The organism is Micromonospora cathayae (assembly GCF_028993575.1).
In the GTDB taxonomy this organism is placed as follows: Bacteria; Actinomycetota; Actinomycetes; order Mycobacteriales; family Micromonosporaceae; genus Micromonospora; species Micromonospora cathayae.
Genome location: NZ_CP118615.1, coordinates 4,625,752 through 4,683,422 on the forward strand (window position 1 = coordinate 4,625,752; position 57,671 = coordinate 4,683,422).

A 57,671-nucleotide genomic window follows, 5' to 3' on the forward strand; every position below is an offset into this window, starting at 1 on the left:
ACTTTGTGGACGTGCACTGGTACCCGGGTGGCACCGCCGCGCAGTCCCTGGAACGCACCGACCACCTCGTCGACGCGGTGCACCTGCTGCGCCAGCAGATCACCCGGTACGCCGGACCGGGCGCGGAGCGGATCGGCATCAGCCTCACCGAACTGAACGTGGAGGCGGGGCGGACCACCCAGCCGGGCGCGCTGTTCCTGGCCGACGCCTACAGCGAGCTGCTGGCGAACGGGGTCTTCACGGTTCAGTGGTGGAACGTGCACAACGGCATCGGCACGGTCTCCACGGTGGCCGGGCACACCGACTACGGCGACTACGGGCTGCTCTCCAGCGGCACCTGTACCGCGGACGGCTCGGTCTGCGAGCCGCCGCTGAACACGCCGTTCGCGCCGTACCACGCCTTGTCGATGATGAACCTGTTCACCACCGGCGGCGACCGGTTCGTCCGGGCCGGCACCGACCAGCCGCTGGTCGCCGCGCACGCGGTCCGCCGGAGCAACGGCGACCTGGCGGTGCTGCTGGTGAACAAGGACCCGGACACCGCGTACCCGGTCACCATCGACTACGCCGGGTTCGCCCCGGCCGCCGGTTCGCCCACCGTGTACACCCACACCAACGGCGCGACCGCGATCACCACCGACCGGGCCGGCAGCGCCACCAGCCGCACCCTGCCGCCGTACTCGCTGACCACGCTGGTGCTGCGCCCGGCCGGCGCGGAGACCGGGCGGCCCGGCGCGCCGGGGCAGCCCACGGCCGGTGCGGTCACCGACCGGAGCGCGACGGTCTCCTGGCCGGCGGCCACCCCGGGCGCCGCGCCGATCGCCAAGTACGAGGTGTACCGGCAGAACGGGGCGGTCAGCGAGCAGCTCGGCGAGACCACCGGCACCCGGTTCACCGTCGACAACCTGGTGCCGGGCAGCCGGTACACGGTCAACGTGCTGGCCCGGGACACCGCCGGTCGGCTCTCCTGGTCCTCGCCGCCGCTGACCTTCGTCACCGGCAGTCCGGCGACCAGTACCTGCGCGGTCCGGTTCACCACCAGCGGTGACTGGGGCAACGGCTACATCGGTGGCGTGGAGGTCGTCAACACCGGCCCGGCCGCCATCGACGGCTGGACGCTGACCTGGACCTGGCCGACCACCTGGCAGCAGGTGAGCAGCGGCTGGAGTGCCGACTGGGCACAGGTCGGCCGGACCGTCCGGGTCACCGGCACCGCCGACAACCGTCGGCTCGCCGCGGCCGGCGGGACGGTGAGCGCCGGTTTCGTCGGCGCGTACAGCGGCCCGAACGTCCTGCCCGGCGTGTTCGCCCTCAACGGGGTTCCCTGCACCACCCGCTGACCGGCTTCCGGTGGGCCGGCTCCGGTCGGCCCACCGGATGACCGTCGACGCCGCACCGGGTCCCCCTTGAACGTCGCGAAACAATCTGGCAACCTCAATCCTGTCGATGTTAGCGTTCTCGTAATCTCGCCTCGGCCAGGGGCAACTGGCTGCGAGTTGGTCGTGTGATCGTTCACAGGATCATGGGCACGAGATCGGCAGCTGGATGAGCCGGCACCGCCAGCGGTGACCAGCCGTACGGGCATCGCCGCCGATGTGCGCCGACGCGTCACCGCCGCGACGCCCGGCGCTCGTCGCCAGGACCCCCGTCCATCCCGGACCGCCCACCACCAACCGTGCGGTCCCCTCCCCGAAGGACACCACACCATGTACGAACCGACGTGCTCCACCAGACCGTCACGCTTCCGGCGGGTCAGAGCGGCGCTGCCGCGCGTCGCCGCCGGCCTGCTCGTCGCCGGTATGACCCTGGGGCTGACCAGCCCCGCCAGCGCGGGCACCACCCTCGGGACGTCCGCCGCCGAGAAGGGCCGCTACTTCGGTGCGGCGATCGCGGCGGGCAAGCTCTCCGACAGCCAGTACGTCAACATCCTGAACACCGAGTTCAACAGCGTCACCGCCGAGAACGAGATGAAGTGGGACGCCACCGAACCACAACAGAACGTCTTCAATTACACCAACGCGGACCGGATCGTCAACCACGCGCGCTCGCGGGGCATGTCGGTGCGCGGCCACGCCCTGCTCTGGCACGCCCAGCAGCCGGGTTGGGCGCAGAACATGTCCGGCAGCGCGTTGCGTAACGCCGCCATCAACCACGTCACGAAGGTCGCCACCTACTACCGTGGCAAGATTCATTCGTGGGACGTGGTGAACGAGGCGTTCGCCGACGGTGGCAGTGGCGGTCGGCGGGACTCGAACCTGCAGCGGACCGGTAACGACTGGATCGAGGCGGCTTTCCGGGCGGCGCGGGCCGCGGACCCGGGCGCGAAGCTCTGCTACAACGACTACAACACCGACGGGATCAACGCGAAGTCGACGGGCATCTACAACATGGTGCGGGACTTCAAGTCCCGTGGCGTGCCGATCGACTGCGTCGGTTTCCAGTCGCACCTGGGCACCACCCTGTCCAGCGACTACCAGGCGAACCTCCAGCGCTTCGCGGACCTCGGCGTGGACGTGCAGATCACCGAGCTGGACGTGATGAAGGGCTCGAACCAGGCGAACATCTTCGCCCAGGTGACCCGGGCCTGCCTGGCCGTGTCGCGGTGCACGGGCATCACGGTGTGGGGCATCCGGGACAGCGACTCCTGGCGGGGCAGCGACGATGCGCTGCTGTGGGACCGTAGCGGCAACAAGAAGCAGGCGTACCACTCCACCCTGGAGGCCCTCAACGCCGGCGGCAGCAACCCGAACCCCGGTCCGATCGACACCAACGCGTGGTACGTGCTGGTGAACCGCAACAGCGGCAAGGCCCTGGACGTGTACAACCTGTCCACGGCCGACGGTGGCCGGATCACGCAGTGGACCCGGAACAACGGTAACCAGCAGCAGTGGCAGTTCGTCGACTCCGGCGGCGGCTACTACCGGGTCAAGTCCCGGCACTCCGGCAAGGTCCTGGACGTCAACGCCGCGTCCACGGCCAACGGCGCGGCGGTCAACCAGTGGACCGACCACAACGGCACCAACCAGCAGTTCCGCGTCGCGACCTCGGACGGCGGATACGTCCGGCTGGTCAACCGCAACAGCAACCGGGTGGTCGAGGTGCAGGGCGCGTCCACCGCCGACGGCGCGAACGTCGTGCAGTACGACGACTGGAACGGCGCCAACCAGCAGTGGCAGCTCGTCCGGATCGGGTGACGGGTCACCCGTAGACCAGCATCCAACCGCCCCGGTAAACATATTATGTCTGCCGGGGCGGTTCGCTGTATCTGTGCCGAACCCTTCGGCATCGTGGCTGCTCTCCGCCCGACGATGCGCATTGACGCTCGTGGTTGCCCTGCTTAACATCAGATGTCTGAGGCTCCATGGCTCCACCACCACCGCTCATCTGGAGGCATCACCGCCATGTCCCGGTCCCCGTTCAGCCGCCGTTCCTTCCTCAGCGTCCTCGGCGCCACCGGCGTCGTGACAGCCGTCGGCGTCAACAACCTGATGCGTGGCCTACCCGCCCACGCCGCGATCCCCGGCCCGACGAACTACACCGCCACCTGGTCGTCGGTCGGCCAGCACCCGGCCGCACCCGAGTGGTTCCAGGACGCCAAGTTCGGCATCTACTACCACTGGGGAGTGTTCAGCGTCCCGGCCTTCGCCAACGAGTGGTACCCGCGCAACATGTACAACCCCGGTTCCTACGAGAACAACCACCACCGCAACACGTACGGCGACCCGTCGGTCTGGCCGTACCACAACTTCATCAACGGGGCGAACGACAGGTCCGGCAGGTTCGTGCAGTTCGCGCCGAAGCTCAAGTCCGCCGGCGGCAACTTCGACCCGAACGAGTGGGCGCAGCTCTTCGTCGACGCCGGCGCGAAGTTCGCCGGGCCGGTGGCCGAGCACCACGACGGCTTCTCGATGTGGGACAGCCGGGTCAACGAGTGGAACTCGGTCGCCAAGGGGCCCCGGCTCAACCTGCTCAGGCTGCACACCGACGCGATCCGCGCCCGGGGCCTCAAGGTCATGGTGGCGATGCACCACGCGTTCAACTTCACCGGCTTCTACCAGTGGGCGCCGCAGCAGTCCGACCCGAGCCTGCGCAAGCTCTACGGCCAGTTGTCCACCGCCGAGGAGCACCAGCTCTGGTACGACAAGCTCAAGGAGGTCATCGACCAGTCGCAGCCCGACATCCTGTGGCAGGACTTCGACCTGCGCCGGATCGACGAGGCGCAGCGGACCAGGTTCCTGGCCTACTACTACAACCAGGCCGTCGCGTGGGACAAGGAGGTCGTCGCCACCTACAAGGACGGCCTCGAGAACGGCGGCGCCGTCTTCGACTACGAGCGTGGCGGCCCGGCGGACCTGCGCAACCCGTACTGGCTCACCGACGACAGCATCAGCAGTTCGAGCTGGTCCTACACCACCGGACTCGGGTACTACACGCTCAACCAGATGCTGCACTCGCTGATCGACCGGGTCAGCAAGAACGGCAACATGGTGCTCAACATCGCGCCGATGGCCGACGGCACCATCCCGTCCGGGCAGCGCACCATCCTGCTGGGCATGGGTGACTACCTGCGCCGCTTCGGCGAGTCCATCTACGCCACCCGGGCCTGGGTCGACTACGGCGAGGGGCCGACCCAGATGGGCGGTGGGTCGTTCGTCGAGCCCCGGGCCGGTACGCCGCAGGACATCCGCTTCACCCGCAGCAAGGACAACCGGGTCCTGTACGCCACCGTCCTCGGCTGGCCGGGCAGCTCGGTCACCATCACCACGCTGGCCGGGGGCCGGATCAACCTGAGCACCCTCACCTCGGTGCAGCTGCTCGGCTCCACCGCCGGCACGTACCTCGACCTGCCGACCCGGACCCAGGACGGCAGCGGCTTCCGGATCACCCTGCCGTCGAGCAACCCGCCGTTCAGCGCCCCGGCGTACGTGGTCAAGCTGACCTTCTCGGGGCAGATCCCGGCCCTCGGTGGCAGCGACCCGGGTCCGTCGGCCAGCACCGTGACGGTGCACGCCGACACGAACTACGCCGGTGCCCGGGCCACCGTGGCCGTGGGCAGCCACACCGCCGCGCAGTTGCAGGCGGCCGGCATCGGACTGCGGACCATCTCCTCCATCCGGGTCGCCGCCGGGTACCAGGCCGTGGGGTACGCCAACGACAACGTCAGCGGCACCAGCTGGACGTTCACCGCGGACAACGCCGACCTGCGCAACACCGGCAACAACGACGCCATCGCCTCGCTGCGGGTGACGTTCAACCCGAGCCGGCACGTGCGGATCGTCAACGTGACCAACGGGCTCGCGCTGGACAGCGGCGGCAACGTCAGCGCCGGGTCGGCGCTCAAGCAGTGGAGCTGGGATGGCAACAGCAACCTCCAGTGGCTGATCGTCGACCTGGGCAGCGGCTACTACCGCATCGTGAACCGGACCAACGGCATGGTGATCGACGGGTACGGGCAGACCGCGGCCGGCGCGGTCGCCCAGCAGGCGGCCTGGAACGGCGGCAACTCGCAGCAGTGGCAGATCACCGACCAGGGCAGCGGCCGGTACCGGATCGCCAACCGGGCCACCGGGCTGGTGCTCGACGGTGGCGGCCAGGTCGCCTCCGGCTCGCAGGTCAAGCAGTGGACCTGGAACGGCAGCACCAACCTGCTCTGGACGGTGGTGGCTGTCTGACCGATGACGTGCCGCCGCCCGTGCCCCGCCCGGACACCCTCGGGTGGGGCACGGACATGCGCCGTCATGTCAGACGTTTGCCGCCGGCTCGGCGGCGAGGGTGGGGCGCTTGATCGGCTTTCCACTGGGGATCTAGACACTGCTGGATGCCTGCTCTATAAAAGACATCTGATGTATCCCGTCCCTGTGGGCGACCTGCGCGTCGTCCAGTCCACCACCACCACCACGAAGGGACAGCGGTGAACCGGAAAGCTCTGCTGAGCCTGACCCTGACCACCATGCTCGGTGCGGCCCTGACCGCAGCGGGCTGCGGAAACGAGGCCGCACCCGGCGGCGACAGCGGCACCCCGCTCGTCGGCGTCGACTATCCACGTTCGGACACCGACTTCTGGAACTCCTACATCAGGTACGTGCCCCGGTACGCGACGGAGTCGGGTGTCGAGCTCAAGACGACCAACTCGCAGAACGACATCGCCAACCTGATCTCGAACGCCCAGACCTTCATCAGCCAGGGCGTCAAGGGCGTCGTGATGGCCCCGCAGGACACCGCGGCCATCGCCCCGACCCTCCAGCAGCTGGCGGACAAGGACATCCCGGTCGTCACCATCGACACCCGGCCGGACAGCGGCAGGGTCTTCATGGTGGTGCGGGCCGACAACCGCGCCTACGGCACCAAGGCCTGCCAGTTCCTCGGCACGAAGCTCGGCGGCAAGGGCAAGGTCGTCATGCTCCAGGGTGGTCTCGACTCGATCAACGGACGGGACCGCACCGAGGCGTTCAACGAGTGCATGAAGAAGGACTTCCCAGGCATCACCGTCTTCGGTGAGGCCACCGACTGGAAGAGCGACGTCGCGGCGCAGAAACTGCAGACCCGCCTCGCGTCGGACCCCGAGGTCAAGGGGATCTACATGCAGTCCTCCTTCGCGCTGTCGGGCACCCTCCAGATCCTGAAGCAGAAGGGCCTCCAGGTCCCGCCGACCGATCCGAGGCACGTCTTCATCGTCTCCAACGACGGCATTCCGGAGGAGCTCAAGAACATCAAGGACGGCCTGATCGACGCCACCGTCAGCCAGCCGGCCGACCTGTACGCCAAGTACGGGCTCTTCTACGCGAAGGCGGCGATCGACGGCACGACCTTCCAGCCCGGCCCGACCGACCACGACAGCACCATCATCCAGGTCCGCGACGGCCTGCTGGAGGACCAGCTCGCCGCGCCGCTGGTAACCCTGGACGGTGCGACCATCGGCGGCGAGCCGACCCTGAAGTACGACGACGCCTCGCTGTGGGGCAACGCCGGATGAGTGTGGCCCCACCCGGCACGACCGACGGGCCGGACGACGCCGACCGGCCCGTCGTCGAGGCCGTGGACATCACCAAACGCTTCGGTTCCACGCTGGCCCTCGACGGGGCGGGCATCATGGTGCGACGCGGCGAGACCCATGCCCTGGTCGGGCGCAACGGTGCCGGCAAGTCCACCCTGGTCAGCATCCTCACCGGACTCCAGGAGGCCGACGGCGGCTCGGTCGCCTTCGACGGCCGGCCGGCACCGGCACTCGGCGACCGGGACGCCTGGCGGCAGCGGGTGGCCTGCGTCTACCAGAAGTCGACCATCATCCCCACGTTGACCGTGGCGGAGAACCTCTTCCTCAACCGGCATGCCCGCGGCCCCGGCCGTCTGATCAGGTGGCACGCGGTACGTCGGCAGGCAGCGGAGCTGCTCGCCGCCTGGTCGGTCGACGTCGACGTACGCCAACCGGCCGCGACGCTCTCGGTGGAGCAGCGGCAGTTCGTCGAGATCGCCCGGGCGCTCTCCTTCGGCGCGCGTTTCATCATCCTCGACGAGCCGACCGCCCAGCTCGACGCCGCCGGGATCAGCCGGCTCTTCACCCGGATCCGGGACCTGCGGGCCCAGGGCGTGACGTTCCTGTTCATCAGCCACCACCTGCAGGAGATCTACGAGATCTGCGACCGGGTGACGGTGTTCCGGGACGCCCGGCACATCGTCACCGCCCCGGTGGCCGAACTCAGCCGGTCGGCGCTGGTCGGCGCGATGACCGGCGAGGACGTCAGCCTGCCCGAGAACGTCCGCCGTCCCGCGCTGACGGGGCAGCCGGTGCTGCTGTCGGTACGGGACCTGGTGACCCGCTCCGGCGCCGAGTTCTCCCTCCAGGCGCGGGCCGGCGAGGTCGTCGGTATCGCGGGCGGCGGCGGCAGCGGCAAGGTGGAGGTGGCCGAGGCGATCGTCGGCCTGGCCCGTCCGGTCGCCGGCACCGTCACCCTCGACGGTCGGGTACTGCGTCCGGGTAACGTGCCCGACGCCCTCGACGCCGGGGTCGGCTTGGTGCCCCAGGACCGGCACCGGGAGGGCCTGGTGCCAGGGCTGTCCATCGCGGAGAACGTCACGATGACCGTGCCGCACCGCGTCGGTCGGCACGGACTCATCTCGCCGGGCCGGCGTGACGCGCTGACCCGGCGGACCATCGCCGGTCTCGCCATCAAGGCGTCCGGCCCGCACGTGCCGGCCGCCGACCTGTCCGGAGGCAACCAGCAGAAGGTGGTGATGGGTCGCGCCCTGGCCAACGACCCGAAGCTGCTGGTCCTCATCACGCCGACCGCCGGGGTCGACGTGCGTTCCAAGCAGACCCTGCTCGGGGTCGTCGACGACGTGTGCAGCCAGGGCACCGCCGTGCTCGTCGTCTCCGACGAACTCGACGACCTGCGTATCTGCGACCGGGTCCTGGTGATGTTCCAGGGGCGGGTGGTCCGCGAGGTGGCCCACGGCTGGAGCGACAACGATCTGGTAGCCGCCATGGAAGGGGTCGATCTCGACCATGTCTGACACACTCTCCCCAACCGCCGCTTCGGCGGCCACGACACCGCCGTCGTCGCCACCACCGAGGAAGCTGGTCGTGGCGCGCCTGCGTGACCTGGCACTGGTGCCGGCGATCGTCGCGGTGGCGATCGTCGGGGCGATCGTCAACCCGGTCTTCCTCAGCTCCGACAACATCATCAACGTGCTGCAGAGCATGTCGGAGATCTCCATCGTGGTGCTCGCCGAGACCATCGTGTTGATCACCGGCAAGATGGACCTGTCGTTGGAGTCCGTCTTCGGGCTCGCGCCCGGGATCGCGGCCTGGTTGATCATCGATCCGGCGCTCACCCACGGGCTCGGCTTGAACGCGCTCCCGGACGCCCTGGCGATTCCGCTGGTGCTCCTGGTGGGTGCGCTCGTCGGGGCCTTCAACGGGCTGCTCATCGTGCGGTTCGGCCTCAACGGGTTCATCGTCACGCTGGGCATGCTCATCGTGCTACGCGGTCTGCTCACCGGTATCTCGGGCGGCAAGACGTTCTTCGCCCTGCCGGAGTCGATGACCTACCTGGGCTCGGCCTCCTGGGTGGGCGTGCCGGCGTCCATCTGGGTGTCGCTGCTGCTGTTCGCGGTGGGCATCGTGGTGCTCGGCTTCACCCGCCCCGGCCGGGCCCTCTACGCCATCGGCGGCAACGTCGACGCGGCCCGGGCCGCGGGGATCCGGACCGACCGGATCCTGTGGACCAGTCTCGTCGTGGCCGGCATGCTCGCCGCGCTGGCCGGGCTGCTGATGAGCGGTCGGCTCGCGGCGGTACCGGCCGCTCAGGGCGACGGCGCCATCTTCCAGGTCTTCGCGGCGGCGGTCATCGGTGGGGTCAGCCTCAACGGGGGCAAGGGGAGCGTCTTCGGCGCCTTCACCGGCGTCCTCCTGCTTTTCATGATCATCAACGTGTTGACGCTGGCCGGGGTGCCCGCCCAGTGGACCAACTTCCTCAACGGCGCGGTCATCCTGGTGGCCCTGGTGGTCTCCCGCATCACCGGCGGCAAGGCGCAGACATGACGCGGACCGACCGGGGCGGCCGACCGTCCGCCCCGGCCGTCGCCCGCCGTGACCCCCTCCATCCCACGCCGCCCGGTCCGGGCGGCACCGATCCCGCCGTCGCCCACCCGCGACGATCCGCCGGCCCCGGCCGGCGGTGCGGATGACCCTTGAGGAGCACCGGTGACCGAACGCATCTCGTCCGTGGAAACCATCGACGTACGGTTCCCCACGTCCCGGCACCGCGACGGGTCCGACGCGATGAACCCGTTCCCCGACTACTCCGCCGCCTACGTCGTGCTGCGCACCACCTCGGGGCAGGAGGGGCACGGGCTCGTCTTCACCGTCGGCCGGGGCACCGAGATCCAGGTCGCGGCGGTGCGGTCGCTCGCCGGGATGGTCGTCGGCCAACCGGTCGACGAGCTCGTCGCCGACCCCGGCGCGTTGGCCCGGCGGCTCGTCGGTGACAGCCAGATCCGCTGGCTGGGCCCGGAGAAGGGCGTGGTGCACATGGCGGCCGGCGGCCTGGTCAACGCCGTGTGGGACCTCGCCGCCCGGCGGGCCGGCAAACCGTTGTGGAAGCTGCTCGCGGACCTCACCCCGGAACAGCTGGTCGCCCAGATCGACTTCCGCTACCTGCGGGACGCCCTCACCGAGGACGAGGCGCTGGGCCTGCTGCGGGCCGCCGCCGGCGGGCGGGCCGACCGCGAACGGCGGCTGCTGGCCGAGGGCTACCCGGCCTACACCACCACGCCCGGCTGGCTCGGTTACGACGACGAGAAGCTGGCCCGGCTCTGTGTGGAGGCCGTCGCCGCCGGCTACGACCTGATCAAGCTCAAGGTCGGCGGCGACCTCGCCGACGACGTCCGCCGGATGGGCATCGCCCGGCAGGCCGTCGGGCCGGACGTCCGGATCGCCGTCGACGCCAACCAGATCTGGGGCGTACCGGAGGCGGTCGACTGGATGCGGCAGCTCAGCCCGTTCGACCCGTACTGGATCGAGGAGCCCACCTCGCCGGACGACGTGCTCGGTCACGCCGCCGTCCGCCGGGCCCTCGCCCCGGTCCGGGTGGCCACCGGCGAGCACGTGCACAACGCCGTGATGTTCAAGCAGTTCCTCCAGGCCGGCGCGGTGGACGTGGTCCAGATCGACGCCTGCCGGGTCGGTGGCGTCAACGAGAACCTGGCGATCCTGCTGCTGGCCGCGAAGTTCGGCGTGCCGGTCTGCCCGCACGCCGGCGGGGTGGGGCTCTGCGAACTGGTGCAGCACCTGGCGATGTTCGACTTCGTGGCGGTCAGCGGCAGCACCGACGACCGGGCCATCGAGTACGTCGACCACCTGCACGAGCACTTCGTGGACCCGGTGCGGCTGCGCGGCGGCCGGTACCTGGCGCCCACCGCCCCGGGCATGAGCGCGGAGATCGTCGCCGCGTCGCTGACCGCGTACCGGTTCCCCGACGGCCCGGAGTGGACGGTCGCTCCGACCGGGGCGACCGCGGACGCCGGCGAGCCGGTGACGGCGGCCTGAGCGGCCCTTACACCCGGCACCAGCGGTCGCCGCCCGCCGTCCCCGTAACCTGGGCCGCCGGGCGGCGACCGGCCCGGCACCCCCTCCGGAGGCAACATGATCATCGACGCGCACCATCACCTGTGGCGGCCGGAGCACGGCTACCGCTGGCTGGACGAACCCGGGCTGGCGGCGATCCGGCGGCCGTTCACCCCGGACGACCTGAACGCCGAACTCGTGGCCAACTCCGTCGACGCCACCGTGCTCGTCGAGGGTGGTCGCTGCCACCCCGACGAGGCGGCCGAGTTCCTCGGCTGGGCCGCCGACACGGCGGCGATCGCCGGGGTGGTGGCCTGGATCGACGTCGCGGCCGACGACGTCGCCGCCACCATCGCCCGGTACCGTCGCCTGCGCGGCGGCGAGCTGCTGGTCGGACTCCGCGCGCAGGTGCAGGGCGAATCCGACCCGGACTACCTCGACCGGCCCGACGTACGGCGTGGGCTGGCCGAGATCGGCGCCGCCGGTCTGGTGTTCGACCTGGTGATCCGGGCCGACCAGCTCGCCTCGGCGGCGCGGGCGGCCCGCGCGTTGCCGGACGTCGGGTTCGTCCTCGACCACCTGGGCAAGCCCCGGATCGACGAGGGGGAGGCGGGCCTGCGCCGGTGGCGTGGGCCCTTCGCCGAGCTGGCCGCCAACCCCAACGTCACCGCGAAGCTCTCCGGCCTGGTCACCGAGGCCGGGCCGGGCTGGACGCCCGACGCCCTGCGCCCGTTCGTCGCGGCGGCGGTCGAGGAGTTCGGTGCCGGACGTCTGATGTTCGGTTCGGACTGGCCGGTGTGTCTCCTGGTCGCGGACTACCGGGCGGTCCGCGCGGCGCTGGCGGAGTGCCTGCCCGCGTTGTCCGGGCCGGAGCGCCGGGACATCTTCGCCGGCACCGCGATCCGGGCCTACCGGCTGGCCGGGCGGGTCGGCCAGCCGGACGGGTCAGGTGTCGCCTGACGGTCGCCGGGCCGGTCTGCGGCGGCGTCGCCCTAGCGGTCCGGCTCGGCGTCCGGGTCGTCGTCCCGGGGCCGCCCGGCCGTCGGGGCGGCCAGCACCGTCCGCAGCCAGGCCTCGGAGGTGTTGACGTGCATCAGCGCGCTGGCCTGGGCGAGGAGCTGGTCGCGCGAGCGCAGCGCGAGATAGATCGCGTGGTGCTCCTCGATCGTCGTGTGCGCCGAGTTGCCCTCGATCAGCCCACGCCACACCCGGGCCCGCAGGGTGCGGCTGGACAGCCCGTCCAGCAGCGAGGCGAGGGTCTCGTTCCCGGTGGCCGCGATGACCGTGCGGTGGAACTCGGCGTCGAACCGGACGAGCTTCTCGGCGTCGTCGGCCGCCCCGCGCATGTCCTCCAGGATCCGGGCGAGTTCGTCGAGGTCCTGTTCGGACATGCGCAGGGCCGCCGTGCCGGTCGCCACCGGCTCCAGCATGCGACGTACCTCCATCACCTCGAGCAGGGTGTCGTCGCGCAGCAGCTCCACGGCGACACCGAGGCCCTCCAGCAGCAACCGGGGGGCCAGGCTGGTGACGTAGGTGCCGTCGCCCCGGCGTACGTCGAGCACCCGGGCCGACTCGAGGACCTTCACCGCCTCCCGGACGCCGCTGCGGGACAGGCCGATCTGCGCGGCGAGCTGGTGCTCGGGCGGCAGCCGTGTCCCGGGCGGCAGCTCCCCGCTCTGGATCATGCCCCGGATCTTTGCGATCGCCTCGTCGGTCAGTGCCACCTGGCCCCCTTCGAACCCATCCGGTACCCGTCGCCCCTGGACACCGGCAACACACTCCACTATAAAGACATCAGATGTTTGCCGTCGTCAAGGTGTACCCTCCGGCGGAAACGACGCTCAACGACCCGGGCCGCCGCCCGGCACACCCGGACCGCACCGTTCACCCGGCGCGGTGGAAAGGCGTGGGATCGCATGCAGTACCGCCCACTGGGCCGCACCGGCCTCGACGTCTCGTTGCTCGGTTACGGCGCCTCCCCGCTCGGTGGGGTGTTCGGCCAGGTCGACGAGGAGACCGGCATCCGGGCGGTACGCACGGCGTTCGACCTCGGCGTCAACATCGTCGACGTGTCCCCCTACTACGGTGCCACCGTCGCCGAGACGGTGCTCGGCCGGGCCCTGCGCGGCGTGGACCGGGACAGCTACGTCCTGGCCAGCAAGGTCGGCCGGTACGGTGAGGCCGACTTCGACTTCTCCGCCGCCCGGGTCACGGCCAGCGTCGAGGAGAGCCTGACCCGGCTCGGCACCGACCACCTCGACCTCGTCCAGTGCCACGACATCGAGTTCGGTGACCTGGACCAGATCATCCACGAGACCCTGCCCGCGTTGGACCGGCTCCGGGCGGCGGGCAAGGTCCGCTTCCTCGGGATCACCGGCTACCCGCTGCCGGCCCTGGTCCGGGTCGCGGCGGCGGTACCGGTCGACACCGTGCTGTCGTACTGCCGCTACACGCTCCTCGACCGGGCCCTCGAGGCCGCCCTGCCCGAGTTCACCACCCGGGGCGTCGGCGTGATGAACGCGTCGCCGCTGGCCATGGGGCTGCTGTCCCGGCGCGGCGCGCCCGCCTGGCATCCGGCCCCACCGCCGGTACGGGAGGCCGCCGCCGCGGCGGCCCGGCTCTGTGCCGACCGGGGAGTGGACATCGCGCAGGTCGCGCTCCGCTTCGCCGTCGAACCGGCCGGGTTCGCCACCACCTTCGTCGGCTCGGCGAGCCCGGAGAACATGGCCCGGAACGTGGCCTGGGCGCTGACCCCGGTGGACCCCGAACTCCGGCACGACCTGGAGAAGCTGGTCGCGCCGGTACTCAACCACACCTGGCCGAGCGGCCGTCCGGAGAACGCCGTCCCCGCCGGGCCCGACGCCGACCACCGGCGGTCTCCGACGCGCGAGGGCCGGCACCTGACCGAGGAGAGCACGTGACCCGCAGCGCACACTACGTGGGCGACCGTACGTTCGTCGTCGAGGACACCGAACCGGTGCCGCCGGGGCCGGGCCAGGTCCGCATCGACGTCGCCTACACCGGCATCTGCGGCACCGACCTGCACATCGCGCACGGCGCGATGGACCACCGGGTACGCGTGCCGGCGGTGATCGGGCACGAGATGTCCGGCCGGATCGCCGAGGTCGGCCCGGACGTCGAGGGTCTGCGGGTCGGCGAACCGGTGACCGTCATGCCGCTGGACTGGTGCGGTGAGTGTCCCGCCTGCCGTGGCGGCAACGCCCACATCTGTCACCGGCTCACCTTCGTCGGCATCGACTCCACCGGTTCGATGCAGCGTTCCTGGACGGTGCCGGCCAAGATCGTCGTGCCGCTCCCCGAGGGCCTGCCCCTCGACCACGCCGCGCTGATCGAACCGACCGCGGTGGCCGTGCACGACGTGCGGCGCTCCCGGCTCACCGCCGGGGAGCACGCGGTCGTCATCGGCGCCGGCCCGGTCGGCCTGCTCATCGGGAAGGTCGCCCAGACGACCGGTGCGGCGGTGACCGTGCTGGAACTCGACCCGCACCGCCGCGCGGTCGCCGCCGAGCTGGGTCTGCCCACCGTGGACCCGGCGGCGGAGGACGTCGCCGGGTACGTCCAGGAGTGGACCGCCGGGGCGGGGGCCGAAGTGGTGTTCGAGGTGTCCGGTTCGGCCGCCGGGGTGCGCACCGCCACCGACCTGCTCGCCGTGCGGGGTCGGCTGGTCGTGGTGGCCATCCATCCCGTCCCGCGCGAGGTCGACCTGCACCGGGTCTTCTGGCGTGAGTTGGAGCTGGTCGGCGTCCGGGTCTACCAGCACGACGACTACGTCGAGGCGATCCGGCTGGTACGCGACGGGCTGGTGCCCGCCGGGCGGCTGATCTCCCGGGTGGTGCCGTTGGAGGACGCGGCGTCGGCCTTCCGGGCGCTGGAGGCCGGCGGTGACGTCAAGGTGCTCGTGGACTGTGGGGGAGTGGCGTGAACCCGTTCGACCTGACCGGCCGGCTGGCCGTGGTGACCGGCTGCCGGCGCGGCATCGGCCTGGCCATGGCCGAGGCGCTCGCCTCGGCGGGCGCGGACGTCATCGGGGTGAGCGCGTCGCTGGAGGAGGAGGGCAGCGTCATCGCCGAGCGGGTGGCGGCGCACGGCCGGGCGTTCGTGCCCTACCGGGCGGACCTGTCCGACCGGGCCGCCGTCGGCGAGCTGGCGGCCTGGCTGCGCGGGCGGGAACGGCCGGTGGACATCCTGGTCAACAACGCCGGCACGATCCGCCGGGCGCCGGCGGCCGAGCACGCCGACCCGGACTGGGACCACGTGCTGGAGGTCAATCTGTCGGCCCAGTTCGTGCTCTCCCGCGAGGTGGGCCGGGACATGCTGGCCCGGGGCGCCGGGAAGATCATCTTCACCGCGTCGATGTTGAGTTTCCAGGGGGGTGTCACGGTCCCCGGTTACGCCGCCGCCAAGTCCGGGATCGCCGGTCTGACCCGGGCGCTGGCGAACGAGTGGGCCGGGCGGGGGGTCAACGTCAACGCGATCGCCCCCGGTTACATCGCCACCGACAACACCCGGGCGCTGCGGGAGCAACCCGAGCGCAACCGGGCGATCCTGGAGCGGATCCCGGCCGGACGCTGGGGTCGGCCGGAGGACCTGGCCGGGGTCACCATCTTCCTCGCCTCCGACGCGGCGGCCTACGTGCACGGGGCGGTCGTCCCGGTCGACGGCGGCTGGCTCGCCCGCTGACCGGCTGGGTCCGGCGGGTCGTGGCCGCGCGGAGCACGTTGTCGGCGTACGGGTAGCGGGTGATCGACAGGCCGTCGCATTACCCGTTCGTTTCGATCTCTTGACGATCGCGATGTGATCGGTAACATTGACATCGATGGTCGTCGTTGGTGCAGGGTGCGCCGTGCCGGCCCCTCGCTCCGCGCGCCACCAACTGTGAGCGTTAACAGGCGTGGTGCGAGCAGTGTGTCACCGCTCTGCGGCCGTCGGCCGGACACCGGTGACGACCCGCCGTCCGCTCCGGTACCGACCGGGGGCGGCGGGAAGGGGGCCCGGGATGGGCCGTGGCGCAGCCGTACCAGCACGTACCCGGACGCCGGCCTCCTGCCGGCCGGCAACAGGCCACCGGGACGTGACCCGCACCGCCGGGTACGGCTTCCTCCACCCCCACCACCGATCCGCTCCCGTACGGAGGCCCCCCGATGCCAGACGTAACCCGACGGCACGTGCTCAAAGCCGGAGCAGCAGGCGCGGGAGGCGCCCTGCTGCCGGTGCCGCTGCTGACCGCCGCCCAGGCCGACCCGGCCGCGCCGGTGCAGGTGAACGCCGCCGACGACCTGGCGCTCTGGTACGACGAAGCCGCCGGCACGGACTGGCTGCGTGCCCTGCCGATCGGCAACGGCCGCCTCGGCGCCATGGTGTTCGGCAACGTCGACCAGGAGCGGCTGCAACTCAACGAGGACACCGTCTGGGCCGGCGGCCCGTACGAATCCAGCAACCCCCGGGGCGCGGGCGCGCTGGCGGAGATCCGGCGACTGGTCTTCGCCAACCAGTGGACCCAGGCCCAGAACCTGATCAACCAGAACATGCTCGGCAACCCGGCCGGTCAACTGGCGTACCAGCCGGTCGGGAACCTCCGGATCAGCTTCGGCAGCGCCACCGCGTCGGAGTACCGCCGGCAGCTCGACCTCGCCACCGCCACCTGCTCGGTCACCTACCTCGCGGGCGGCGTCCGGTATCGGCGCGAGGTGATCGCCAGCGCGCCGGACCAGGTGATCGCGGTACGGCTGACCGCCGACCGGGCCGGCTCGATCAGTTTCTCGGCGGTCTTCGACAGCCCGCAGCGTACGACGATCTCCAGCCCGGACAGCCGGACGGTGGCCGTGGACGGCACCTCCGGCAGCATGGAGGGCGTCACCGGCCAGGTCCGGTTCCTGGCGCTGGCCCGGGTCGTCGCCGACGGCGGCACCGTCAGCAGTTCCGCCGGGACGCTGCGGGTGACCGGCGCCACCAGCGTGACCGTGCTGGTCTCCATCGGCACCAGCTACGTCAACTACCGCAACGTGGGCGGCGACTACCAGGGCATCGCCCGCCGGCACCTGGACGCCGCGCAGGCCCGGAGCTGGGACGACCTGCGTAGCCGGCACGTGGCCGACTACCAGGCGCTGTTCAACCGGGTCTCGATCGATCTCGGCCGCACCTCGGCGGCCGACCAGACGACCGACGTGCGGATCGCCCAGCACGCCGCCGTCAACGACCCGCAGTTCTCCGCGCTGCTGTTCCAGTACGGCCGGTACCTGCTGATCTCCTCGTCCCGGCCGGGCACCCAGCCGGCGAACCTCCAGGGCATCTGGAACGACTCGATGACCCCGTCGTGGGACTCGAAGTACACCGTCAACGTCAACCTGCCGATGAACTACTGGCCGGCCAACACGACGAACCTGTCCGAGTGCCACCAGCCGGTGTTCGCCATGATCAGCGACCTGGCGGTGGCCGGCGCGCGTACCGCCCAGGTGCAGTACAACGCCCCGGGCTGGGTCACCCACCACAACACCGACGCCTGGCGGGGCTCCTCCGTGGTGGACGGCGCGTTCTGGGGGATGTGGCAGACCGGTGGCGCGTGGCTGGCCACGATGATCTGGGACCACTACCTGTTCACCGGGGACGTCGAGTTCCTGCGGACGTACTACCCGGCGATGAAGGGCGCGGTCCAGTTCTTCCTGGCCACGCTGGTCACCGAGCCGACCCTCGGCTACCTGGTCACCAACCCGTCCAACTCGCCGGAGCTGGGCCACCACCCGGACGCCAGCGTCTGTGCCGGCCCGACCATGGACAACCAGATCCTGCGGGACCTGTTCGACGGTTGTGCCCGGGCCAGCGAGATCCTGGGCGTGGACGCCGACTTCCGGACCCAGGTCCGGGCCACCAGGCAGCGGCTGGCCCCGATGAAGGTCGGTTCCCGGGGCAACGTCATGGAGTGGCTCTACGACTGGGTGGAGCCGGAGCGGACCCACCGGCACGTCTCCCACCTGTACGGCCTGCACCCGAGCAACCAGATCACCCGGCGTGGCACCCCACAGCTGTTCGAGGCCGCCAAGCGCACCCTCGAGCTGCGCGGGGACGACGGCACCGGCTGGTCCCTCGCCTGGAAGATCAACTTCTGGGCCCGGTTGGAGGACGGCGCGCGGGCCCACAAGCTGGTCCGGGACCTGGTCCGGACCGACCGGCTGGCGCCGAACATGTTCGACCTGCACCCGCCGTTCCAGATCGACGGCAACTTCGGCGCGACCTCGGGTATCGCCGAGATGCTGGTGCAGAGCCACGCAGGCGAGCTGCACATCCTGCCGGCGCTGCCGAGCGCCTGGCCGGCCGGGCAGGTGTCGGGGCTGCGCGGCCGCGGCGGCTACACCGTCGGGGTGACCTGGAGCAGCGGCCAGGCCACCGAGATCCTGATCCGGGCCGACCGGGCCGGCACCGTCAACGTGCGCGGCCGGGCGTTCACCGGCACCTTCCAGGTGGTCGACACGACCAGCGGCGCGGCCGTCACCGTCACCAAGCCGGAGACCGACGTGATCGCCCTGCCCGCCCAGGCCGGCCGCACCTACCGGGTGACGGCCGCGGTCACCCCCCAACCCGCCGGGTACGTCCGGATCGGCAACGCCGCCACCGGTCTGGTCCTGGACAGCGGCGGCACCGTCGCCTCCGGGTCGAACCTGAAGCAGTGGAACTGGGACGGCAGCAACAACCTCCAGTGGCAGCTGGTCGACGTGGGGAGCGGCTGGTACCGCATCGTCAACCGCACCAACGGCATGGTGCTGGACAGCTGGGGCAACACCGCCAACGGGGCCAACGTCCGCCAGGCCGCCTGGAGCGGCGGCAACAACCAGCAGTGGCGTCTCGCCGACGCCGGCGGCGGTCGGTACCAGATCGTCAACCGGGGCACCGGCACCGCCCTGGACGGCATGGGCAGCACCACCGCCGGCTCCGCGGTCTGCCTGTGGGCGCCGAACACCAGCCCCAACAACCAGTGGACCGTCACCACCGTGTGACGGCCGCCCGACGCGGGAACGCGCCACCCGCGCTCAGCGCGGGTGGCGCGTCCGTGCCGCGTACCGGGTCAGGCCCGGGTCCACCGCTGGTTGGTGCCGCCGTGGCAGTTCCAGAGGAGGACGGTGGTGCCGTTGGTGGTGCCACCGTTGTTGACGTCGAGGCAGAGGTTCGGGAAGCGGACGTTGCTGATGGTGCCGTTGCCGTTGAACGTCCACTGCTGCTGGTTGCCGCCGTTGCAGTCCCAGATCTGCACCCGGGTGCCGGCGGTGGCGGTGGTGGGGACGTCCAGGCACTTGCCGAGGACCTGGAGGGTCTGGCCGTTCTGGGTGAACTGCTGGTTGGCGTTGCTGTGGCAGTCCCAGATCAGGGTGCCGGTGCCGTTGGCGGTGCCGGCGTTGTCGACGTCCAGGCACCGACCGCTGGACTCGCTGCGCAGCCGGAACGTGGTCGGCGGGGTGACCGTCCCGCCGCCGCTGACCCGGTACACCACCGTGCCGTGCGCCGGCACGCTGGCGGAGATAGCCCCGGTGGTGGTGGAGGTGGCGTTGGTCCACGCGTCGAGGAGGGTGAACGAGCTGCCGCTCTTACCGATCGCCGCCGCCGTGGTGGAGACCGTGGTGGTGCTGCTGCCCTGGTTGAACAGGGCCACCGCGACGTCCCCGTTGGCCAGGCGCTTGGCCAGGACGCGTCGGGTGCCGTCGTTGGAGACCTGGACGGCCTGGAGCCCCAGGGTGTCCTGGTTGATCGCGATGAGGTTCGCGTTCTTCAGGATGGTCTGGGTGGCCGAGGACATCGAGCGGATGTCGTTGCCGGCGATCAGCGGGGCCGCCATGATCGTCCAGAGCGAGAAGTGCGAACGCATCTCGGTGTCGGTCATGCCACCGTTGCCGACCTCCATCATGTCCGGGTCGTTGAACGATCCCGGTGCGGCGTAGTGGGCCAGCGGCACGTTGACGTTGACGATGTTCTGGATGCCCATCGGGTAGCCGTTGGTCTGGCCCGAGTCCCAGGTGTTGGTGATGTCCTCGGTGGTGCGCCAGATGTGGGCCACGTCGCCCCAGTTGCGCATCGGGCCGGTCTTCTCGTGGATGCTGTTCGAGTTGATGCTGTAGAGGATCGGCCGGCCGGTGGCCGCGAGGGCGTCGCGCATCAGGGCGAACCGCGACACCTGCTCGTTGATCGTCCCGGTGGGCGAGCACCAGTCGTACTTCAGGTAGTCCACGCCCCAGGCGGCGAACTGGCGGGCGTCCTGGGCCTCGTGGCCGAGCGCGCCGGTCGCCCCCGGGTACGAGTTGAAGTACTGGGCGCAGGTCTTGTCCAGCGGCGCCTGGTAGATGCCGAACAGCAGGCCCTTGGCGTGCAGGTAGTCACCGAGGGCCTTCATGCCGCTGGGGAACCGGCTGGGGTTGGCCTGGAGGTTGCCCTGCGCGTCCCGCGTCGAGTTCATCCAGCAGTCGTCGACCACCACGTACTTGTAGCCCAGGTCGCGCATGCCGGAGTTGACGATGGCGTCGGCCATCTGCTTGATCAACGTCTCGTTGATGTTGCAGCCGAACGTGTTCCAGCTGTTCCACCCCATCGGTGGGGTACGGCCCACGCCGTTGTTCAACGCCTGGGCCGGGCGGGGCGACACGATTCCGTCGACGACGGCCGACGTGAGCGTCACCGCCAGGACACTCATGACGGCCAGCAGCCATCTTCTTGTGGTACGCACTGGGATCCTCCTCGGGGACCACGGCACCCGGCCGGCCGCCGTCGACCGGCCCTGGTGGTTGTCGGGGTGTGCGCTGCGCCGCCGTCCGGGTCGCGCGGCCGGATGCCGGGGCCGCGCGACCCGCCCGCACCCGGGATGGCTGCGGGAACCGACGGGCCGACGGCCGGGCCGCGTGGCCCGACGCGCCGGCCGGCTCGCCGATCGCGTCGACCGTCAGCCGGTCGCGGGCCGGTGGGCCGGCCCGGTCGTAGCCCTGCGGTGAACCAGCTCCGACGGCTGTGCCCAGGTGGCGCGATGATGTCAGGAATGTTATCGCTGACATTCATCGATGTAAAGGAAAGCGCCGTGTCAGCGGAGGCTGTCCGATCCCCGCGCGATCGCCCGTGTGAGCGCTCACCAGGCCCGGGACGGGTAGGGTCCGGGTCCCCGTCGGGCGTGGTCGGGGCAGGTCCGCCGGCCGGCGTGTTACGACTTGACTAAGAGCTTGTTATCGTTCACAGTCGATATGGGGCGGTCGGTACCTGCGGCTGGTCGGTCCCCGCCCGTCCCGTCCCCTCGCTGGGGGCGGCACGCTCCCTGGGGCAGGGGAGCGTGATGTTAGCGATCCCATCACCGGGCAACGTTTCGCTCTTCGTGTTCCTGGCGGCTGCCCTCCGGGCGGCTCTCCGGCTCTTGTCTCGCAAAGGAGGATCATGGTGGCCTTGGATGGGGTATCACGCGCCGTGCCACGGCGGCGCGGCTGGTGGACGCGGGTCGCCGCCGCAGCGGTGGCGCTGCTGGTGGGCGGCACGCTCGTCGCGGTGAACACGTCGCCGGCCGCCGCCGCGACGGTCGACACCAACGCGTGGTACGTGCTGGTGAACCGCAACAGCGGCAAGGCTCTCGACGTGTACAACCTGTCCACGGCCGACGGTGGTCGGATCACGCAGTGGACGCGGAACAACGGTAACCAGCAGCAGTGGCAGTTCGTGGACTCCGGGGGCGGCTACTACCGGGTCAAGTCCCGGCACTCCGGCAAGGTCCTGGACGTCAACGCCGCGTCGACGGCCAACGGCGCGGCGGTCAACCAGTGGACCGACACTAACGGCACCAACCAGCAGTGGCGGCTCGCCGACTCCGACGGCGGGCACGTCCGCCTGATCAACCGCAACAGCAACAAGGCCCTGGAGGTACAGAACGCCTCCACCGCCGACGGCGCCAACATCGTCCAGTACGACGACTGGGGCGGCACCAACCAGCAGTGGCAGTTCGTCCGGGTCGACGGCGGCACCACCCCCACCACCCCGCCGCCCAGCGGCGGCACCTACACCAACCCGGTGGTCTGGCAGGACTTCGCCGACGTCGAGGTCATCCGGGTCGACAACGTCTACTACATGACGGCGTCGACGATGCACTACTCGCCGGGCGCGCCGATCCTGCGCTCGTACGACCTGGTGAACTGGGAGTTCGCCGGGCATGCGGTACCGAAGCTGGAATTCGGCACCAAGTACGACCTGACCAACGGGCAGAAGGCCTACGTCAACGGGATCTGGGCGTCCACGCTCAACTACCGGCCCAGCAACCGGACGTACTACTGGGCCGGCTGCATCGACTTCGCCCGGACCTACATCTACACGGCCGCGGCCGTGGACGGGCAGTGGAACCAGCACGCCCAGATCAACAACTGCTACTACGACGCCGGCATGCTGATCGACGACAACGACACCATGTACGTCGCGTACGGCAACGGCACGATCAGCGTGGCCCAGCTGTCCGCCGACGGGAAGACCCAGGTGCGGGCGCAGCAGGTGTTCCAGACGCCGTCGAACGTCGGCACCCTGGAGGGCGCGCGCTTCTACAAGCGCAACGGCAGCTACTACATCTGGCTGACCCGCCCGGCCAACGGCCAGTACGTGCTGAAGGCGAACAACCCGTGGGGCCCGTACGAGATGCGCCAGGTGCTGCTGAACATGCCCGGCCCGATCTCCGGCGGTGGGGTACCCCACCAGGGCGGCCTCGTGCAGACCCAGAACGGCGACTGGTACTACATGGCCTTCGTGGACGCGTACCCCGGTGGCCGGATGCCGGCCCTGGCCCCGATCACCTGGACCGGCGACGGCTGGCCGCAGGTGCAGACGGTCAACGGCGCCTGGGGCACCACCTACCCGAAGCCGAACCTGCCCGCTCCGCCGCGCGCGGTGAAGCCGCTGACCGGCGCCGACACCTTCGCCGGCACCACCCTCGGCCCGCAGTACGAGTGGAACCACAACCCGGACACCACCCGGTACTCGGTGAACAACGGGCTGCGGTTGCAGGCCGCCACGGTCACCAACGACCTCTACCGGGCCCGCAACACGCTGACCCACCGGATCCAGGGGCCGTCCTCGACCGGCACCATCGAACTGGACTACTCGACGATGCGCGACGGCGACCGCGCCGGGCTGGCGGTGCTCCGTAACTCCTCGGCCTGGATCGGCGTCAGACGGGACAACGGCACCACCCGGGTGGTGATGACCAACGGGCTGACCATGGACGGCAGTTGGAACACCACCGGCACCGGCACCGAGATCGCCAGCGCGGCCGTCTCCGGCGGCCGGATCTGGTTGCGGGCCAACGCCGACATCAGGCCCGGCTCCGGCCGGCAGGCCCGGTTCTCGTACAGCACCGACGGGGTCACCTTCGTCTCCCTGGGCAACGCCCTGACCCTCGACAGCAACTGGCAGTTCTTCATGGGCTACCGGTTCGGCATGTTCAACTACGCCACCCAGGCCCTGGGCGGCTCGGTCACCGTACGGCGTTTCGAACTCACCACGCCGTGACCTGACTCACCACCACCGGTGTGGGTGCGGTGGGGCACCGGTCCCCACCGCACCCCATCCCGGGTAGACGGCCTGTTCCGCGTGCTCCGGCCCGCGTGGGACAGGCCGTCGGCCGCGACCCCGGCCGGTGGCACCTCCCCGCAACGGGGACGGTCCCTCGCGTAGACTGTGCGTCACCTGGCGCTGATCCATCCTCCCGGTCGGGACGGGTGGTGGGGGAGCCGCGGGAGAGGATCGTAGCCAGGCCGCTCCGGTCATCGTCGACGGGCCGCGGCGACCGAAGGGCATGCGGGGGAGAGTGAGATGGCCGTACGCGATCCTGCCATGACGGACGTGGCCCGGCTGGCCGGAGTCTCCCATCAGACCGTGTCACGGGTGCTGAACGGGCATCCCAACGTGCGCGAGCAGACCCGGCTGCGGGTGCAGGCGGCCATCGCCGAGCTCGGCTACCGCCCGAACCGGGCGGCCCGCGCGCTGGTCACCGGCCGGTCCCAGGTGATCGGGGTGGTCACCCAGAGCACCACGCTGTACGGTCCGGCCTCCCTCCTCGCCGCCCTCGAACAGGCCGCCGCCGAGGCCGGCTTCGCCGTCAGCGTGGGCAGTGTCCGTGACCTGGACCACCGGTCGATCTCCGCGGCGGTCGAGCGGCACCTGGCGCACCGGGTCGCCGGGGTGGTCGTCATCGCGCCGGTCGAGTCGGCCGGGGCGGCCCTGGAGCGCCTCCCGAAGGACGTACCGCTGGTGACCATCGACGGCGACCCGCGCCGACCGGTGCCGCTGGTCACCGTCGACCAGGCCGCCGGCGCCCGGGCCGCCACCGCGCACCTGCTCGACGCGGGCCACCGTACGGTCTGGCACGTGTCCGGCCCGCCGGACTGGTTCGACAGCGCCGGCCGCATCGAGGGGTGGCGGGAGGCGTTGCTCGCGGCGGGAGCGGAGATCCCACCCGTGGTGCCGGCGGACTGGTCCTCGGCGGCCGGGTACCGGTGCGGGCAGATGCTCGCCCGGATGCCCGAGGTCACGGCGGTCTTCACCGCCAACGACCACCTCGCCCTCGGGGTGCTGCGCGCCCTGTACGAGCACGGCCGACGGGTGCCGGACGACATCAGCGTCGTCGGCTTCGACGACGTGCCGGAGGCCGCGTACTTCATTCCGCCGCTGACCACGGTCCGGCCGGATTTCGCCGCGGTGGCCCGGGCGAGCCTGGAGATGCTGCTGACCCAGATCGAGTCGGACAGCGGCGGTGCGTTGCGTCGGACCATCGCGCCGACCCTGGTCGCCCGCCGCAGTGTCGCCGCGCCACCCCGCCGCTGACCCGCCGTAGCGCCCCGGCCGCCGAGCTGCCCTAGCGCCTCCGGCCGCTGGCCTGCCGCCGCGCCATCCGAGCGCTGACCCGCCACCGCATCATCCGGCCGCTGGCCTGCCCTAGCGCCTCCGGCCGTTGGGCTGCCGCGGCGCCGTGCCCGGACCGCCGGCCCGGTGCCCGCCGTGTCGCCCCACCTCCACGTGCCGGTCCGACCCGGGGTTGTCCCGGGCCGGACCTGGCCGGGCGGACGCCCGGTCGTTCAGCTCGCCGTGCAGGCGGGGGTACCGGACGGGCCGACCCCGGTGCCCTGGAAGCCGAACTCGGTGCTGGCCCCGGCGGAGAGCTGGCCGTTGTAGTCGACGTTGCCGAAGTTCACCGTGCCGGAGGTGCCGCTCGCCTGGGCGCTCCAGGCACCGGTGACCGCCGAGGGTCGTGCCGGCGCTGGCACTGGGGGCGGTGGCCACCGTGACGGCGGCGATCGCGCTGGTGGCCAACATCGGCACCAACGCGAGCCGGGCCCAGGCCCGGACGCGGGACGGGGGTTGCATGAGCGTGCCTCCCTTGGGCGGTGCCGGAATAACCGGTGCGACCAGGGGCGAACCGGGCACGCACCGCTCCGGCACACCGTGCTGGTGTGGTGGATGCGGTGGTCGGATCCCTCCCCGGACAGCGCGCTGCCGGGAAGCTGGATCATGCTGCGTGCCGTCGAAGCGGAGTTCTCCCCGGTGAGGGGAAGGTGCCTCACGGATCGGCCCGGACAGGCCGCCGAGGGGGACGTGATCCCGGCCCCGCAATCGTCCGGCGGCCTCGCGAGAGCGTGCCCTTCGCTCTCGCCGAAACGTAGCATGTTATCGATAACATCCTCAAGAACGGACGGGCCGGGGCGTGGTCGCCCCGGCCCGTCCGTTCCGGTCGGTCAGATAAACCGCCAGAGCGTGTCGTTCGCGCCGCTGTCGTCGGCGATGACGACCTGGGCGCCCTGGGCGGTGGAACCGCCGGTGACGCCGAGGACCCGGCCGCCGTTGGCGCACTGGATGCGGAAGTAGCCGTTGCGGCCGTACCGCAGCCGCCAGCGGTGGTCGCTGGCGCCGTTGTCGGCCCACTGCACCACCCGGGCGCCGGCGGCGCTGCTGCCGTTCTCCACCCCGAGCACCTTGCTGCTGTGCGTGTTGCGCAGCCGCAGGTAGCCCCCGGAGTCGACGACGGCGGTCCAGAGGTGGTCGGCCGTGCCGGTGTCACCCCACTGGACCACCAGCCCGCCGTCGGTGGTGGACATGTTCTGTACGCCGAGCACGAGGCCGCTGGCCAGGTTCTGGATCCGCCGGGCCCCGTTGGGGACGAACCGCCACTGGTTGTCCGGCGTCCCGTTGTCCGGGTCCTGCACCGCCTGCGCGCCCTGCGCGGTGGAACCGTTGAGGATGCCGAGCAGCTTGCTGCTGTTGGCGTTGCGGATCTTGTGGGAGCCGTCGCCGACGTCGGTGACCGTCCACCGGTGGTCGGCGGTGCCGTTGTCGGCCCACTGGAGCACGGCGGCGTTGTCGGCGGTGGACATGTTCTCCACGCCGAGCACCTTGCCGCTGTTGACGTTGCGGAACCGGACCGCCGCGCCGTCGACGATCAGTTCCCAGTCGTGGTCGGCGGTGCCGGTGTCGCCCCACTGCAACGCCCGGCCGCCGTCGGCGGTGGACATGTTCTGGATGCCCAGCACCAGCCCGCTGGCCGCGTTGACCAGCCGGAAGCTGGCGTTGCCGCCGCCGGTCTGCCCGCTGGCGCTCCAGTAGACGGTGTAGTTGTGCCCGTGGGCGTCGTAGAAGGGGCCGAGGTTGACGGTGGCCCCGTTGGCGGTGGCGGTGAAGGCCAGCGAGGTGCTGCCGGTCCGGGTGACCGAGGAGGTGGCCAATGCCGGCAGCGCGCTGAGGGTGGTGTTGCCGTAGTTGCCGGACAGCACCACCGGGCCGTAGGCGACGGCCACCACGTTCGGGTTGTCGTTCGCCGGTTCCACCACGACCCGCATCGGCAGCCGCACGGTGACCGTGTCGCCGGAGGACCAGGACCGGGTGAGCGACGCGTACGTGCCGGGCGCGGCGGCGACGTCCTGCGCCACGCCGTTGACGCTGACCGTCGCCCCGCTGGTCCAGGCCGGGATGCGCAGCCGCATGGTCCACGATCCGCTGACGCTGCCGGTCACGGTGAGCGTGCTGGTGTCGCTGACCGGGAAGCTGGTGGTCTGGGTGACGGTGATCCCGCGCTGCGACCAGTTCAGCACCGACGGCAGGTACAGGTTCACGGTCAGCGTGTTGCCGTTGTGGAAGTAGATGGAGTCCATCAGGGCCGTGTTGACCTCCACACCGGTGCCCTGGCAGCACCAGAAGGAGTTGTAGTCGGTGCTCCAGGTGCCGCCGCCCCAGGCCGGCCCGACACCCCGGCGGCCGCCCGGGTTCAGCGGGGTGAAGTAGGTGATGTGCCCGTGGCTGTCCGCCGGGTTCTGCGCCCCGATGATGTGGTTGAGCAGGGCCCGCTCGTAGAAGTCGAAGTACGCCGCCCGGTTCGGGTCGAGCACCCACAGCTCCCGGGTCAGCTTGAGCATGTTGTACGTGTTGCAGTGCTCGCAGGTGTCGTTGCGCAGGTATCCGGCGATCGCGTCCGGGGGCCGGAAGTGCTCCGCCTGGCTGTTGCCGCCGATGGCGTAGGTGTGGTCGTTGACGGTGAAGTTCCAGGCGTTCGACGCGATGTCCCGGTACCGGGTGGTGCCGGTGGCCTTGAACTCCCGGGCCGCGCCGATCCACTTGGGCACCTGGGTGTTGGCGTGCAGCCCGTTGAGCTGGTCCTGATTGGCGGCCAGGGGGTTGAACACGGCGGCGTGGTCGAACCGCTGGGCGGCGGTCAGCCAGCGGGCGTCGCCGGTCTGCTGGTAGATGTCGGTCAGTACGGCGTTCATGCCGCCGAACTCGGTGCCCAGCATGGCCTGCATCTGGCTGGAGGTGAGCCGGCCGGTCCGCCAGTCGACCCAGCCGGCGAGCGCCAGGAGCACGTCCCGGGCCTGGTTGTTGCCGATGTACCGCCACACGTCGAGCAGCCCGGCCATGGTCTTGTGGATGACGTAGTAGGGCACGTTGCCGTTGGTCAACGTACGCGCTTCCAGCGCGGTGAAGTCGGACTCGGGGAAACCGGAGAGGTAACCGGTGTTGAAACCGGCGGCGGCGTTGTTGGCCTGGCACTTGGCCAGCTCGGCGACCATCTGGTTGGCCTTGTCCCGGCAGGTGGTGTCACCGAGCACCGCCCACATCTGCGCCCACGCGGTCAGGAAGTGCCCCTGCATGTGGGTACGGAAGGGGAAGTTCGGGGCGTCCCAGCCACCGTTGGCCGCGGCGCCGTTGGTGGACAGCCGGTGGTTGGCCCGGAAGTTGTAGAGCATCCGGTTGACGTCGACGAAGCGCAGGTAGTTCAGGGTCCGGTTCTGGTTGTCGAGCCACCGGCTCGTGGTGAGCCGGACCTGGCCGAGTTCGAACGGGTACGCGGAGACGCCCAGGTCCGGGCGGACCGGGGCGAGAGCGGCCTGCGCGGGGGAACCGGCGATCGCGGGTCCGACCGCCGACGCGACGGTGACGGCGCCGGCGGCCTGCAACAGGTGACGGCGGCTGAGCTGGGGAAACGGCACGGTGGCCTCCCTGTGGTGATGGTCGGTGGTGGAAACCAGTCACCGTCGTGACCGGTCACGTCACGACGGTGGCGGAGCGGGTGCGGTGCCGCCGGCGTGGTGCCGGTGGCGGCGGTTACGGGGTGACGCGGAAGGTGGCGTCCTGCCGGTCGGCGGCGCTGGAGCCCGCGCTGAGCGGGTCGATGCGCAGGACGTAGCCGCTGTGCCGCAGGTACCGGTCGGGGAAGTTGTACGAGCGGAACGACGACCACGACGAGTCGGCGAGCCCGGCGGTGCGGTGGAAGGTGGCGTCGGCGCGGAAACCCGAGGTGTTGTCGTTGGGGTCGAGCCGCGCCACGTAGCCGCTGTGCCGCAGGTAGCTACCGGGCCGGTTCACCGACTCGAACGACACTCCGGCCGGGTCGGCGAGGCCGGGCACCATCCGCCACATCTGGTCCTGGTACGGGTCGAACGGGTACGGGTCGAGCCGTACCGCGCCGTTGCTGTGCCGCACGACGTAGTCGGGGAGGTTGGACGACTTCAGGCGGACCCAGTTCGGGGCGCCCCACCGGCTGACCAGGCCGTTGTACTCGGCGTCGGTGATGCCGAGGATCGAGCCGTGCTTGGCGTTCAGCGGCGGGGTGTAGTCGCGCTGGTTGAGCGCCGACCACGAGTTGGTGGTGACGTTGCCGGTGCCCCAGATGTAGTAGTCGGCGTTGACCGGGCCGAACGAGTCGCCCCACAGCCACCAGCCGCTGCCGTCGTTGCGCTTGAGCAGCAGCGGTGCCTCGATCGCGGTGCCCTGGATCAGCCCGCTGGTGTACGTGGTGAAGCTGTTCGGCGCGCCCGTGGTGGACCGCGCGCCGTACAGTCTCCCGTCCGCGAGGTTCTTGTAGTACAGGTAGTAGACGCCGCCGTCGACGACGACGTCACCGTCGAGGACGCCGTGGTTGGGCTTGAAGAACTGCTGCGGCGCGCTGACGGTGCGGAAGTCCGACGTGTAGTTGACCTGCAGGATGTCGCCGCCGTTGTTGCAGGAGTAGACGATCGCGTACTGGCCGCGCGAGGCGTCCCAGAACACGGTCGGCGCCCAGGTGTGCGCGTTCAGCGTGTGCATCTGGATGCGGCGGTATCCGGTGAAGGACTGGAGGTTGGTCGAGTCCCACACGTGCAGGTACTGACTGTTGGTGCCGAAGTTCGTGCCCTTGAGGTCGGTGGCGACGACCACGAAGGTGCCGTCCTGCTTGCGGTACACGAACGGGTCGCGCAGGCCCTGCTGGCCGGCGGTGGGGGTGACCACCGGGTTGTTCTGGTTCAGCGGCGTCCAGTTGAGGCCGTCCCGGCTGACCGCGACGTGCAGGCCGTAGTCCGCGCCCTGGAAGTTCGGGCTCTCGGTGAAGTAGGTCATGACGTACGCGGTGTACGTGGCGGCGGAGGCGGGGCCGGGGCGCAGCGCCAGGCCGGAGGCGGTGAGTCCGGCGGAGGCGACCATGCCGAGGGTGAACGCTCGTCGGCTCAGGGCCATGGTGACGACCTTTCCTGACGGTGGTGGGGGATCCGGGAGTGCCGGACGGGGGTGGGCCCTCGCGCGGGATCCGTCCGGCGGTGCCTGCGGAACGGCATCGGGTGCTGTCCACGGGCACGCCGGTCGGCGCGCGACCGCGATCGGCCGGGGACGGGGGGCCGCTCGCTAGTTCATGCTCCCGTATCGATGTTATCGCTAACATAGCCGTCGGGTCGCAGGTCCGCAAGACATTGCCCCCGGGTTGGCGGCGGTGTCGTGTGTTGCCGCCGGAACAACCCGATAACAAGGCCCTGATGTAGCGGCAACCGTCAATACAAGACTGCTTCCTAGCGTGGGTGGTGCGCCAGAAACCGGCGCACCACAACCACTTCCCGTCCGGACCGTCCGCACTGGACGGTCGGCGGGGAGACCGGCCGGCGCCGCCGGCCGGCTCAGGAGGGAGTAGCCCGTGAGGCTCAACCACCAGGTCACCCGTCGTCGGCTGGGCGCGCTCGGCGTCGCCACGCTCGCCGGTGCGTTGGTCGCCACCGTCGGGGTCTCCCCGGCCGCGGCGAACCCGGCCACCGGTACCGTCCGGGGCGCCGACAGCGCGTACGCCGTCGAGGGCAGCTACCTCGTCGTCCTCAAGGACGGCCAGCGGGCCGACCGTTCCCGGGCGGCCGGACTCGCCGCCCGCTACGGCGGCAGCGTCGAGCGGGTCTTCGAGCGGACCGTCAACGGGTACGCGGCGACCCTCACCGAGCGCGCCGCCCGCCGCCTGGCGGCCGACCCGGCGGTCGCCTACGTGGAGCAGGACCAGCGGGTGCACGCGCTGGCCACCCAGGTCAACCCGCCCTCGTGGGGACTCGACCGGATCGACCAGCGGAACCTGCCGCTGAACGGTTCCTTCACCTACGGCCCCAGCGCCGGGGTCCGCATCTACGTGATCGACACCGGCGTCCGGGTGACCCACCAGGACTTCGGGGGCCGCGCCGTGAGCGGCTACGACGCGGTCGACAACGACAGCAACGCCGACGACGGCAACGGGCACGGCACCTTCGTCGCGTCGGTCGCGGCCGGCACCGCGTACGGGGTGGCGAAGAACGCGACCGTGGTCGGCGTGCGGGTGCTCGACAACAGCGGCTCCGGCACCACCGCCGGGGTGATCGCCGGCATCGACTGGGTCACCGCGAACGCGACCCGGCCCGCCGTGGCCAACCTGAGCCTCGGTGGCGGTGCCAGCACCACGCTCGACGCGGCGGTCCGCCGCTCGATCAACGCCGGCATCACCTACACCATCGCGGCCGGCAACTCGGGCGTCCCGGCGAACAACACCTCCCCGGCACGGGTCACCGAGGCGCTGACCGTCGGTGCCACCGACCGCACCGACACCCGCGCGAGCTGGTCCAACTACGGCACGGTACTGGACCTCTTCGCCCCGGGAGTGTCGATCACCGCCGGTTGGCGCACCAGCGACAGCGCCACCTACACCGGCAGCGGCACCTCGTTCTCCGCGCCGCACGTCGCCGGGGTCGCCGCGAACCACCTCCAGGGCAACCCGTCGGCCGGTCCGGCGGCGGTCAACGCCGCGATCATCGCCGCGGCGACCCCGAACCTGGTCGTGAACCCGGGCGCCGGTTCCCCGAACCGGCTCCTCTACCTCGGCTGACCGGCCATCCCGCCCGCGCCGTCCTTCCCCGGCGCGGGCGGGGCTCGGGGCGTGACCGGCACCCTAGGTGCCGGTCACGCCCGTGTCGGTCCGCGGCGGTGTGCGCCGCCAGCGGCCAGCGTGCGTGACCGGAGGGGGTGCGCCGGTCGGGGGCGATCACGAGATCAGCGCTCGGCGGGCCGCCCAGCTGGCCGACCAGGTCAGCGACCTGGCGGCGGCACCGGCCCGGCCGGAGCGTCCGGCACGACCCGCGTCTCCCGGCCGTCGATCCGTACGGTGACCGGCTCCCGGTGCCGGGCCCGGTCCGCGACGACCCTGAAGTCGGTGACCCGCCCGGCACGCCAGGCGCAGCTCACCTCGTACCCACCGCGCGCCCGCAGCCCCCGGAACGCGCCGTCGGCCCAGTCCGCCGGCAACGCCGGCAGCAGGTGGATGACCCCCTGGTGGCTCTGCAGGAGCATCTCCACGATCGCGCCCGTGACGCCCAGGTTGCCGTCCAGCTGCATCGGCGGGTGGTCGCAGAGCAGATTCGGCAGGGTGTTGTACCGCAGCAGGCCCCGGACCATGCACCGGGCCCGTTCCGCGTCGCCCAGCCGCGCGAACAACGCCGCCCGCCACGGCCAGGTCCACGACCGGCGGCTGTCCCCGGAGACGGTGGACTCGTCGAACGGCGTCCCCGCCCGCTCGCCGCAGCGCGCCTGCAACGAGACGAGGGCCGCCGCCGCCAGGTCGGGCGTGGCGTCCGGGGTGATCTGGCGGCCGGGGAACACCGCGAACAGGTGAGAGGTGTGCCGGTGGACGTCGTCCGGGTCGTCCCGGTCGGTCTGCCACTCCTGGAGCTGACCCCACCGGCCGATGGTGTCGGGCGCGAGCCGGGCCCGCAGGTCGGCGACGGTGGCCCGGTACCCGTGGTCGACGTCGAGCGCCCCGGCGCAGTCCAGATAGTTCTGGAAGAGGTCCCGGACGATCTGCTGGTCGTAGTGGACGCCGTCCTCGCGGGGGCCGTGCTCGGGCGACCAGCCGGCGGGAGAGACGAGCTGACCGGCCGCGTTCTCGACCAGCCGGTCCTGCCAGAACTCGCAGATCTCCCGGAGCATCGGCAGGGCGGTGTCGCGCAGGTAACCGACGTCCTGGGTGAAGGCCCAGTGCTCGTACAGGTGCAGGGCGTACCAGGCGCTGGCGACGGTGTTCCACTCCCAGGCGTTGCCGCCGAAGGCGCTCTGGCTGGTGCGGGCCGTCCAGCCCCGGGTGCCGGCCCCGAAGGCGGCCCGGGTGGCGACCCGGCTCGGCACCGCCACCTGGCGCACGTACCCGACGAGCGCCCGGTGGCTCTCGCTGAGGTTGGCCGTCTCCGCGCCCCAGTAGTTCATCTGGACGTTGATGTTCGTGTGGTAGTCCGACGCCCACGGGGGCTGGTCGCTGTCGTTCCACAGTCCCTGGAGGTTGGCGGGCAGGCCGCCGGGCCGGGAGGAGCCGTGCAGCAGGTACCGGCCGAGGACGAACATGGTCTGTTCGAGGTCCGGGTCCGGCCCACCGGCCCGGTACCGGGCCAGCCGGGCGTCGGTGGGGAGCGCGGCCACCGCGTCGTCGGTGCGTCCCCAGTCCACCGCGACCCGCCCGGCCACGGCCGTGGCCTCGATGACGTGGGCGGCGCGCAGCGCCCAGTACGACCGCCCGGCGGCGGCGTCGAGGGTCCGGCTGAGCACCGGGCGGGGGTCCGGGCCGCGCCAGCCCGCGGCGGCGTCGAGCCGGTAGTCGGTCCGGGCGTCCAGCAGCAGGGTCATCCGGGTCGCCCCGCGCACCCGCAGCCGGGAGCCGGGCGCGGTCAGCACGCCGTCGGTGTCGGCCACCCGCAGCGCGGCGGCGTACCGCAGGCCGTTGCCCAGGACGCCGTGGAACCCGACGGTACCCGTCGCGGCGTCGGCCGTCCCGGCCGCGCCCTGCGCGCAGGTCAGGGTGATCTCGCAGTCCAGCGCGCAGGCCCGGTCGGCCTCGTAGCGCAGGACCAGCAGGTCGGCCGCCCGGCTGGCGAACGCCTCCCGCCGGACCCGGGCCCCGGGGACACCGAACCAGGTGCCGTGCACACCGGACTCCAGGTCGAGCGCCCGACGGTACCCGACCACCGGGTCGAGGGTGGCGGTGTCGAACCCGGTCGTGTCGCCGGCCGACGGACCGGCCCCGACCAGGCGGATGCCGGCCAGCCGCACGGCCCGGGACCCGCCCTTCGGCCACAGCGTCAACCGGTAGCTGGGGTACGGCCCCGGCGCGGCGACGGTGAACCGTCCAGGGTCACCGGGTGCCGGCCCGGCGTCGCGCCGGTCGAGCCGGGTCCACGCGTAGCCGTCGGTGGACCCGTCCAGGGTCCAGGAGCCGGGGTGCTCGTCGACGGCGTCCGCCGGGGCGGTGAGGTGGTAGCCGGTGACGGTCACCGCCGACGGCAGGTCGGCCTGCCACCGTACGCCGCCGGTGGCGTCGGCGACGTGCCAGCCGGTGGTGGGGGCGGAGACGTACAGGTGGCGTGGCCGGCCGAAGGTGAGCAGGACGTCGCCGAAGGACCGGTACGCGCCGAAGCCGGTCATGCCGGTGTCGAAGGCGCTGTCGGGCCGGCCGGCCAGGGCGTTGTCGTAGTCGTTGACCCCGCCCCACAGGCTGTGCTCGTTGAACTGGATCCGCTCCCGGTCGGGTTGGCCGAAGAACATCGCGCCGATCCGGCCGTTGCCGACCGGCAGCGCCTGGGACTGCCAGTCGGTGGCCGGGAGCCGGTACCAGAGGGAGCGGGAACGGGATGACCACATGAGCGTCGATGGTCACAGCAGGGGTGGTGCGGGGGCCACCCCGGCCTGTCCGCCCGATCTGCGGTGATCGCGGGGACTTGGGTCGGATCGCCGGGCCGACGGATGTCGGATCGTGCTCTTCCGTCGCCGGTGTCCGCCCTCGTTAGGCGTGGGTGACCAACGCCTTTTGTTCAGTTCCTACAACTCCCGCCGCTCAGCATGCGCTGTCGGCGACATGGCGCTGCCAACCGGTAGACGGAAGGGTGAACACTGCCGGGACCACTGTCGCTCCGGCGCGCACATCGTGGTGTCTACAGAAGGGCTCGAACGGGTGTTCAGTCGTGTCGCCATCGTCAACCGTGGTGAGGCCGCCATGCGGCTCATCCATGCCGTCCGGGAGCTGGCCGCGGAGACCGGGACCCGGATCGAGACCGTCGCCCTGTACACCGACGTCGACCGCACGGCCACCTTCGTCCGGGAGGCGGACCGGTCCTACGATCTCGGTCCCGCCTCCGCGCGCCCGTACCTCGACCTGAAGGTGCTGGAACGCGCGCTGGTGGAGACCGGGGCCGACGCCGCCTGGGTGGGCTGGGGCTTCGTCGCCGAGGACCCGGCGTTCGCGGAGCTGTGCCAGCGGGTCGGCGTCACCTTCGTCGGGCCGAGCGCGGAGGCCATGCGCAAGCTCGGTGACAAGATCGGCGCGAAGCTGATCGCCGAGGAGGTCGGCGTCCCGGTCGCGCCGTGGAGCCGGGGCGCGGTGGAGAACCTGGAAGCCGCCCTGGCGGCGGCGGCCGGGATCGGCTACCCGCTGATGCTGAAGGCCACCGCGGGCGGTGGCGGACGCGGCATCCGCGTGATCACCAACGAGGCGGAGCTGGCCGACGCGTACGAGCGCACCAGCCAGGAGGCCGCGCGGGCGTTCGGCAGCGGCGTGGTGTTCCTGGAGCGCCTGGTCACCGGGGCCCGGCACGTCGAGGTCCAGGTGATCGCCGACGGGCAGGGCACCGCGTGGGCGCTCGGCGTCCGGGACTGCTCGGTGCAGCGCCGCAACCAGAAGGTCATCGAGGAGTCGGCCTCGCCGGTGCTCAGCCCCGCCCGGGCCGCCGAGCTGAAGACGTCGGCCGAGCGGCTGGCCGTCGCGGTCGGCTACCGGGGCGCGGCGACGGTGGAGTTCCTGTACCACCCCGGGGACGACATGCTCGCCTTCCTGGAGGTCAACACCCGGTTGCAGGTCGAGCACCCGATCACCGAGTCCACCACCGGTTTCGACCTGGTCAAGGCGCAGCTGCACGTGGCCTCCGGTGGACGCCTCGTCGGCGAGCCGCCGGTGGAGCGCGGGCACGCCATCGAGGCCCGGCTCAACGCCGAGGACCCGGACCGCGACTTCGCCCCCTCCCCGGGCCGTATCGCCCGGCTGGACCTGCCCGCCGGGCCGGGCATCCGGGTGGACACCGGGGTCAGCGAGGGCGACACCATCCCCGCCGACTTCGACTCGATGATCGCCAAGATCATCGCGTACGGCCGGGACCGCGACGAGGCCCTCGGCCGGCTGCGCCGCGCCATGGCCGAGACCACGGTGATCATCGAGGGCGGCGCGACCAACAAGAGCTTCGTGCTCGACCTGCTCGACCAGCCCGAGGTGATCGACGCCAGCGCCGACACCGGCTGGATCGACCGGGTACGCGGCCAGGGCCGGCTCGTCTCGCACCGGCACTCCGCCGTCGCGCTGGCCGCCGCCGCCATCGAGGCGTACGAGGAGGAGGAGCGCGTCGAACGGCAGCGACTGCTGTCGACCGCGTTCGGCGGACGCCCCCAGGTGCAGCACGCCAGCGGCCGGCCGCTGGACCTCAAGCTGCGCGGCGAAACCTACCGCGTCCGGGTCGCCCGGGTCGGCGCGCACCGGTTCCGGGTCGGTGTCGAGGCCGGTGCCGAGGTCCGCACCGCCGACGTCGAACTGGACCGCTTCGACCGGCACACCGGGCAGATCGTCGTCAACGGCAACCGGTACCGCCTGCTCACCGGCACCCACGGGCCGATCCACCTGGTCGAGGTGGAGGGCGTCACCCACCGGGTCAGCCGCGACGAGGGCGGCGTCGTCCGGTCGCCCTCGCCCGCGCTGGTCGTCGCCACGCCGCTGAAGGTCGGCGCGGAGGTCGAGGCGGGCGCGCCGGTGCTGGTGCTGGAGAGCATGAAGATGGAGACGGTGCTGCGGGCACCGTTCAAGGCCCGGCTCAAGGAGTGCGTCGTCTCCGTCGGCAGCCAGGTGGAGGCCGGCGCGCCGCTGCTGCGGCTGGAGCCGGTCGCCGGCGCGGACGCCGAGACCGCCTCGGCCGACGGCGCCGTCGAGCTGGACCTGCCGGTCGCGCCCGGGACGATCCCGGCGCGGGCGCGTACCACCCGGGGCCAGGAGGACCTGCGCAGCCTGCTGCTCGGCTTCGACGTCGACCCGCACGACGAACGCCGGGTGCTCGACGACTACCTCGTGGCGCGCCGCGCGGCCATCGCCGACGGGCACCGGCCGCTGGCCGAGGAACTCGTACTCGTCGACGTCTTCGCCGACCTGGCCGAGCTGAGCCGCAACCGGCCCACCGGTGAGGACGGTGGCGGCGACGGCCACGTCTACAGCGCCCGCGAGTACTTCCACACCTACCTGCAGTGCCTGGACGTCGAGCGGGCCGGGCTGCCGACGACGTTCCAGGACAAGCTCGCCAAGGCGCTCGGCCACTACGGGGTCACCGACCTGGAGCGGACCCCCGAACTCGAGGCCGCGGTCTTCCGGATCTTCCTCGCCCAGCAGCGCGCGACCGTCGACGCCACGGTCGTCGCCGACCTGCTACGCGTCTGGCTCCAGGAGTCCCCGCCCGACGAGGCGCTGCGCGAGCCGGCCGGTCTGGTGCTGGAGCGGCTGGTGGCCGCGACCCAGGTCCGCTTCCCGGCGGTCGCCGACCTGGCCCGGGGTGTGGTGTTCGCCTGGTTCGCCCAGCCGCTGCTGCGCCGCAACCGGGCCCGGGTCTACGCCAACGTCCGCAAGCACCTGCGCCACCTGGACGCGCACCCGGACGCCCCGGACCGCGCCGAGCGGATCGCCGAGATGGTCCGCAGCACCGAACCGCTGGTGCGGTTGCTCGGCCAGCGGCTGGTCCGGGACCACCCCGACAACGCGGTCATGCTGGAGGTGCTGACCCGGCGGTACTACGGCAACAAGGGCCTGGTCAGCGTCCGTACCCGCACCGTGGCGGGCTGCACGTTCGTGGTCGCCGAGCGGGCCGACTCGTGCGTGGTCTCCGCGGCGGTGAGCTTCGACGAGCTGGGCGACGCGCTGCGCGGGCTCGCCGAACTGGCGGCCGGCTCGGGTGCCATCGACGCCGACATCTACCTCGCCTGGGAGAACCAGCCGGAGGACTCCGACGGGATGGGCGCCGCGCTGCACGAGGTGGTCAGCGCGCACCCGGTGCCGAACGAGGTGCGCCGGGTCACCACCACGGTCGCCGGCAGTGGCGGCGCGGTGATGCACCACCACTTCACGTTCCGCCCGTCGACCGCCGGGATGACCGAGGAGCGGCTGGTCCGGGGTCTGCACCCGTACATCGCGCAGCGGATGCAGCTGGAGCGGCTGAGCAAGTTCGACCTCACCCGGCTGCCGTCGTCGGACGAGGAGGTGTACCTGTTCCGGTGCGTGGCGCGGGAGAACGCGTCCGACGACCGGCTCGTCGCCTTCGCCCAGGTGCGTGACCTGACCGCGTTGCGGGAACACGACGGCCGCCTGGTGGCGCTGCCCACCGCCGAGGACACCGTGGCCGCCTGTCTCGACTCGATCCGGCGCGAGTACTCCCGCTGGCCGTCGCGCAAGCGGGTGAACACCAACCGGATCGTGGTGTACGTCTGGCCGCCGAGCGACCTCACCCGCGCCGAACTGGAGATGATCGCCGGCCGGGTGCTGCCGACCACCGCCGGCGCCGGGCTGGAGGAGATCCTGTTCATCGCCCGGCGGCGGGACCGGGACACCGGCGAGCTGACCAAGATCGCGGTCCGGATCACCTTCGACGCCGCCGGCGGCACCGAACTGACCGTCGGCGAGCCGTCGGACGAGCCGGTCGAGCCGCTCGACGGCTACCGGCAGAAGGTGCTGCGGGCCAGCAGCCGCAACACGGTGTACCCGTACGAGCTGACCGGTCTGCTGGGCGACTTCGTCGAGCACGACCTGGACGACCAGCACGTGCTGGTGCCGGTGCACCGGCCGAAGGGCCGCAACACGGCGGCGCTGGTGGCGGGCGTGGTCACCACGCCGACCCGGCGGCATCCGGAGGGTATCGCCCGGGTGGTGCTGCTCGGTGACCCGACCAAGTCGCTCGGCGCGCTGTCCGAGCCGGAGTGCCGTCGGGTGATCGCCGCGCTGGACCTGGCCGAGCGGATGCGGGTACCGCTGGAGTGGTACGCGCTCTCCTCCGGTGCGCGGATCTCGATGGAGTCCGGCACCGAGAACATGGACTGGGTGGCCGCCGCGCTCAAGCGGATCGTCGAGTTCACCCAGGACGGCGGCGAGATCAACATCGTGGTCGCGGGCATCAACGTCGGCGCGCAGCCGTACTGGAACGCCGAGGCGACGATGCTCATGCACACCAAGGGCATCCTGGTGATGACCCCGGACTCGGCGATGGTGCTCACCGGCAAGCAGTCGCTGGACTTCTCCGGTGGCGTGTCGGCGGAGGACAACTTCGGCATCGGCGGCTACGACCGGGTGATGGGCCCGAACGGGCAGGCGCAGTACTGGGCGCCGAACCTGACCGCCGCGCGGAACGTGCTGATGTCGCACTACGACCACACGTACGTCGTACCGGGCGAGGAGGGACCGCGACGGGCGGTCACCACCGACCCGGTCGACCGGGACGTCACCGACTTCCCGCACGCGGTGGAGGGCAGCGACTTCACCACCGTCGGCGAGATCTTCTCCGCCGAGTCGAACCCGGACCGCAAGAAGCCGTTCGACATCCGGACCGTGATGCGGGCGCTGTCCGACCAGGACCACCCGGTCCTGGAGCGCTGGGCGGGCATGGCCGACGCGGAGACCTCGGTGGTGCAGGACGTGCACCTCGGCGGTATCCCGGTGTGCCTGCTCGGGATCGAGTCCCGGTCGGTGCCGCGCCGGGGCTTCCCGCCCACCGACGGCCCGGACACCTACACCGCGGGCACGCTGTTCCCGCAGTCGTCGAAGAAGGCCGCGCGGGCGATCAACGCGGCCAGCGGCAACCGGCCCCTCGTCGTGCTGGCGAACCTGTCGGGCTTCGACGGCTCACCGGAGTCGATGCGCAAGCTGCAACTGGAGTACGGCGCCGAGATCGGCCGGGCCATCGTGAACTTCCGTGGTCCGATCGTGTTCTGCGTGATCTCGCGGTACCACGGCGGGGCGTTCGTGGTGTTCTCGAAGGCGCTGAACCCGAGCATGACCGTGCTGGCGCTGGAGGGTTCGTTCGCCTCGGTGCTCGGCGGGGCCCCGGCCGCCGCGGTGGTGTTCTCCGGTGACGTCAACGCCCGGACCGCCGCCGACGCGCGGGTACGGGAACTGGAGGCCCGGGTCGCGGCGGCCTCCGGCACCGAACGGGCCACGCTGACCGCCGAACTCGACGAGTTGCGGCTGTCGGTGCGCGCGGAGAAGCTCGGCGAGGTGGCTGCCGAGTTCGACCGGGTTCACGACATCCGGCGTGCGGTGGAGGTCGGCTCGGTCGACGCGGTGATCCGCGCCGCCGAGCTGCGGCCACGGATCATCGAGGCCATCCAGTCCCGGCTGGGCTGACGGGTCGGGTACGGCGCCACGGCGGGTGACCGCCGTGGCGCCGTCGTCCTGTCGTCGTCCTGTCGTGCCGCGCCCGCGCGAGGCCGGCCGGCGGGTCCCCGACGAGGTGGCCGTGGTCGGGCCGGCTCGACGATCGACGGTCGCGGGCCCGCCCCGGGGCGGTGGGTCGGTCGCGGGCCGGCCCGGGGCGGTGGGACGGTCAGGGCTTGCGGGCCACCCCGCCGAGAATGGTGTGGTGGGTGATCGTCTGGTAGGACTCCGGGGCGGGTCCGGGCCGCCAGTCGGCCAGCGGCACCAGCCCGGGTGGCAGCAGCTCCAGCCCCTGGAAGAAGCCCGCGATCTCCTCGTGGGTGCGCCACCGGCCGGTGCCGAGGGTCTCGTTGAAGACCTTCTCCACCGCGCGGGCACGCTGCGAGATGTCGGGGTGTGCCGCGCCCGGGTCGTGGAAGTGCGAGATCGCCAGGTAGCTGCCGGACGGCAGGGCGTCGACCAGCCGGCGGGCGACGGCGGCCGGCTGGTCGTCGTCGTGCAGGTGGTGCAGGATCGCCAGGAGCAGCAGCCCCACCGGCTGGTCGAAGTCGATCAGGCGCTGGACGTCGGGGTGCGCCAGCAGGTCCTCCGGCTGGCGGAGGTCACCGCCGACCACGGTGGTGGTGCGGGCGTCGGCGAGCAGGACCCGACCGTGCGCGAGCGCCATCGGATCGTTGTCGACATACACCACCCGGGCGTCCGGGTCCACCTGGTGCGCGATCTCGTGCACGTTGCCCTGGCTGGGCAGCCCCGAGCCGACGTCGAGGAACTGCCGGATGCCCGCCTCCTCGGCGAGGTACCGGACGGCCCGGCGGAGGAAGCCCCGGCAGGCCCGGGCCGCCTCCGGGCCGTCCGGGGTGACCTGGAGGGCCAGCTGGGCGGCCTGCCGGTCGACCGCGAAGTTGTCCTTGCCGCCCAGGTAGTAGTCGTAGACCCGGGCGATGCTGGGTCGGGTGGTGTCGACGCCGGGCGGCGACGCCTTCTCGTTCGTCAACGCTTCGATCCTCCGTGTGCGGCAAGGGGTTTCCTCAGCCTAGGGGACCGGTCGTTCCGGCGGTGACCGGCACCCTCCACAGCGGACCGGGCGACGGTGCCGCCCGGTCCGGCTGTCCGCTAGCGGCGGTTCCAGCGCTGGTTGGCCTGGCCGGTGCAGGTCCACAGCACGAGCTTCGTGCCGTTGCCGGTGCCCAGGTTGTAGGCGTCCAGGCACAGCCCGGACTGCACGCCGGTGATGGTGCCGTCGGCGTTGACGTTCCACTGCTGGTTGGTGCCGCCGTGGCAGTCGTAGATGGTGACCCGGGTGCCGGGCGCGGTGCCGTACCCCTCGGCGTCCAGGCACTTGGTGCCGTAGACGGTGAGCTGCCGGGCGGAGGTGAGGGTCCACCGCTGGTTGGTGCCGCCGTGGCAGTCCCACAGCTGCAGCTGGGTGCCGTTGGTGGTGCTGGAGCCCGGGACGTCGACGCACCGACCCGACGGCACGCCCACGATCGCGGCGGTCTGCCCGTCGCCGCTGGCCGGGCTGCCGATGCTGCCGGGCACCGCCTGCAACGCGGCGTACCAGCGGGCGGCCATCTTGTCGTAGCCGGCGGCGGTCGGGTGGATGCCGTCGATCAGGTCGGCGGTGGTCAGGGCGCTGTGCATGTCGACTAGGTGGACCCGCTTGCCGGCGTTCTTCTTGCTCTGCACGATGCCGGGGATGGCGGCGTTGAAGGTGCGGACGGCGGCCTCCTGACCGCTGTTGCTGAGCGGGGTGAGCTGCGCGACGAACACCTCGGCGTTCGGCGCGGTGTTGGTGATCTTGTCGATCAGGGCGGACAGCCGGTTCGGCGCGGTGCTCACCTGGTAGTTCTGGAGCACGTCGTTGGTGCCGATGTGCAGCAGCACGCTCTGCGGGCGCTGGGTGTTCAGCCAGTTGACGACGTTGGCGTCGATCTGGTCGATGCGCCAGCCGGGGTGCCCCTGGTGGTCGTGGTCACCGAGGCTGGCCGGCCCGTTGAACTGCGACCCGACGAAGTCCACGGTGTACCGGCCGGTGACGAGCCGCTGCCAGAGCCCGATCCGGTAGCCGCCCGGGACCTGGGTGCCCTCGGTGATGGAGTCGCCGAGCGGCATCACCCGGACGCCGCCGTTGGACTCGGCGGCGGCCGGGCCGACCGGCGTCAGCACCCCGGCGAGGGCGACACCCAGGGCGGCGAGCGCCGTGAACCATCTCGTTCCGATTCTCATGTTCGTCTCCAGGGGCAGGTGGTGGCGGGGTGCGGGTGCAGGCCGGCCCAGGTCGTGGGCGGGCGATCGAGGTCGGCGGCCCGTCGGCACGGGACCTTGGCCGGGGTCGGCGGGCCCATCCGTCGCCCGGTGGCCCGCGTTGCCGCCCGGGTGATCGCTAGCCCGGCGACGCCCGGGTGGGGGACTTCGCTGTGAACGTTAACAGCGAGTTTCGTCGATTGTTGCCGGCGTCGGAGCGCCCGTCAAGGCGTCGTACGCCCCACCGCCACCGGCCGCGCGCCCGGCGCTGCGGCGACGGCCCCGTGCCGGCCCGCCCCCGACCAGCGGTTTCACGCCGCGGATCCGATCCTGCGCACCCGGCCGGCCCGCAGTGAGGCGGCGCGCGCCCGGCGGGACCGGAGAGGACCCAGACCGGTTCTCATTCCGGCCGGTGTCGCACAACCTGTCCGTCGTGGTTCCCGCAGTTGTCTCCGGCGCAGCGTAACCGTCCGAAGACCTCTCTCGTTAGGTGGGTTGAATCGACCCACAATTGGAGAGAACATTGCAGCTGTATGGACAGCCACCCCATCCTCTTCTTGTGAAGGTCATACAGCTTCTCCTCGGTTACGGCTTCACAGCCGAGGAGCGGCGTGGGAAGGGAGACCTATGCTTCATCAAGCTGATCTGCCCATGTGGCGGACATTCCCGATTTGTTGACGGTCGGCCACCTCGGCCGAAGGAGTACGTCAGGGACATTCTCCAATGGGCATTTCTTCTGCGCTGTTGGCGCAGTGACAAAAAGGGGCATGGCGCGGAATGTGGGTGCGAATTGCTCTCCGAGCGACCGTCCGGGGGCACGAGGGCCGACACCCGGCGCCCGATCTCCTCGACGAACGCGCCGCGCAGCTCATGGAGAAGCTGCTTGAACTCGAGCATGAGGACGAGGGCATCTGCAACAGCTCCGTATCCGTCGACCAGAAGGAGGGCACTCTCACTGTCGAGACGATCCTAGAGTCCAGCGACGGCTTTCCGGTCGCGGAGAAGTTCGTTTTCCTGGTGCAGCAGGCCGAGGATCTCGAGTTGGCTCCCGGCGCGTCGCGCAAACACGATTACGGGGTGGAGATGGCGCGCAGCTGAACGCGATACCTCCTCCCGGCCGGTCCGGATTCCCGGAGGCGGTGCCCCGATGCGGGACGTCACCAGTGGCGTACGGCCAACAGGACGAACGCGACGACCAGAATGGTGGAGCCGGTGACGGTGATCGCGCGGAGCCGGACCCGCAGGTCGTCGTCCCAGCGGTCACCGTCTCCGCTGGCCCGGCGCGCCAGCGGGGTGAGGGCCCGGCCGATGCCGAAGCCGACCCCGGCCAGCACCGCCACGCTCAGCCGTTGACCGGCCAGGAACACCGCCACGGCCAGCACGTACGGGGCGCTCGACGAGACGTAGGTACGCACTCCCGTGCCCAGTTCGAAGCCGAACCGGGCCGCCCCGCGCCGGACGTCACGCTGGAGCACGTCCTGCGGGATCTGCCGGGCGTTCTGCGGCAGCCGGACCCGGACCAGACCGAGTTCCCGGAGCAGCCCCAGCACGGCCACCGCCACGATGGCCGCGTACCGCCACGGCGTGGGCAGCGGCGCGGACAGCCCGGAGAACACCCCGAGCACCAGCCCGCTGAGCAGGCCACCGGCGATCAGGCCGGCGCTGAACAGGGCGAGCAGCACACCCTGCCGTTCTCGATCCCGCCACCCGGGCGAGGCCAGCGCGTACGCGCTGTTGCGGGTTCAAACCGAGCCGGAGAGCGTGTATCCGGTGAGCGCCCCGATCAGCGCCCAGCTGAGCGGATGGCCGTACCCGGCCGCGACGAGCGCCCCGGCGGTCAGCGGCAGCACCGGGGCGAACGGGTCGGCGACCCACCGCCGGACGTCCCGGCCGGGGCGTACCGGGCCGGGACCCCGGTGGGTCATACCGCGCCGCCGGTGAGGGTCCGCCAGGTGTTCACCCCGGCGATGCCGTCGGCGGTCAGCCCGTTCTGCCGCTGGAAGTCCCGGACCGCGCTGTCGGTCAAACCGCCGAACACCCCGTCGACCACCAGCCCGTAGGCGTGCCGGTTGAGCTGCCGCTGGAGGCCCGAGACGGCCTGACCGGTGTTGCCGGACCGGACCGACACCACCAGCGACGGCCAGGTGGTGGCGTCGACGACCCCGGTGACCGTGAGTCCGGCCGCCGTCTGGAAGCTGCGCACCTTCGCTTCGGTGTCGCTGCCGAAGACACCGTCGATCCCGGTCGCGTGGCCCCGGGCGGTCAGCAGGTGCTGCACGGTGTGGACGTTGACCCCGGTGTTGCCCCGCCGGACGGCGGGCCAGCTCACCGTGCCCAGGCAGCCGCACTGGGTGTTCCACCGGCAGATCGACCGTACCCAGCCGGCGCTGGTCTTGCGGTACCCGTCGTGGCAGCGGCGTTCCACCGAGCACGCGCACGCCCCGCACGGCCCCTGGTAGTGCCACAACCAGCCGTCGTACGTGCCGGAGTAGCACTCGTTGGGCCGCAGGATCCAGGTGGTCCCGTCGTTCTTGTGGTACCCGAGGTACGTCCCGCTGGTGTTGCAGGCGTCGGCGAAGATCGTGCTCGGCCCGCAGCCCGGCGAGCAGTTGTGGTCACTGGCGTAACTCGGACACGAGCCGTAGATGGTGTACCCGTCGGCGTACGCCCGGCGGGCCGCCGGGAAGACGCTGAGCGCGGCCATGCCGACCGCGGTGCCGGCCTGGATCAGGGCGCGCCGGGACAGCGTCCAGGCGGCCCGGGTGCGCCCGGCCCGCACCGGCGTACGCCGGACGGCGGCGCCGGTTCCCGGGTCGGTGCCGCGCAGCGCGGGTACGGCGTCGAGAGTGGTCATGCCCGGCCTCCCGGCTGGTGGGTGGCGACCGCCGGTCCGGTGGCCCCGGACGGGTCGGGGTCGAACCTGGCTGCGGACGGGGCGGGTCCGAGTCCGGCCCCGGACGGGGCGGGGTCGAACCGGTCGAGGAGGCGGCGCAGGGCCGTGCGGGAGCCGACCGGCTCGGCGTGCCGCACCTGCCCGGCCCGGTCGACCACGGTGGCGAACGGGGTGGCGAGCGCGTCGTACCGGTCGAACAGCTCGGCCTGCCCGGCGAGCACCGGGACGGGCAGGCCGGCCGCCCGCGCCGGCGCGACGTCGCGGTAGAGAACCCGGAACTCCAGCCCGGCCCGGTCGACGTGGTCGGCCAACTCGGCGAGCACCTCGGCGCAGGTACCGCAGTCGGGGTCCAGGAAGAGCAGCACCAGCGGACCGCGCGGTGCCGCCGGGGCCAGCCGGGCGAAGTCGGGGGCCGGGGTGCCCGGCGGCAGGCCGACCGACTCCGGGTGCCGCTGCGCCAGCCCGCTCGACAGGGCGTGCACCTGGCGCACCAGGCCGGACACCACGAGGGCCAGCAGCAGGATCGCCACCCAGCTCAGGATCAGCGCGCTGGTCTGGAAGCTCATCCGGACAGGTCTCCTCGTGCCGGGCGGACGGGCCGGGGGTGGTACATGGCGGCCGGTAGCTGCCACAGTCCGACGGTGAACGTGGCGGCGGCCAGCAGGACGACGGCGAGGTCGGCGGCGAGCCGGCCCCAGCCGAGCACCGAACCGGACAGCACCGCGCCGAGCAGGGCCAGGCCGGACAGCACCGCCGCCCGCGCCACCACCCAGCCGCTCATCGGCAGTTCCCGCCGGGAGCAGCCGCACGGGCCGGTACGACCGGTGGACAGCACGTGCCGGCCGTAGCCGGCGTACAGGCCGAGGAGTCCGGCGGCGGCGACGCCGACGGCGATCCGCAGGGCCCGGCCGTCGTCGCCGCGCAGCGCCACCACCCCGGCCCCGGCGAGCAGCAGCTCGGCCGTGACGACCAGACCGGCGACGGCGGCGGGCGCCGGGAGTACCCGGTGCGCGGCCAGGGCCCGGGTCAGCGCGGCCGGCCGGGTCAGGTGCCCGACCCCGGTGACCAGCAGGGTGGCCACCACGGTGTACGCCGCGACGCTGCCCAGGAGGACGCCCACCGTGGCCTACCCGGCGGTCCGGACGTCGAGCCGCTCCACCAGGGTGGGCACCTGTTCCGGGTCGGTGTCGGCGAGCGGGACCAGGCTGAGCCAGGTGTCCGTGGTGGCCAGCACGAAGTAGGGCCGACCGTCGGACAGGGCGTCCCGGTAGAGGTCGCCGGCCCGGGTCCGCAGGCCCCGCCACGACGGCAGCTGCTTGGCGCGCTGCGCGGTGAGCGGGGTCATCTCCAGCAGGCCGAGGCCGGGGACCTCCTTGAGCACGGTGGCCGGTGCGGCGAACACCGCGCCGCCCTTGGCGACCGGCAGCAGGGTCAGCCCGTCGTCGTGCTCCTCGACGCGCAGGGAGCGCAGCACCCCGAGCAGGTGCCCGGTCGACGCGCCGTACAGCTCGGTGAAGAAGGAGTGCCGCCGTCCCCGCCAGACCGCGACGAGCCGGTCCTCGGTGAGCCGGATCCGCGGGTCGTGCGGTCGGGTCCGCGCGGTCAGCAGCGTGCCGCCCTGGTAGCTGAGTTCCTCGTCGAACCGGTCGACGCCGAGCGCCCGGACCACGTCGTCGGCGAGCCCGGTCGGGCCGGTGGTGAACTCGTGCAGCCGACCGGCGATCGTCACGTCGGCGACGGAGGTGGCCGGCGCGCGCAGGTCCAGCTCACCGTCGAGCAGGTAGCGGCGTCCGTCGACCGCCCGATGTGCCACCGGTACCGCCGTGGTCGTCATCGACCAACCTCCGCCCGAGTCCGGTGTTCCCACCCGCCGGGGCATCATATGCACCGACGTGAATGTCGGGCAAGGATGCCGCCGGGGTGGACCGGGCGTGTCGCCTCAGTCGGCGCAGTACCCGTGGCGGGCGGCCCGCTCGGCCAGCCACAACCAGCGGCGCTGCACGTCGCCGCTGGTGGCGGCGACCATGCCCAGGGCGTCACCCCGGACCACGTGCAGGGCGTCCGCCGTCGCCGACGCGTCGTCCAGCAGCGCCGCGCCGGCCCGGAACGCCTCCGCCTCGGCCGCGCCGCCGAACCGGGGCGCCACCTCGTCGCGCCAGAAGTCCGCCCAGGCCAGCTCGGGATTCCAGCTGAACCGGGCGTACGCCAGGTAGCTGATCTCGTTGGTCGGGTGGTACGCCGACGGCTCGGCGAAGATGGTCAGCCCGCGCATCCCCGCGCCGCCGGCCCGGGTCGCCATGTCGGCGTACAGGTCGGGCACCCAGGAGTGCCGCTGCCGGTTCCACTGCGAACCGGCGTGCGTGCGCAGCACGGTGGTGGTGTGCGGGAGCGCGTCGACGTGCGCCGCGGTGAGCCGGTGCCGGTTGTCGTACCAGAAGCCCCGGTTCACGCAGTACTGGTAGGCCACGTCGTCGGGCAGGTCCGCCAGCGGTTTCTGCGCCTCCAGGTCGAAGATGTTGTCCCAGTACACCTCGACCAGGTGCCGCAGCGGCACCCCGGCCGGCCCGGTCCGCCGGGCCGTCTCCAGCAGCGTCGGGTACACCGACCGCATCGCCTCGTACGACCAGGAGGTGCGTTCGCCCCCGGTGCGGGCGGTGCACCGGTCGCAGGCGCAGCTGCCGTAGTCACCGGTCTCGAAGTTGATGCCGCCCACCGGCAGGGTGTCCAGCAGCCAGTCCACCGCGTCCCGGTGCCAGGCCAGGTTGTCCGGCCGGGACGGGCAGGCGGCCATCATGTACTCGCTGGCCGGGAAGTGCAGGTCACCGAACTCGTCGATGTCGAAGCCGACCTTCTTCGGCAGCTCGGCGGCCAGGTCGGGGCGCTGCCGCAGCCAGGTGGCCAGGTTGTAGCGGTGCCGGCCGTCGAAGTAGATGCCACCGTAGGCGTTCACGCCGATCCCGGCGATGATCCGCACCCCGCGCTCGTTGGCGTACCCGCACAGCTCGCGGGCCGCCTCGACGCCGCCGTGGGCGTCGCGCAGCAGCCCGTACACCACGATGCCGCCGATCCGTTCCCGGGAGCAGAAGTCCACCAGCCGCCGGTAGTCCGCGCCGAACGCCCCGGCGTCCTTGGCGTACGGGTTGAGCGCGCCGATCTCCTGCTGGCCGAGCTGGCGCAGGTCCCAGTTGGTGGAGTGGTCCCAGGTCCACAGGGTGCGCAGCGGCAGGCCGGGCGCGTCGGCGCGTACCCCGACCGGCAGCCCGGCCGGGGTGGCGGCGGCCAGCAACTCCCGCGCGGCGTACACCAGGCCGGCGAACGGGTCGCCGGTGAGCCGGACCGGCCCCTGCTCGGGCACCTCGACCCGGTAGCCGCCCTCCGGCAGCGCCGGGTCCACGGCGAGTTGGACCTGCACCCCCTCGGGGTCGGCCCCCCACGCCCCGGTCAGCAGGCCGGCGGCGTACGGCGCGACCTCGGCGCCGTGCACCCGGATCCCGGTGAGCCGGCGGTACTGCTGCGACATCATGACCTCCCGAGGGACTGCGGGGTGGCGGCGAGGTACTCGACCACGTCGATGGCCGTCCACACCCGGTGCTGCCAGTACGGATCCCGCTCGACGCGGGCGCGGGCGTCGGCGGCGTCGACCGCCCGCAGGACGAGGACGGACGCGGCCAGGTCGGCCCGCGCCCCGACGACCAGGGCGGTGCCGTCGGCCAGCAGGGACGCCACGTGGTCCAGGTGCGCCGCCCGGTACGGGGTACGGCGCTCGGCGGCGTCGGCGGCGAAGGTGGCGGTGACCAGGAAGGTCGGTTCGAACCTCACGCGCCACCGCCGATCGCCTCGAACAGCCGCTGCATCGCCACCCGGTAGACGGTCTGCGGCCGGCCCGCGCCGGTGCTGACGTGCAGGCCGACCTCCTCGGCGAAGCCGGCGGCCCGCAGCGAGTTGAGCAGCCGGCGGGCCGACCGGGCCTCCACCCCGTACGCGTCGGCCAGGCCCCGCGCGGTCACCTGGTTGGGGTCCATCTGGTGCAGCGCCTCGATCAGCCGGCGGGTGGACAGCGGACCCAGCCGGAGCTGCTCGGAGACCCGCAGCACCCCGGGCGCGGTCTCCCGCAGCCGCTGCTTGACCGGGCTCTGCCGGCTGGAGTAGATCTCCCCGTCCGGGAAGACCACGTGCGTGTCGCCGCTGCCCCGACCGAGCGCGAGGGCCTTGCGGGCGTTGTCCTCGGCGGCGGCGATGGTGGTGCCCGCGCCGAACCCGACGGTGTGCGCGACGTCCACGCCGCGCAGCGCGAGCAGCGAGGCGTGCCCGGCCCGGTGCCGGGCGATGGCGCTCTCCACGGTGCCCCGGGTGGTGGTGATGAGCAGGGTCCGGTCGTCGATCGAGCCCAGCCGGCCGCGCATCCGCTCGGCGTGCTCCAGCAGCGCCTCGCGCAGCCGCAACCGCTGCCGTTCCACCTGGTACGGGTCGTGTCCCCGGCCGGCGGGCTCGGTCAGCTCGATCATCATCACCGCGATCTGGGTGGCCCGGGACTGGCGCACGTCGGCGGCGAGCCAGGCCCGGCGCAGCGCGTCGCGGACCGAGGTCCGGGTGTGCTCGACCCGCCACACCGGCACGCCCTGCTCGCGCAGGTCCCGGTGCACGGTGCCGAGGCAGGTCAGGCAGGCGTCGACCTGCCCCGACTCGTACCGTTGCCGGTGGTAGGCGGTGATCTCGTCGAGGCCGGAGAAGAGCAGGCCGGACGAGTCCGCGATGGGCAGGATCTCGGTCGGCGGCTCCGTCTCGATGTCGTGGTACGTCTCCCGGACCACGTCCGCCTCGATGGTGTCCACACTCACCCGGGGCAGCCGGCCCCCGGTGGCGAGCAGGATCCGGGACAGGGTCCGGTACAGGTCGATGCCGGCGTGCGGCACGAAGTCGATCTCGGCGCGCAGCCCGCCGGCCGCCACCGCGAACGCGTGCGGGATGCGTCCGGTGAACAGCAGCACCTGGCACAGCTCGTCGAGTTCCCGGGCCAGTTCGGGGGCCTGTTCCGGTCGGGCGTACGCCCGTGCGGTCAGCTCCGCGGAGCGCTGCTCGCCCGAGGCGACCTCCTGGACCAACCGGATCGAGTCCTCCGGGCCGATGATGCCGATCACTGTGCCGCCTCCGCCTCGTCGCCGCTTCCGGGTGGGCCGCTCAACCGGCGTGCACGGTGCCGACGACCCCGGCGCTGACCGGGGACGCCAACAGCACCAGCGCGGACGCCACGTCCTCCGGCCGGCCCAGCGTGGCCGCCAGCTCGGCGATCCGGTGCCGGTCGGCCCCGTTGGCCCGCGCCTCGGCCAGCGACCGCCGCATCAGCGGCGTGTCGATGTCGCCGGGCAGCAGCGCGTGCACCCGGATCCCCTGTGGATCCAGCTGCCGGGCCAGGGTGAGTGCCAGGCCGTGCAGCCCTCCCTTACTCGCGCCGTAGGGTACCGAGCCGGAGCCGGCGAGCACGCCGGCCTTCGAGCCGACCAGCACCAGTACGCCGGTACCGGGCGTGAGATGCCGGGCGGCGTGCTTGGCGACGAGGAACGGCCCGGTCAGGTTGACCGCGAGCACCCGGTGCCACAGCTCGACCGGGACGTCCCGGACGTCCAGCCCCTGGCCCCGCATCACCCCGGCCACGTGCAGCACGGCGTCGATCCCGCTCAGCTCGGCGGCCACCGCGTCGAGGGCGGCGGACACCTCGTCCTCCACCGTCACGTCGACCCGCCGGGCGCAGGCGGTCGCCCCGCCAAGGCGGGCCTCGGCGGCGGCCCGGTCCGCACCGTCGCCGTCGGCGTCCAGCACGGCGACCGCCGCGCCGGCCGCGACAGCGGCCCGGACCGTGGCCAGGCCGATGCCGGACGCCCCGCCGACCACCACCACCCGCCGACCGGCCAGCAGACCGGCCGACCGGGCGACGTCGACCGCCACCGGGCCGGTACCGGCTGCGGCCGGTCCGACCGCGTCGGCCCGGCCACGGCCCGGGGCCTCGGCCGGTGCGGCGACGTCGGCCGGGCCCGGGGCGTCGGCCGGTGCGACGGCGTCGGTCGCCGCCGGGGCGGTGGTGGGGGCCGGCGACGGCCCGGCGTCGGTCATCGACCGACCGTCCGGCGCACCGCGGCGACCACGTGGGCGGCCTCGGGCACCACGGCGGCCTGGAGCACCGGGGCGGCCGGCATCGGCACGTCCGGCGCGGCCACCCGGGCCACCGGGGCGCGCAGGTCGGCGAAGCACTCGGCGGCGGCGCGGGCGGCGATCTCCGCGCCGAACCCGCCGGTCAGGTTGGCCTCGTGCGCGACGACCAGCCGGCCGGTGCGGGCCACCGAGGCGGCCACCGTGTCGAAGTCCAGCGGGTTGAGCCAGCGCAGGTCGACCACCTCGGCCTCGATGCCCTCCTCGGCGAGCTGGCCGGCCGCGTCCAGCGCCGCCGACACCATCCGGGACCAGGCGACCACGGTGACGTCGCCGCCGGACCGGACCACCCGGGCCCCGCCGACCGGCTCGACCGGGGCGTCGGTGCGGACCGGTCCGCGCGTCGGGTAGAGCATCCGCGCCTCGGCGACCACCACCGGGTCGTCGCTGACCACGGCGGTACGCAGCATCTGGTACGCGTCGTCCGGGGTGGCCGGCAGCGCCACCCGCAGCCCCGGGGTGTGTGCGAAGTACGCCTCGGGGGAGTGCGAGTGCTGGGCGCACGCGCCGGGGGAGTAGCCCTGCTGCATCCGGATCACCAGCGGCACCCGCCACCGGCCGTTGCTGGCGTGGTGGATGGTGGGGATCTGGTTGACGAACTGGTCCATCGCCACGAACGAGAAGTCGGCGTACATGATCTCGGCGATCGGCCGCAGGCCGGTCATGGCCGCGCCGAGCGCCATGCCGAGGAACCCGGTCTCGGAGATCGGGGTGTCGAAGATCCGGCCCGAGCCGAACCGCTTGTGCAGCCCCTTGGTGGCCCCGAACGGGCCGCCGGGCAGGGCGACGTCCTCACCGAAGTAGACGGTGTCGGTCCGGCTGTCCAGCGCCCAGGCGAGCGCGGCGTTGACGGCCTGGATGTAGCGCAGCGACTCAGACATGCACGTGCTCCTTGACGGTCGCCGGGTCCGGGAACGGCACGGCGCGGGCGGCGGTCACGGCCGCCTCGATCTCGGCGGTGACCTCGGCGTCGATCGCGTCCAGCCGGGCGGTCAGGTCGGCGTCGGCGTGCTGCCGGATCCGGGCGAGCGGCTCGCGTTCCCGGGCGGCGGCGACCTCGCCGGCCGGCCGGTAGTGCTGCACGTCGCCGCTGTAGTGGCCGACCAGCCGTTCGGTCATCGCCTCGACGATGGACGGGCCGCCACCCTCGCGGGCCCGGTCGACCGCCTCGGTGACCGCCTCGGCGACGGCGTCGCAGTCGTTGCCGTCGACGACTCGGCCGGGCATGCCGTAGCCGGCGGCCCGCTCGGCGAGCTGCCGGATCCGCACCATGTCCTCGATCCGGGACATCTCGGAGTAGACGTTGTTCTCCAGCACCAGCACCAGCGGCAGGTCGAGCACGGCGGCCAGGTTGAGCGCCTCGTGCACGTTGCCCTGGTTCATCGCGCCGTCGCCGATGCTGACCACGCTCACCGCGCCGCTGCCGGTGCGCTGCGCGGTGAGCGCCGCTCCGGCGGCCACCGGTACGCCCGCGCCGACGATGGAGTTCTCGCCGATGAACCAGCGGCCCGGGTCGGACAGGTACGGCGAGGCGGCCCGTCCGCCGCAGAGCGCCGAGTCGCGTCCCATCATCTCGGCGAACAGCCCGACCAGGTCCACGCCCCGGGCGATGGCCCAGCCGTGGCCCCGGTACGTGGCGGTCACCCAGTCGCCGTCGCGCAGGGCGCGGGCGGCACCGACCGGGATCGCCTCCTGGCCGTTGCACAGGTGGATCGAGCCCGGGATCTCACCGGCGTCCTTGAGGGCGGTCAACCGCTCCTCGAACCGGCGGATCCGGGTCATGAGCCGATAGTCGTCCGGCAGCCCCATCACACCCCCAGTGGTAGTTAGAGCCTTATTCCGGCTCGTTCGCATCGGAGCCTAGACCAGCAGCGTCAGGCTATGGAAGAGTGCATGAGCAAGTTTCTGGCCGTTATTGGTCTCTAATTTGGGGGCAGGTATGGAGATCACCGCCGTCGAGTCGGTGGTACGCGGTGACGCGCACTTCGTCCAGGTGCACACCTCCGACGGGTCGGTCGGGGTGGGACAGTCCGCCTGCTGGGGCTACCCCAACGCCGTGCACGCCGTGGTGGAGGCGTTCCGGCCGCACCTGCTCGGCGCCGACCCGGACCGGATCGAGCACCACTGGCACCACCTCTACCGGATGGGGCCGTTCCGGGGATCGGTGCTCACCGCCGCCGTCTCCGCCGTCGACATCGCCCTGTGGGACCTGCTCGGCAAGCGGCTCGGCGTACCGGTCTGGCAGCTGCTCGGCGGCCGGGTCCGGGACCGGATCCGGCTGCACCTGCTGCTGCCCGGCACCGGCGCGGAGGCCCTCGCCGCCCAGGCGGCGGCGGCCGTCGCCGACGGCTTCACCGCGGTCAAGTTCGACCCGCTGCCCGCCGACTACGCCGACCTGTCCCAGGCCCGCCTGGTCGCGGCCACCGAGGCCACCACCGCCGCGGTCCGGGACACCGTCGGCCCGGACGTGGACCTGCTGGTCGAGCTGCACCGCAAGCTCACCCCGTTGCAGGCCGAGTCGGTGCTGCCCGCGCTGGCCCGGCACCTGCCGCTGCTGGTCGAGGACCCGATCCAGATCGACAGCGTCAGCGGTCAGGCCGCCGTCGCCCGCCGCGCGCTCGGCGTGCCGATGGCCAACGGCGAACGGCTGCACACCATCTGGGAGTTCAGTGAGCTGCTCGCCCAGGGCGGCGCCCAGTACGTCCGCCCCGACCTGGGGCTGGCCGGCGGGATCAGCCACGCCCGCAAGATCGCCGCGCTGGCCGAGGCGCACCACGCCGCCGTGGTCAGCCACAACTGCCTCGGCCCGCTGCTGACCATGGCGTCGGTGCACCTGGACACCGCCATCCCCAACTTCGTCACCCAGGAGTACTCGCCGCTGGACGACCAGCTCGCCGACGGTCCGGCCCGCGCCTGCGTACGGCGCGACGGCGGGTTCCTGCCGGTACCGCAGGAGCCGGGCCTCGGGGTGACCCTGGACCTGGCCGACGAGACGCCGCTCGACCTGACCGGCCGTCCGCTGCACCGCATCCCGCTGCGCGCCGACGGTTCGGTCGCCTACGCGGTCTGACCACCCGCACCGGCCCGGCGGGACCCCCCGCCGGGCCGGCGACGCCGGTGCCGGCCACCCGGGGCGCGCTGCGCGCGGGGGCGGTCGGCCCGGCGGACCCACCGCGCCGGCCGGTGCCGGGCCGGTCACGACGGTGGGTGGCCCGGGTGGTGGAAGACCGGGTACGCCCAGAGCGGCTCGCCGTCGGCGTCGGCGACCTCGGCGAACAGGTGCGCCAGCGACCGGCTCCAGCGGGCCTGCACCGCCGACGCCCCGGTGACCCGGCCGGCGTGCCGGTACCCGTACCGGGTGCGCAGCACACAGATCAGCAGCGTCCCGTGCCGGTGGATGTGGTAGTCGTAGATCCCCGCCTGGTCCAGCAGCGCGGACATCTCCGGCCAGACCTCGGCGTGCCGGCGCTCGTACTCGGCCGCCGCGCCCGGCCGCAGCCGGTACAGGTGGCACACCTGCACCCCCGGACCGGCGTCGGCCGGTCCGGGGGTGCGACGGTGGTCCGGGTCGGCGGTCACTTGCCCGACCCGGCGAGCGCGCCGGAGACCAGTTGCCGCTGGAAGACCAGGTAGATCACCAGCACCGGGAGCAGCGCGACGATCAGGCCGGCGCTGACCAGCGGTACCGACACGTCGTACTGTCCACTGAGCAGGGACACCCCGACCATTAGCGTCTTGCTGTCCGACCCACCCATGATCACCAGGGGGAGCAGCAGGTCGTTCCACATCCAGACGAAGTTGAAGATGGCGAGCGCGGCCAGCGCCGGGGTGGCGATCGGGGCGAGCAGCCGGAACAGGATGGTCAGGTGTCCGGCCCCGTCCACCCGGGCCGCCTCGATCAACTCGTCCGGGATCTGCTGGAAGTAGCCGGCGAGCTGGTACGTGCCCAGCGGCAGCCCGAACGCCGCGTACGCCAGGATCAGGCCCTGGTACTGCCCGGACATGCCCAGGTCCAGCACGGTCTGGTACAGCGGGTAGATGATCGCCTGGCTGGGGATGGTCAGCGACACGATGATCAGCAGGAAGACCAGCTTCCCGCCCCGGAACCGCACCTTGGTCACCACGTACGCGACCAGCAGCGCGGCCAGCACCGACAGCACCAGCCCGCCGACCGTGGTGACCAGGGAGTTCAGCAGCAGCCGGGGCATGTCCATCCGGCGGAACGCCTCGAGGTAGTTCTCCAGGGTGATCCCGGCCGTCGGCAGGCCCAGCGGGTCCCGGGCGAACCCGGCCTGCGTCTTGAGTGAACTGATCACGGTGAACAGCAGCGGGTAGACCGCCGCGACCGCGACGACGACCAACGCGAAGGTCAACAGGTAACGCCCGATCCGGGCGGCGTGTGGCCGGTTCATCGCGGCTTCCGGGTCCCCTCTGTGAACATGTGCCGCACGCTGAAGACGCTCAGCAGGGCGACGAAGACGAACAGCGCGATGCCGATCGCGGAGCCGTAACCGCGGTCCAGGAACTGGAAGGTGGTCAGGAAGACCAGGTACTCCGGCAGCATGGTGGCGTCACCGGGGCCACCCTGGGTCAACGCGTAGATCAGCGGGAACAGCCAGATCAGCACCCCGGACGCGCACAGCACGCTCCAGTACGCCACCGTGGGGCGCAGCATCGGCACCACCACCGAGAACAACCGCCGCCAGAAGCCGGCCCCGTCCAGGTAGGCGGCCTCCATCACCTCCTCGGGGATGGTCGCCAGACCGGCCAGGTACGTCATCACGCCCAGCCCGAAGAAACTCCACAGCGCCACCGCGACCAGCGAGAACAGCGCACTCCACCGGCCGTTGAGCCACTCGATCGCCAACGGCTCCAACCCCACCGTGCGGAGCAGGGCGTTGATCGGCCCGTCCGGGGCGAGGATCTGCCGGAACATGATGCCGACCACGATCGGCGCGATGGTGTACGGCACGAAGTACACCGCCCGGAAGAACGTCCAGCCCGGCGCCCGCTGGTGGATGAACACCGCCAGCACCAGCGGGATGACCACCCAGAACGGCAGCGTGGCGACTACCAGCAGGGCGTTGCGGAAGCTGGTGAGCACCATCGGGTCGTCGAACATCCGGGTGTAGTTGTCGGCCCCGGCGAACCCGCCGCTGTCGAACCCGCTGGACGACTCGAGGCTGGTGATCACACCCCGGACCAGGGGGACGAGCTTGAACATGACCACGAGGGCCAGGGCGGGCAGCACCAGGACGGCGCCCAGCCACCACTCCCGGGCCCGGCCCGGACGGCGCGAGGGCGGGCGGGACCGGGTGCTCTGGTCGGCGGCCGACGGCTCCGCGACCGGCGCGGTCGAAACGGTCATCAGGTTCCTTCCCCGGGGACTGACCGGTCGCAGGCGGCACCCCGGCCGCCTGCGACCGGCACGGTCACTTGCCCTGCTTCTTCGTGGGGCTGCGCTCCAGGGCCTGCTGCATCTGCGTGGCCCACTTGTCCACGGTCAGCTGGCCCAGGGTCACCTGCTGCCAGCCTCGGGCGAGCGCGTCGGCTTCCGGCCCGGAGAGCATCACCCCGGCGTGCAGCGTCGGGTCGGCCACCAGTTCCTGGATGGTGCGGAACGCCGGGGACGACGGCAGCAGCGACGGGTCGACGTTCTTGTTGAGCGGCTGGCCCTTGGCGTACTTGACCCACAGCTCGCCGTTCTCCTTGCCGGCCAGCCAGGTGATGAACTCCAGGCCGGCGTCCTTCTTGTCGCTCCACTGGGTGACCCCGTACACGGCACCCTCGATGCCGGAGAACTTCTTCGCCAGCGGGGCGTCCGCGTTGATCACCGGCCAGCGCGTGACGCCGAGCTTGTCGTCGCCGAGCGCCTTGCCGAACGCCTCCCAGTTCACCGCGTCCGAGATGATCGTGCCGGCGAACGCGGCGTCGCCGCGCTGGAAGATGTCCGCGCCGTCCGGCAGCATGGTGATCGAGGGCGCGTTCTTGTTGGTCCAGCCGCTGGTGGTGATCTCGGCGAGCTTCTCCAG

General features: G+C 72.0%; 42 protein-coding genes (2 of these 42 only partly in view). 18 read left to right on the forward strand and 24 right to left on the reverse strand.

From position 1 onward, the window contains the following. From PVK37_RS20815 to PVK37_RS20850, 8 genes are all read left to right on the forward strand, one after another. A protein-coding gene (locus PVK37_RS20815) for a cellulose binding domain-containing protein (protein ID WP_275029259.1) crosses the window boundary here: on the forward strand, positions 1–1,340 show its 3' portion. 778 nt of this gene lie to the left of the window's left edge; only the last 1,340 of its 2,118 coding nucleotides appear in the window; the start codon falls outside the window, past its left edge; the stop codon is at positions 1,338–1,340. A gap of 366 nt (positions 1,341–1,706) precedes the next feature. Then, entirely contained in the window at positions 1,707–3,194 is a 1,488-nt protein-coding gene (locus tag PVK37_RS20820) for an endo-1,4-beta-xylanase (RefSeq protein WP_275029261.1), read from the forward strand. A 207-nt stretch (positions 3,195–3,401) separates the two neighbouring features. Continuing rightward, a complete protein-coding gene (locus PVK37_RS20825) occupies positions 3,402–5,672 on the forward strand; it encodes an alpha-L-fucosidase (protein ID WP_275029262.1) in 2,271 nt (756 codons plus the stop codon). Positions 5,673–5,911: 239 nt separating this feature from the next. After that, a complete protein-coding gene (locus PVK37_RS20830; RefSeq protein WP_275029264.1) occupies positions 5,912–6,973 on the forward strand; it encodes a sugar ABC transporter substrate-binding protein in 1,062 nt (353 codons plus the stop codon). After that, positions 6,970–8,511 (forward strand): sugar ABC transporter ATP-binding protein, encoded by a 1,542-nt coding sequence (locus PVK37_RS20835; RefSeq protein WP_275029266.1) that lies wholly within the window; start codon positions 6,970–6,972, stop codon positions 8,509–8,511. The genes PVK37_RS20830 and PVK37_RS20835 overlap by 4 nt, the downstream gene beginning before the upstream one ends. Before the next feature lie 70 nt (positions 8,512–8,581). Continuing rightward, on the forward strand, positions 8,582–9,541 hold the full coding sequence (locus tag PVK37_RS20840; protein WP_275029267.1) for an ABC transporter permease: 960 nt from the start codon (positions 8,582–8,584) through the stop codon (positions 9,539–9,541). A gap of 162 nt (positions 9,542–9,703) precedes the next feature. Further along, positions 9,704–11,047 (forward strand): L-fuconate dehydratase, encoded by a 1,344-nt coding sequence (locus tag PVK37_RS20845; protein WP_275029268.1) that lies wholly within the window; start codon positions 9,704–9,706, stop codon positions 11,045–11,047. A gap of 96 nt (positions 11,048–11,143) precedes the next feature. After that, positions 11,144–12,025 carry an amidohydrolase family protein gene (locus PVK37_RS20850; protein WP_275029269.1) on the forward strand — a complete coding sequence of 294 codons (882 nt, stop codon included), beginning with the start codon at positions 11,144–11,146 and terminating at the stop codon, positions 12,023–12,025. A 32-nt stretch (positions 12,026–12,057) separates the two neighbouring features. Here PVK37_RS20850 and PVK37_RS20855 read toward each other — a convergent pair whose 3' ends face one another. Beyond that, the gene (locus tag PVK37_RS20855; RefSeq protein WP_275029270.1) at positions 12,058–12,789 is read right to left on the reverse strand and encodes a FadR/GntR family transcriptional regulator; all 732 of its coding nucleotides are present in this window, start codon (positions 12,787–12,789) and stop codon (positions 12,058–12,060) included. Positions 12,790–12,981: 192 nt separating this feature from the next. On the opposite strand from PVK37_RS20855, the gene PVK37_RS20860 reads away from it, so the two are divergent. The 4 genes from PVK37_RS20860 (at position 12,982) to PVK37_RS20875 (ending at position 19,074) form a co-directional block, all read left to right on the forward strand. Further along, positions 12,982–13,986 carry an aldo/keto reductase gene (locus PVK37_RS20860; RefSeq protein ID WP_275029272.1) on the forward strand — a complete coding sequence of 335 codons (1,005 nt, stop codon included), beginning with the start codon at positions 12,982–12,984 and terminating at the stop codon, positions 13,984–13,986. Further along, complete coding sequence (locus tag PVK37_RS20865) at positions 13,983–15,008, forward strand: zinc-dependent alcohol dehydrogenase (protein WP_275029273.1); 1,026 nt, start codon at positions 13,983–13,985, stop codon at positions 15,006–15,008. Before PVK37_RS20860 ends, PVK37_RS20865 begins: the two co-directional genes overlap by 4 nt. Continuing rightward, complete coding sequence (locus PVK37_RS20870) at positions 15,005–15,766, forward strand: SDR family oxidoreductase (protein WP_275029274.1); 762 nt, start codon at positions 15,005–15,007, stop codon at positions 15,764–15,766. The genes PVK37_RS20865 and PVK37_RS20870 overlap by 4 nt, the downstream gene beginning before the upstream one ends. Positions 15,767–16,227: 461 nt before the next feature. Beyond that, positions 16,228–19,074, forward strand: coding sequence for a glycosyl hydrolase family 95 catalytic domain-containing protein (locus PVK37_RS20875; RefSeq protein ID WP_275029275.1), 2,847 nt, complete (start codon positions 16,228–16,230; stop codon positions 19,072–19,074). Positions 19,075–19,142: 68 nt separating this feature from the next. On the opposite strand, the gene PVK37_RS20880 is transcribed toward PVK37_RS20875, so the two are convergent. After that, entirely contained in the window at positions 19,143–20,756 is a 1,614-nt protein-coding gene (locus PVK37_RS20880) for a glycoside hydrolase family 27 protein (protein ID WP_275035186.1), read from the reverse strand. 725 nt (positions 20,757–21,481) lie between these two features. Between PVK37_RS20880 and PVK37_RS20885 the strand changes: the two genes are divergently transcribed. Both PVK37_RS20885 and PVK37_RS20890 read left to right on the forward strand, forming a co-directional pair. Beyond that, positions 21,482–23,587 carry a family 43 glycosylhydrolase gene (locus PVK37_RS20885; RefSeq protein WP_275029276.1) on the forward strand — a complete coding sequence of 702 codons (2,106 nt, stop codon included), beginning with the start codon at positions 21,482–21,484 and terminating at the stop codon, positions 23,585–23,587. A gap of 324 nt (positions 23,588–23,911) precedes the next feature. After that, positions 23,912–24,901, forward strand: coding sequence for a LacI family DNA-binding transcriptional regulator (locus PVK37_RS20890; RefSeq protein WP_275035187.1), 990 nt, complete (start codon positions 23,912–23,914; stop codon positions 24,899–24,901). Between the two features lie 251 nt (positions 24,902–25,152). Here PVK37_RS20890 and PVK37_RS20895 read toward each other — a convergent pair whose 3' ends face one another. The 3 genes from PVK37_RS20895 to PVK37_RS20905 all read right to left on the reverse strand — a co-directional run bounded on the left by PVK37_RS20895 (position 25,153) and on the right by PVK37_RS20905 (position 30,055). Continuing rightward, positions 25,153–25,341: a cellulose binding domain-containing protein gene (locus PVK37_RS20895; protein ID WP_423790827.1), complete on the reverse strand. Its 189-nt coding sequence runs from the start codon at positions 25,339–25,341 to the stop codon at positions 25,153–25,155. Between the two features lie 468 nt (positions 25,342–25,809). Beyond that, positions 25,810–28,551 carry a beta-L-arabinofuranosidase domain-containing protein gene (locus PVK37_RS20900; RefSeq protein WP_275029277.1) on the reverse strand — a complete coding sequence of 914 codons (2,742 nt, stop codon included), beginning with the start codon at positions 28,549–28,551 and terminating at the stop codon, positions 25,810–25,812. Between the two features lie 115 nt (positions 28,552–28,666). Continuing rightward, on the reverse strand, positions 28,667–30,055 hold the full coding sequence (locus PVK37_RS20905) for a glycoside hydrolase family 43 protein (RefSeq protein WP_275029279.1): 1,389 nt from the start codon (positions 30,053–30,055) through the stop codon (positions 28,667–28,669). Between the two features lie 448 nt (positions 30,056–30,503). Between PVK37_RS20905 and PVK37_RS20910 the strand changes: the two genes are divergently transcribed. Beyond that, positions 30,504–31,703 (forward strand): S8 family peptidase, encoded by a 1,200-nt coding sequence (locus PVK37_RS20910; RefSeq protein WP_275029280.1) that lies wholly within the window; start codon positions 30,504–30,506, stop codon positions 31,701–31,703. 200 nt (positions 31,704–31,903) lie between these two features. On the opposite strand, the gene PVK37_RS20915 is transcribed toward PVK37_RS20910, so the two are convergent. Next, positions 31,904–34,498 (reverse strand): glycosyl hydrolase family 95 catalytic domain-containing protein, encoded by a 2,595-nt coding sequence (locus PVK37_RS20915; RefSeq protein WP_275029281.1) that lies wholly within the window; start codon positions 34,496–34,498, stop codon positions 31,904–31,906. Between the two features lie 352 nt (positions 34,499–34,850). On the opposite strand from PVK37_RS20915, the gene PVK37_RS20920 reads away from it, so the two are divergent. Then, a complete protein-coding gene (locus PVK37_RS20920) occupies positions 34,851–40,268 on the forward strand; it encodes an ATP-binding protein (protein WP_275029282.1) in 5,418 nt (1,805 codons plus the stop codon). Between the two features lie 199 nt (positions 40,269–40,467). Here PVK37_RS20920 and PVK37_RS20925 read toward each other — a convergent pair whose 3' ends face one another. Then, entirely contained in the window at positions 40,468–41,292 is an 825-nt protein-coding gene (locus tag PVK37_RS20925; RefSeq protein ID WP_275029284.1) for an SAM-dependent methyltransferase, read from the reverse strand. 119 nt (positions 41,293–41,411) lie between these two features. Beyond that, positions 41,412–42,524: a ricin-type beta-trefoil lectin domain protein gene (locus tag PVK37_RS20930; protein WP_275029285.1), complete on the reverse strand. Its 1,113-nt coding sequence runs from the start codon at positions 42,522–42,524 to the stop codon at positions 41,412–41,414. An 801-nt stretch (positions 42,525–43,325) separates the two neighbouring features. Between PVK37_RS20930 and PVK37_RS20935 the strand changes: the two genes are divergently transcribed. Further along, positions 43,326–43,640 carry a hypothetical protein gene (locus tag PVK37_RS20935; RefSeq protein WP_275029286.1) on the forward strand — a complete coding sequence of 105 codons (315 nt, stop codon included), beginning with the start codon at positions 43,326–43,328 and terminating at the stop codon, positions 43,638–43,640. Between the two features lie 59 nt (positions 43,641–43,699). Here PVK37_RS20935 and PVK37_RS20940 read toward each other — a convergent pair whose 3' ends face one another. The 12 genes from PVK37_RS20940 to PVK37_RS20995 all read right to left on the reverse strand — a co-directional run bounded on the left by PVK37_RS20940 (position 43,700) and on the right by PVK37_RS20995 (position 53,421). After that, complete coding sequence (locus PVK37_RS20940; protein ID WP_275029287.1) at positions 43,700–44,224, reverse strand: hypothetical protein; 525 nt, start codon at positions 44,222–44,224, stop codon at positions 43,700–43,702. 60 nt (positions 44,225–44,284) lie between these two features. After that, the gene (locus PVK37_RS20945) at positions 44,285–44,467 is read right to left on the reverse strand and encodes a hypothetical protein (protein ID WP_275029288.1); all 183 of its coding nucleotides are present in this window, start codon (positions 44,465–44,467) and stop codon (positions 44,285–44,287) included. Next, positions 44,464–45,396: a peptidoglycan-binding domain-containing protein gene (locus PVK37_RS20950; protein WP_275029289.1), complete on the reverse strand. Its 933-nt coding sequence runs from the start codon at positions 45,394–45,396 to the stop codon at positions 44,464–44,466. The genes PVK37_RS20945 and PVK37_RS20950 overlap by 4 nt, the downstream gene beginning before the upstream one ends. Continuing rightward, positions 45,393–46,001 (reverse strand): peroxiredoxin family protein, encoded by a 609-nt coding sequence (locus tag PVK37_RS20955; RefSeq protein WP_275029291.1) that lies wholly within the window; start codon positions 45,999–46,001, stop codon positions 45,393–45,395. The genes PVK37_RS20950 and PVK37_RS20955 overlap by 4 nt, the downstream gene beginning before the upstream one ends. Beyond that, positions 45,998–46,555 (reverse strand): MauE/DoxX family redox-associated membrane protein, encoded by a 558-nt coding sequence (locus tag PVK37_RS20960; RefSeq protein ID WP_275029292.1) that lies wholly within the window; start codon positions 46,553–46,555, stop codon positions 45,998–46,000. Before PVK37_RS20960 ends, PVK37_RS20955 begins: the two co-directional genes overlap by 4 nt. A 6-nt stretch (positions 46,556–46,561) precedes the next feature. After that, positions 46,562–47,269 carry a hypothetical protein gene (locus PVK37_RS20965; protein ID WP_275029294.1) on the reverse strand — a complete coding sequence of 236 codons (708 nt, stop codon included), beginning with the start codon at positions 47,267–47,269 and terminating at the stop codon, positions 46,562–46,564. A 105-nt stretch (positions 47,270–47,374) separates the two neighbouring features. After that, positions 47,375–48,955: a hypothetical protein gene (locus tag PVK37_RS20970; protein ID WP_275029295.1), complete on the reverse strand. Its 1,581-nt coding sequence runs from the start codon at positions 48,953–48,955 to the stop codon at positions 47,375–47,377. Beyond that, positions 48,955–49,254 (reverse strand): YciI family protein, encoded by a 300-nt coding sequence (locus PVK37_RS20975; RefSeq protein WP_275029296.1) that lies wholly within the window; start codon positions 49,252–49,254, stop codon positions 48,955–48,957. The genes PVK37_RS20970 and PVK37_RS20975 overlap by 1 nt, the downstream gene beginning before the upstream one ends. Continuing rightward, positions 49,251–50,573 (reverse strand): helix-turn-helix domain-containing protein, encoded by a 1,323-nt coding sequence (locus tag PVK37_RS20980; protein ID WP_275029299.1) that lies wholly within the window; start codon positions 50,571–50,573, stop codon positions 49,251–49,253. Before PVK37_RS20980 ends, PVK37_RS20975 begins: the two co-directional genes overlap by 4 nt. A gap of 40 nt (positions 50,574–50,613) precedes the next feature. Next, positions 50,614–51,543, reverse strand: a complete 930-nt coding sequence (locus PVK37_RS20985) for an SDR family NAD(P)-dependent oxidoreductase (RefSeq protein ID WP_275029300.1) — start codon at positions 51,541–51,543, stop codon at positions 50,614–50,616. Beyond that, on the reverse strand, positions 51,540–52,520 hold the full coding sequence (locus tag PVK37_RS20990) for an alpha-ketoacid dehydrogenase subunit beta (protein ID WP_275029301.1): 981 nt from the start codon (positions 52,518–52,520) through the stop codon (positions 51,540–51,542). The genes PVK37_RS20985 and PVK37_RS20990 overlap by 4 nt, the downstream gene beginning before the upstream one ends. Continuing rightward, complete coding sequence (locus tag PVK37_RS20995; RefSeq protein WP_275029302.1) at positions 52,513–53,421, reverse strand: thiamine pyrophosphate-dependent dehydrogenase E1 component subunit alpha; 909 nt, start codon at positions 53,419–53,421, stop codon at positions 52,513–52,515. Before PVK37_RS20995 ends, PVK37_RS20990 begins: the two co-directional genes overlap by 8 nt. A gap of 157 nt (positions 53,422–53,578) precedes the next feature. Between PVK37_RS20995 and PVK37_RS21000 the strand changes: the two genes are divergently transcribed. Next, positions 53,579–54,709 carry a mandelate racemase/muconate lactonizing enzyme family protein gene (locus tag PVK37_RS21000; RefSeq protein WP_275029303.1) on the forward strand — a complete coding sequence of 377 codons (1,131 nt, stop codon included), beginning with the start codon at positions 53,579–53,581 and terminating at the stop codon, positions 54,707–54,709. Between the two features lie 125 nt (positions 54,710–54,834). Here PVK37_RS21000 and PVK37_RS21005 read toward each other — a convergent pair whose 3' ends face one another. From PVK37_RS21005 to PVK37_RS21020, 4 genes are all read right to left on the reverse strand, one after another. Then, on the reverse strand, positions 54,835–55,218 hold the full coding sequence (locus PVK37_RS21005; RefSeq protein WP_275029304.1) for an L-rhamnose mutarotase: 384 nt from the start codon (positions 55,216–55,218) through the stop codon (positions 54,835–54,837). Beyond that, the gene (locus tag PVK37_RS21010; RefSeq protein ID WP_275029305.1) at positions 55,215–56,051 is read right to left on the reverse strand and encodes a carbohydrate ABC transporter permease; all 837 of its coding nucleotides are present in this window, start codon (positions 56,049–56,051) and stop codon (positions 55,215–55,217) included. The genes PVK37_RS21005 and PVK37_RS21010 overlap by 4 nt, the downstream gene beginning before the upstream one ends. Then, positions 56,048–57,007 carry a carbohydrate ABC transporter permease gene (locus PVK37_RS21015; protein WP_275029306.1) on the reverse strand — a complete coding sequence of 320 codons (960 nt, stop codon included), beginning with the start codon at positions 57,005–57,007 and terminating at the stop codon, positions 56,048–56,050. The genes PVK37_RS21010 and PVK37_RS21015 overlap by 4 nt, the downstream gene beginning before the upstream one ends. A 64-nt stretch (positions 57,008–57,071) precedes the next feature. Then, positions 57,072–57,671, reverse strand: the end of a protein-coding gene (locus PVK37_RS21020) for an ABC transporter substrate-binding protein (RefSeq protein ID WP_275029307.1). The gene runs 699 nt beyond the window's last position; 600 of the gene's 1,299 nt are visible here — the last part of the coding sequence; its start codon lies off the right edge, out of view; the stop codon is at positions 57,072–57,074.

Coding starts and splice junctions, on each gene's coding strand:
- PVK37_RS21010 (WP_275029305.1), bottom strand. CDS start 56,051: ATGAACCGGCCACACGCCGCCCGGATCGGGCGTTACCTGTTGACCTTC.
- PVK37_RS20880 (WP_275035186.1), bottom strand. CDS start 20,756: ATGAGTGTCCTGGCGGTGACGCTCACGTCGGCCGTCGTCGACGGAATC.
- PVK37_RS20945 (WP_275029288.1), bottom strand. CDS start 44,467: ATGACCCACCGGGGTCCCGGCCCGGTACGCCCCGGCCGGGACGTCCGG.
- PVK37_RS20985 (WP_275029300.1), bottom strand. CDS start 51,543: ATGACCGACGCCGGGCCGTCGCCGGCCCCCACCACCGCCCCGGCGGCG.
- PVK37_RS20990 (WP_275029301.1), bottom strand. CDS start 52,520: ATGTCTGAGTCGCTGCGCTACATCCAGGCCGTCAACGCCGCGCTCGCC.
- PVK37_RS20920 (WP_275029282.1), top strand. CDS start 34,851: ATGCGGCTCATCCATGCCGTCCGGGAGCTGGCCGCGGAGACCGGGACC.
- PVK37_RS20860 (WP_275029272.1), top strand. CDS start 12,982: ATGCAGTACCGCCCACTGGGCCGCACCGGCCTCGACGTCTCGTTGCTC.
- PVK37_RS20905 (WP_275029279.1), bottom strand. CDS start 30,055: ATGGCCCTGAGCCGACGAGCGTTCACCCTCGGCATGGTCGCCTCCGCC.
- PVK37_RS20915 (WP_275029281.1), bottom strand. CDS start 34,498: ATGTGGTCATCCCGTTCCCGCTCCCTCTGGTACCGGCTCCCGGCCACC.
- PVK37_RS20950 (WP_275029289.1), bottom strand. CDS start 45,396: ATGACCACTCTCGACGCCGTACCCGCGCTGCGCGGCACCGACCCGGGA.
- PVK37_RS20850 (WP_275029269.1), top strand. CDS start 11,144: ATGATCATCGACGCGCACCATCACCTGTGGCGGCCGGAGCACGGCTAC.
- PVK37_RS20885 (WP_275029276.1), top strand. CDS start 21,482: ATGGTGGCCTTGGATGGGGTATCACGCGCCGTGCCACGGCGGCGCGGC.
- PVK37_RS20955 (WP_275029291.1), bottom strand. CDS start 46,001: ATGAGCTTCCAGACCAGCGCGCTGATCCTGAGCTGGGTGGCGATCCTG.
- PVK37_RS20875 (WP_275029275.1), top strand. CDS start 16,228: ATGCCAGACGTAACCCGACGGCACGTGCTCAAAGCCGGAGCAGCAGGC.
- PVK37_RS20825 (WP_275029262.1), top strand. CDS start 3,402: ATGTCCCGGTCCCCGTTCAGCCGCCGTTCCTTCCTCAGCGTCCTCGGC.
- PVK37_RS21015 (WP_275029306.1), bottom strand. CDS start 57,007: ATGACCGTTTCGACCGCGCCGGTCGCGGAGCCGTCGGCCGCCGACCAG.
- PVK37_RS20890 (WP_275035187.1), top strand. CDS start 23,912: ATGACGGACGTGGCCCGGCTGGCCGGAGTCTCCCATCAGACCGTGTCA.
- PVK37_RS20970 (WP_275029295.1), bottom strand. CDS start 48,955: ATGTCGCAGCAGTACCGCCGGCTCACCGGGATCCGGGTGCACGGCGCC.
- PVK37_RS20820 (WP_275029261.1), top strand. CDS start 1,707: ATGTACGAACCGACGTGCTCCACCAGACCGTCACGCTTCCGGCGGGTC.
- PVK37_RS20930 (WP_275029285.1), bottom strand. CDS start 42,524: ATGAGAATCGGAACGAGATGGTTCACGGCGCTCGCCGCCCTGGGTGTC.
- PVK37_RS20835 (WP_275029266.1), top strand. CDS start 6,970: ATGAGTGTGGCCCCACCCGGCACGACCGACGGGCCGGACGACGCCGAC.
- PVK37_RS20965 (WP_275029294.1), bottom strand. CDS start 47,269: ATGACGACCACGGCGGTACCGGTGGCACATCGGGCGGTCGACGGACGC.
- PVK37_RS21000 (WP_275029303.1), top strand. CDS start 53,579: ATGGAGATCACCGCCGTCGAGTCGGTGGTACGCGGTGACGCGCACTTC.
- PVK37_RS20995 (WP_275029302.1), bottom strand. CDS start 53,421: ATGACCCGGATCCGCCGGTTCGAGGAGCGGTTGACCGCCCTCAAGGAC.